We start from the raw sequence: 48,093 nt of genomic DNA, 5'->3' as shown, positions 1-48,093 counted from the left end.
CGGTAGTTCAGTCGGTTAGAATACCGGCCTGTCACGCCGGGGGTCGCGGGTTCGAGTCCCGTCCGCTGCGCCATATTTGCTTCCGCCAAGGCCCACTGAGCGCCTGGAAGCCACGGAAATAGCGGCCTTGTGCCGCTTTTTTCGTTTCTGGAATCCACTGGATTCCACCTCCAGCCACTTGAAAATTGATCCACGGCCGATTGCTGATTGTTGTCCCAATAATTGTGGATGACCTTAGCAGCAGTGTCTTCGCTGAAGACTCATCTGGCCCCACCGCATGCAGGCCTGCTGAACGGTGTCTACGGTGCAGTTCAAACGGCTCATCGTCCTCGATACCCTCTTTGTCCTTGCGCTTTCGTTCACACGACTTGATCTTTCTCTGGGCGGCCAAGGTGCTGTGTTGCAGGCGGTAGGACTCGTTGTCCATTTCGACGATAGGACAGCTGTGTGTCAGCCGATCCACTGGGTAAGTGGCGATATCGGGCAATGAGCCCAGCGCTTGCAACGTGGCAACCTGAACAAACCGACGTCCCGGTTAAATCTTGAATTGCCTCAACAGGCCTTCAAGGCGATGACCGATGGCGTACAGTTCATCGACTGTGTGTACGCCGCTTTGCGTCTGGTCTGCGACGTTTTCAATCGCGTGGGCTATCTGATGGACGCTCCGATTGATTTCTTCGGCGACCGACGTCTGCTCTTGCGCGGCGCTGGCGATGTGCGCGTTCATCGTATTGATAGTGACGATCAACTCGACCGCTTTGCCCAGCGATTGCCCGGCTTGTTCCGCGTGCAGGCTGGCACCATGACCTGCTGCGCCTGAATGGCTCATCGCAGTGACGACCTTGGTTGTGGCCAGGTTAAGGCGCTCGATCATCGCTTGAATTTCCTGGGTACTAAGTTGCGTCCGGCTTGCCAGCGCGCGTACTTCATCGGCAACCACTGCAAATCCGCGCCCCGCGTCCCCGGCTCGTGCCGCTTCGATCGCGGCATTAAGTGCCAGAAGGTTGGTTTGCTCTGCGATCGAGCGGATGACATCAAGCACCGTGACAATGCCTTCTACATCGCCTTGCAGGCTTTTCAACGAGACGCCTCCCGCGGACAAGTCCTCGGTCAGGGTGCCCAGTCGGGCGATGCTTTCATTGACGACCTGCCTGGCGTGCTGGGCCTGCAAATCGGTTTCGCCTGCTGCATCTGACGCGCTCTGGGCACTGATGGCTACCTCTTGCGCCGCGGATGACATTTGATTAATTGCTGCGGCGACCTGATCGGTTTCCTGGCGTTGCTGTTCCATGACCTGATCGATGCATTTGCTCTGTTCGGCCACTTGGGTGACCGATGTATTCAGCTCTCGGGCCATGCCGACGATCTGGCTGACCAGCCCATGAATCTTATCCGCGAAGGCATTGAACGACACGGCCACCTGGCCGAACTCGTCGCGGCTGATGGGTAAGCGCCGCGTCAGATCGCCTTCGCCCGCTGCGATCTCATCAAGGTGCTCACGAATCCGTGACAGGGGGCGCAGGCTGCTTTTAACCAATAACAAGGCGAGCACGCCGGTGATTCCGAGCGCAACCAAGGCGATGACGGTTATCCCATAGACAAGGCTGCGCACGCGCTGATGGATTTCCCCTCGTACTTTGGCAACCTGGCTTTCGATACTGTCCAGGTTAATCGCGGTGACCACGACCATGTCCCAAGCAGGCAGGTAAAAGCTGTAAGCAAGCTTGGGAACGACTTTATCCGTATTGATCAGGGCACCTGAATAATTGACGAAGTGGGTGTCGTTCTTCGCTGCGGCCACCATTTCCCGGTTCAGGTAAATTCCATTCTTGTCTTTGCGGTCGCTCATGTTAGTGCCGACGCCTTCGCGGCTGTCGCCTCGAAACAGGCGTACGACCTGACTGTCGTAACCGATGAAATAGCCGTCGTCCCCATACTTCATTTGGGACAGTCGGGCGATCGCCAGCGCACGCGTTGCTTTGTCCCCCGTCTCTGCCTGCGCATACAGTTCCGCTACTGAGGTTCGGGCAAGGTTGGCGTAGTCTTTCAAGCGCTCCCGGCTTTCATCAAGCAGGCGTTCCCGAGTCACCGTGACTTCTTGCTCGGCGCTCGACAGCAGAGTGGTGCTCGTTGTCAGCGCCAGCACCGTGGACAACAGCACCACCGGGGCCAGCACCAGCATCAGTACTTTGTTTTTAAACAGCATGCTTGGGGTTCCTCACCTGAATCTGTATGAACGCGGCCGCAAGGGCCGCGATCGTCGACTTACCAAAGGGCGATGTCATAGGTGAGGTAGAGGCGATTGCTGTCGCGGCCGCGGGAGAACTCAGAACGGTAGACATAGTTGCGCATGCGCACGCCCAGCCCCTTGAACGTGCCGGCTTGCACAACGTAAGCCAGCTCGGTATCACGCTCCCATTCCTTGACCGTGGTCGTGGACTTGCCGTCATTGCCGCTCAGGTAGCGCGTTGAAAAGGTCAAGCCGGGCACGCCGACGGCGGCGAAGTTGTAGCCGTAGTTGAGCATCCAGGTCTTCTCATCCTCCTCAATGAATTTGCCGATGCCCGCATTACTGAACGAGTAGACAGTTGCGCCGCTGATGTAGGGTAAACCGGCATCACCGCGAAGGGTTTGGTAGCCGCCTCCGACGGTATGGCCTGCGATCACGTAGGACAACTGGCCGCTGAGCATGTCATTGTCGATTTTGCCTGCGTAGGCAGAGCCGCTATCAACGCTGTTGAAGTAGCGCAGGTCGCTGGTCAACACGCCACCGGCAAGCGGAAGGTCGTGCTGGATGCCGGCGAAGTTCTGTCGGTAAAAGTTCTCCAGCTCCCCGTAGAAATAGCTCAGGCGAACATTCTTACCCCATTTGTACTCGGCCCCGGCGTAATTGAAATCTCCCGACTTTTCCCCGCTGTAGCCATCAGGCACGATCGGCACGCTGTCGGTGGAGTCCCGTAATTTGAAACGGTCCAGATGCCCTCCGGTGACGGTCAGGTTCTCAATGTCGGTGCTGCTGACCTGGGTGCCCTGGTAGGTCTGGGGCAACAAGCGTGCATCGTTGTAAATCAGCACCGGCGTCTTGGGCAGCAAGGTGCCGTACTTGACGGTGGTTTTGGCGAACCTGACTTTTGCGGTAGCGCCGGCGCTGGCAAACTCGTCGGCCGCTCGCCCGTCATCATGCACCGGCATAAGCCCGGTACCACTGCGACCGCGCCCTGAATCAAGCTTTACGCCATACAGCCCCAGGGCATCCACGCCGAAGCCGAGGGTGCCGGCGGTAAATCCGGACTGATAGTCCAGCAGAAATCCCTGGGCCCACTCGGTGCGTTCGCTTTTTGCGGTGCGCGCAGCCCGTGCGCTCAAGCCGTGCTCGTCGCGAAAGTTCTCGTTGAAATACACGTTGCGCAGTTGCAGCTTGAGTTTGCTGTCATCAATAAAACCTTCGGCGTTGGTCCCTGCGACGGGTACCAGGCCTAACGCGCAAAACAAAGCCCGACGGGTATACACATGGTTCATGGCAAATGACTCGTTGTTGTTATTTGGGGTACAGGGCGACACGCGCCTCGTGAGTGAGGCGCGATGGAAGGCAGCAGAGGTTGTGGGTGAATCAGGTGAACAGGCTGATGGCCCCGGTCAACAAGGCCAGCGCGGTGACGACCAGAGAGGTCAGCACTGCCCATTTGACGGTGGCCTTCTGGAAGTCGCCAATATCGCGATCGACCATGCCCACCAGCAACAGGGTCGAGGCCACCAGCGGACTCATGAGGTGAACGGGCTGCCCCAGGATCGAGGCGCGCGCGATTTCCACCGGGTCGATGCCATAAGCGGCGGCGGCATTAGCCAGGATCGGTACCACACCAAAATAGTAAGCGTCATTGGACAGTACAAAGGTCAGCGGCATGCTGGTGATCGCAACCACTAATGGAAACAGGTGACCCCAGGACGGCGGGATCCAGTCGACGAGGGTCTGTGCCAGGGCATCCACCATCTTTGTGCCGGAGAAGATCCCGGCAAAGATCCCGGCGGCAAATACCAGCAACACCACAGTCATGGCATTGCCCGAGTGCGCCAGGATGCGTTCTTTCTGAATGTCCAATTGCGGGTAGTTGATCATCAGCGCGAGCACGAAGCCGATCAGGAACAGGATCGCGGAATGCATCAGCCCCATCACCAGGGCCGCCATCACCGCTATCACCAGCACCAGATTGACATAGGCCAGCTTCGGACGTTTGTGGGGCGTGTCCTCAAGAATCGCGTTGATGTAGCAATCGCCGCCGCCGCTTTGCAGTTGCACGTTGCCGATACGCTTGCGCTCTGCGCGACCCAGTATGAAGGCCGTGAAGATCACCCACAGGGCGCCGCCGATCATAGTCGGCAGCAACGGCACGAAGTATTCACCGGCATCCAGGCCCAGCGCGGCAATAGCCCGTGTCGCGGGGCCGCCCCAGGGCGTCATGCCACTCATGATGCTCAGCGACAGCATGGAGATGGTCGCCAGGATCATCGGGTTCATGCCGATACGTTTATACAGCGGCAGCATCGCTGCGCAGGTGATCATGTAGGTCGTTGTGCCGTCGCCATCGAGAGCCACCAACAACGACAGTAAGGCAGTGCCTACCGCGATCTTCATCGGGTCGCCATTGACCCGCTTCAGGATTTTGCGGATCAGCGGGTCGAACAAGCCTGCGTCGATCATCAGGCCGAAGAACAGGATGGCAAACAACAGCAGTGCGGCAGACGGTGCGACCATTTTCAGGCCGTCTAGCATCATCTTGCCGGTGGTGCCGCCAAAGCCACCTATGACCGCGAAGACAATAGGCACCACAGTGAGTGCGACGATCGGCGACAAGCGTTTCGTCATGATGAGGAAGGTGAATACGACCACCATGGCCAAGCCAAGGAAAGCGAGCATAGAACGATTCTCTTGTTGTTATCGTAAAAATGGCTGACGCCGAGGCGCACGAGCCCTGACCCGCCGGGCGGCACAACGGCGCCTGGCGGGGAGGGGGGTCAGTCAAGTCAGGGGGGAGGTGTTATCCGGTTTTCTCTAGGCGCTTTTGGCGACCTTCAAGTCTTTCCAGGCGTTTCCTGGTGCCTCGGAAGATTTTGCGTCGAGCATCCGGTTCAGCGTTTCGCGGTGGCAGGCATTTTCAGACATCGAAATCACTACCGTTGCTACAGCGTTACTGGCCAGGCTGGTCAGGGCGCGCGCTTCAGACATGAAGCGGTCAACGCCGATCAGCAATGCCAGGCCGGCCAATGGGATGTCGTGAATGACCGTCAGGGTCGAGGCAAGCGCCACGAACCCGCTGCCAGTAACGCCGGCGGCACCTTTGGAGGACAACAGCATGATCGCCAACATGGTGATGATTTGCGTCAGGCTCAGGTCGATGTTGCAGGCCTGGGCAATGAAAATCGCCGCCAACGAGAGGTAGATGGCCGTGCCGTCCAGGTTGAACGAGTAGCCGGTGGGCAGTACCAGGCCCACGACGCCTTTTTTGCAACCCAGTGCTTCGAGTTTCTCCAGCATGCGCGGCATCACAGGTTCCGTGGAAGAGGTGCCGAGTACCACCAGGAACTCTTCCCGAAAGTAGCGCAGCAGTTTCCACAGACTGAAGCCGTTGGCGCGGCAAATGCTACCCAGTACCACGAAGACGAAAAAGCCGCAGGCGATGTACAAGGTCATGATCAACTTCGCCAGCGAACCCAGCGAGGTGATGCCGTACTGGCCGACAGTGAACGCCAAGGCTCCAAAAGCGCCGACCGGTGCAAAACGCATCAGGTAAGAAAAGATCTTGAAGACCATTTGCGAGGCGGATTCGAGCACGTCGAGTACCGGTTTGCCACGCTCGCCCAGCGACGACAAGGCAAAGCCGGACAGCACCGCAATAAACAGCACCGGCAACACCTCACCTTTACTGAAGGCGCCGATAAAAGTCTCGGGAATGATGTGCATGAAAAACTCCACAACCCCAAGTTTTGCGGCCGACTCCGTGTACTGGGCCAATCCTTTAGTGCTCAACTGGGTGGGATCAATGTTCATGCCGGCGCCCGGCTGGAACACGTACACCGCGACCAGGCCAATCAATAGGCTGATCACCGTCAGGACGAAGAACAGCAGCATGGTTTTGCCGAGCAGGCGTCCGAGCGAGCGTTTGTCGCTCATCCCGGCGATACCGGTGACGATGGTGCAGAACACCACGGGGGCAATCATCATCTTGATAAGTTTGATGAACGCGTCACCCAGCGGTTTGAGTGCAATGGCCTGCTGGGCCCAGAAATGCCCGACCACGATGCCGAGCACCACGGCGCAGAGAATCTGGAAGTAGAGCGATTTAACAACTTTCATGGCATCACCCATTTTTAGAATTGTGCGGATGCAAAAATGCCAACGACCGCCGGAATTATCCGGCGAGGCGCTGAGAGTCAGTGGCGTAGACGTAACCGGAAAAAAGCCTGCGCGCGGTGCGTACGACGGACGCTTGAATTGTCTCACCGTTGACGCCGGTGTAGGACAATACGACATCAATTCCGCCGCTCGGGTGTTCGATACGCACCGCTTCAAGGCGCGGCGTACTGATCCCGCCGAGCATCTGCGCGACGATGCTGCCCTCTATCACGCACGCGGTAGCTAAACCAATCGAGCCCGTAATGGCCAGCGCGCGGTGGCAGCTGTGTGGCATGAAATAGCGAACCTGAATCGTACCGCCGGCTTTCGCAGGCGACACCAGGACCGGCTTGGGAATTACCTTGTTGCTGACATCGCCTAAGCCCATGGCCAAGCCGGCCTGAAGCCGCAGTGTCTCAAGGCGTCGCAGGAAGTCTTTATCAGCGTCCAGTTCCGCAGGGGTCTCATCGCCACGCTTGCCCAGTTGGCTGGCCTCGACGAGCACCATGGGCATCGCCATGTCGATACAGGTCACCGCAATGCCGTCGATGACGTCTTGTGTGTTGCCAGTGGGAAAGAGTTTGCCAGTCTTGCTGCCGGCTGCATCCAGGAAGGTCAATTGCACCGGCGCTGCGGTACCGGGCACGCCATCAATGGCGGTATCACCCTCATAACTGACTTTGCCATTCGGTGTGTACACCTCGGAATGGATGAACGTGCCGGTGTTTACGTTGCGAATACGCACACGAGTGCGCTCTTGGGTGGCTTTGACCAGGCCCTGTTCGATGGCGAACGGGCCAACCGCGCACAGCATGTTGCCGCAGTTGGGTGCGCTGTCGACCCGGCGTTGTGAAACCATCACTTGAACGAACAAGTAATCAACGTCCGCATCCGGGTGCAGCGAAGGGCTGACAATCGCAACCTTGCTGGTTTGCGGATTGCCACCGCCAATTCCGTCGATCTCCAGTTCATGGCCGGAGCCCATCAGGTTGAGTAGCAGTTCGTCACGGGCCTCAACGGCTGCGGGCAAGTCCCAGTCGAGAAAAACCGGACCTTTTGAGGTACCACCACGCATCAGCACACAGGGAATTCTTTGCATGACACTGACTCTTGTTGATCAATCGGTGTAATTGATGTTCTTGGAGCAAGAGTCTCAAGCTTTAAAAAATGTTTCAAATGCAAAAATTGAAGCGATTATTGCGTTTTGCGAATGATAAATTTACGCTGAATTTCTTTTTGACGCCTTCTGCTGACGAGATAAGACATGGAATATGAGCTAAACGATATCCGATCATTCGTGAAAATCGCCGAACTTGGGAGCTTTCACGAAGCAGCTGATGCCTTGCACCTGTCTCAACCCGCACTCAGTCGGCGGATAAAAAAGCTGGAAGAGGGGTTGGGCACCGCATTGCTTGATCGCACCACGCGCAAGGTCAGTCTCACGAGCGTCGGCCGTGACTTTCTTCCAAAGGCACGTCGGTTGCTGGACGACTTCGATGAGTCGATTCTCAATATCCGTGAATTGGCCGAACGCCAGATTGGCCGTGTCACCCTGGCGTGCATCCCTACTGCCGCATTCTATTTTTTGCCCTCAGTGATCCGCCTGTATAACGAGCGCTATCCAAAAATACGCATCCGTCTGCTGGATTTGAGTGCCAATGAGGGGCTTGAAGCGGTACTGCGCGGGGAAGCCGACTTCGGTATCAATATGATGAGTGGGCAGCACCCGGACATTGAGTTCGTCCCATTGGTCAGCGAACCTTTTGTATTGGCGTGCCGGCGTGATCATGAATTGGCCGGACGCAGTTCGGTCACCTGGTCTGAATTGAGCGATTACCGTCTTATCGGGGTAGGGCGCCTGAGCGGTAACCGGATGCTGCTCGATCACGCGCTGTCTGGCTTGAGTTGGCGGCCGCAATGGTTCTACGAAGTCCAGCACCTCTCTACTTCGCTGGGGCTGGTGGAGGCTGGACTGGGGGTTTCGGCGATGCCGAGCCTGGCCATGCCGGCGGAAGATCATCCCACGTTGGTCAGCGTCCCGTTGATCGAGCCAGTGGTAAACCGCTCATTGGGCCTGGTCTACCGCCGCGGGGCATCGCTCTCGCCGGCAGCGGAAAAATTCGTCTCGATACTGCTTGAGCAGTGGCCGCAATGAGCCATACGGCGAGTATTTTTTCTCAAACCCGACGCGGCTCGCCCTCGGCAATCTTACGCATCAGACTCAGGTAGCGACTCGCTGCCAGCCCCAGGGGGCGGTTCTTTACCCAGATGATATCGACCCATAACCGCATCTGACTTGGCATGTAGTCAAACACCACCTCCGTCAATGCACCCGAAGTGATCAAGGGTTGTACCAGCGGCTGTGGAAGATAAGCCCAGCCCAATCCTTGCTGCACCAGGTCCAGCGTTGCCAGGTAATTGTCGCTGTGCCAAATGCGCCGTGACAGCACAACACGTGGATCAGAGTCGGTAGGTCCTCCAGTGGCCACGATGATCTGCCGAACGTTGACCAGTTGCTCTTCACTTAAGGGGCTTTTCTTGCCGGCGGCGGCAGGATGATCAGGAGAGGCAACGGCCACCAGCAACTGGCTTCCCGCCTCAAGAAACGTCTCCCGCTCGTCGAGCCCTGGTCGTTCAAATCCAAGCGCCAATTGCACACGTCCCTCATGGAGCATGCGCATCGCCTCCGGATGGGACGCGGAGCGAATCTCGATTTCAAGCGTGGGGAACTCGCTGGCGATAATGGACAGCGGACGATTCCATACGCCTGTTTGCAACTCCGGCGCCATCGCAAGGACCAGGCGCTCCTCCAACCCTTGATGAAGCTGGAGAGCATGGGCGTCCAGCAGGTTTAGCTGGCTGGCGACCTGTCGTGCCTGGGGCTCAAGTGCTTTGGCGGCGGCCGTAGGAATGGCTTTGCGGGTTGATCGGTCAAAAAGCAATAAATCCAGCTCTGCTTCAAGCTGCGACACCGCCATGTTGATGGCCGAGGGTACCCGGCCCAATTTGCGTGCGGCGGCAGAAAAGGAGCCGCTGTCGACAACCGCAAGGAAAACTTTCAGTGACTCACTGGTAAACGCCATGGTGGTTGTCAGATTTTCTGATGATGATCGTCTTTATTTATCAGATTTATTAGCCTAATTTCCACTTCCATTACAAATTAAGTACGTGGGGAACACCATGTTAAATACTGATTTGGGGGGGCAAGTGGCACTTATCAGTGGTGCCGGAAGTGAAGCGGGTATTGGTATGGCGATCGCACGCAGGCTGGGTGCAGCGGGCGCGAGATTGATCATCACCGCTAGCAGCAACCGCATCGAGGATCGAGTTAAAGAGTTACTCGCAGAAGGGTTTGAAGTTGAAGGCCGGGCAACTGACCTCACCGATGAACGTCAGGTGCGTGAATTCGGCCTATGGGCCGCGTCAGTCTGGGGGCGGGTCGATATTCTGGTGAACAATGCCGGTATGGCCATGCAAGGAAGCCCTGAAGTTTTCTCGGAATTGGCAACGATGGAACTGCATGAGTGGAATCTTTCACTGGCCAGAAACGTAACGACCGCTTTTCTTCTGACACGGGCCGTTTTGCCCGGTATGAGGGCGAGAAGTTACGGGCGCATTGTCAATATCAGTTCCACCACGGGCACCCGAGGGAGCAATCCGGGGGAAGCCGCTTATAGCGCCGCCAAGGCAGCGATGGTGGGCATGAACATGGGGCTTGCGCTTGAAGTCGCCAAGCAGGGGATTACCGTCAACAGCGTGGCCCCCGGCTGGATTACCACGGGCTCAACCACGCCCGTTGAAGCCGAGGCGGGGCGCTTCACCCCGATTGGGCGCGCAGGCAGCCCCCGCGAAGTGGCGGCGGCGGTTGCATTTCTGGCATCGCCTGACGCCAGTTACATCACTGGGGAAGTCCTCGTGGTGGATGGCGGTAACTGTCTGGTCGAGAACAAAGCCCCTCACGGCGATTATTAAGTTTGAATACGCTCCAGCGCGCTCAATCCACGATATTGGGCGGGGGGCTATAACCGAGATTTATAAAAGCGCGATGTATCAAAGAACCGTTGAGTTCTTTGAGCTGTATCCGGCTGTCATTCAGCAACGGACTTTTAATTAAGTTGATAATTAACATAGGGTATTGATCATGTCGAAAAGTGGAATTAGTGAATCAGCGATTGCTGCTTTTACCGCCTCCGAGCGTGCCCGGTTTATAGAAAACAACCCAACTTCACTGGCGCTGGCCGAGCGCGCCAAGGCGAATCTGTTCAACGGTGTGCCCATGCACTGGATGAGCGACTGGTCGATGCCTTCGCCGCTCTTCGTACAGCGTGCAAAAGGGGCGCGCTTCACCGACGTTGACGGGCATGAATACATAGACTTTTGCCTTGGCGACACCGGCACGATGTTTGGCCATTCACCTGATCCTATTGTCCGCGCCATAACCGAGCAGGCGAATAATGGCTTGACCACGATGCTGCCGGGCGAAGACGCGGTGGTCTGCGGCGAGTTGCTGGCTCGGCGATTCAAGCTGCCTTACTGGCAAGTGACCGCCAATGCGACTGACGCCAACCGGTATGTGCTGCGCTGGGCGCGCGCGATCACTCAGCGCAACGTCTTGCTGGTGTTCGATGGCTGCTACCACGGCACCGTGGATGACGTGATGGTGCGCTACCGCGACGGCAAAACAGTGCACCGTTCAGGTCTTGTGGGCCAAGCCTACGACTTGAGCCAATACAGTCGATCCATCCCCTTCAACGATGTCGCCGCACTGGAGGCGGCGTTAGCCCAGGGCGATGTGTGCGCGCTGATGTGCGAGCCGGCGATGACGAACATTGGCATGGTCCTGCCGGATCCGGAGTTCATGCAAAAGTGCCGAGAGCTGACCCTTAAATATGGCAGCCTGTTGGTCATTGATGAGACCCACACTATTTCCACCGGCCTCGGTGGATGCACTCGCCAGTGGGATTTGAAACCCGACTTTTTCGTGGTGGGTAAACCCATTGCAGGTGGCGTCCCTTGCGCGGTGTTTGGCGTTAGCGAGCCAATCGCCTCGGCTATGCGCGACGTCCAGAAGACCATCAGCGAGGAGAGCGGCGGGCATGGCCACAGTGGCATGGGAACGACGCTGTCCGCCAATGCCCTGGCGATGCGTTGCATGCGCGTCAGTCTTGAAGAGGTCATGACAGAGTCTGCATACGAGCACATGTTGCCCCTGGCCTCAAGGCTGGCCCAGGGATTCCGACGGTTGTTCAAGCGGCACCAACTGAACTGGTCTGTCACAGAGTTGGGCGCGCGTTGTGAGTTTCAATTCTGTGCTACCTCGCCAAGAACAGGCGCGCAAGCCGAGGCGGCTTTTCATGACAGCCTTCAAATGGCGCTGCATCTTTATCTCATCAACCGCGGAATCCTGATCACGCCTTTTCACAACATGACCCTGTGCTGTCCGCAAACAAGTGATGCGGATATCGACAGGCTGATCGCTGAGTTGGATAACGCGCTGACCACCCTGCTTGCCCTACCTGGCGCGCGGGTTATCGCTTCATAACTGCACGTCTGAAAACGCCATTGTTCTTAAATACTGCCAGTCGCTTGAATAAGCGCTAAGAGGTTTGACATGCAATTTGCGGATAAAAAAGAGGCCGTAGATTATCTGGCCGCCCACCCTGAAGTGCTGAGCATCGAGTTGTTCCTTATCGACGCGAATGGCGTTCCACGGGGCAAACTGTTGCATCGCGACGAACTGCTGGCGATCTACGAAAATGGTCGGCCATTGCCAAGTTCCATTCTCGCCTTGACCGTGCAGGGTGAAGACGTAGAAGACACAGGCTTGGTCTGGGATGTTGCTGACGCCGATTGTTGGACGTACCCCTTGGCGGGAAGCCTGACCTTGCAACCCTGGCGCACCAACCCCACCGGTCAAGTGCAGGTGAGCATGCACCCGACCCAAGGTATTCCCGCCGCACCGGCGGACCCGCGCCACGTACTGGTGAACACCATCGAGCGGCTGAAAGCCGATGGATTCCATCCGGTCATGGCCGTCGAGTTGGAGTTCTACCTGCTGGACCGACAACGCGACGTCAACGGTCGGCCGCAGCCGGCGTTGCAGACCAATGGCGTACGCCCTGTTGCTCCACAGGTCTATGGCGTATACGAGCTGGAGCAGCTTCAACCGTTTCTTGATGACCTCTACGCGGCGTGCGCGCTGCAGGGGTTGCCGGTACGTACGGCGATATCCGAGTACGCGCCAGGCCAGGTCGAGTTGACGCTGGAGCATCGTTTCGACGCACTCCAGGCCATTGATGAAGGCGTACGTTACAAACGCCTGGTCAAGGGGGTGGCCAACAAACATGGGCTGCAAGCGTGCTTCATGGCCAAGCCATTCAGCGATCAGGCCGGAAGCGGTATGCACCTGCACGTCAGCCTGGCCGACGAGCACGGGAATAACCTGTATGCGAGTGAAGACCCACAGGGTACGCCACTGTTGCGGCACTCCATCGGCGGGATGATGGAGACCTTGTTTGACTCGCTGGCGATATTTTGCCCCCATGCCAATTCCTATCGACGCTTCCAGACCGGTAGTTACGCGCCGCTGGCTAAAAGTTGGGGCGTCAACAACCGTACGGTGTCGTTCCGCGTGCCCGGCGGCCCCGCCATCAGTCGGCACATCGAACACCGCATTTGCGGTGCCGATGCAAACCCCTATCTCGCCGCTGCCGCGTTACTGGCGGGTATTCACCACGGCATCACTCATCAAAGCGATCCCGGCGCGGCGATTGTGGGGAATGGCTATGAACAGGCGACCGATTTTCTACCCACCGACTGGCTGACAGCGTTGCAGGCACTGCAACGCTCAACCTGGGCACGTGAGGCGCTGGGCGCTGAATTCCTGAAGGTGTTCCTGGCGATCAAGTGGCGCGAGTTCCGTCAGTTCAATGCTGAAGTCGGAGAGCAGGACTGGCGCTGGTACCTCACTCACGCATGAATATCGACCCGTCAGGACGCCTTGAAATGGACCGCTGAGGCTACCTGACCTTTTTCTTGCGTGGCTGGCGCGTGGCCAAGTGTTCGAAGCAAAAAGAGGCAGTGCCGAACACGGCGATTATGGTCAGCACGATCATGCCTAGGGTTGAGTTTTCCACGATGGGCGTCCTACGTGATGGAGTAGGCGTCCACGGTAGAGTTACGGCGAAAGCGCCTCAATAGACCCGACGCAATCCTTACGACGCCGGGCCCATTATTACGCACTCTTTACGGTGCGTTGCGGCTGTGGCGGTAATCGCTGACGGCCTCGTACACCGCCTTGCGCAAGCGGTTGATACCCCCGATGGGGCGGTGTTCTTCCACGCCGAACCACGGGTTGAATGACTGGTTGTCACACGCCAGGTTCAGTTCAGGTGTATCGAAATCCTGAGCAGGGATCCGCACCTTGGCCACGCTTTCATAGGCCGCATCGCTCTCCTTCCATTCAATGCTGGTGTCTTCGATCGGCATGAATTTCTGCGGGTTCTGCCGCTGGATCTGCAGCACGAAACACGCCGGGACGCGGTCCGTGGACAACTGCTGGCTCAGGGCGCTGCGTAGGAAGTTCGGCAGGTCCTGGTTCTGTTTGGGCAGGACGTATTCCGGGCAGCTCTGCGGGTCTGGCGCCACGCGGAACTTGGCATTCGCCGCGCCGAACTTGTAGGGCGATACCGAGAAATAGGTAGTTTGCGTCGGGCTTGCCGGGGCCGGTGCCAGGGTTGCCAGGGCGATAAATAGATGACGCACCTGCCAAGTGCGTGGGTCAGCCTTGGGGAAGAACGCCAAGACTTTTTTGCCATCGGCCTGGGCGCCGATGTTCTGCGCGTATTCCGCCACATCGCTGACAAAGAAGTTCGGATGGCTAAACATCACGAAGTCCTGTTCCGTGCGGGTCTGCTGGTCGGCCAGCAGTTGTTTGCCCGGCACGTCCAACAGCTTGAGCGCCATGCCCCGGGCATCGCGAATGCTGTCGAACTGCGGGTAGGCGTTGCCGTTGGACAACCGCATCATGGCCTGCCAGGTCTTGCCCGGTTCGGCGAATACACCCTGGCGTAATGCCGGGTCGAGATCCGCCAGTACGCTGACTTCGGCCTTCACGCAGCCGTGGGCCTTGGCATGGGCATCACGCAGGTAGCGCGTGCCTTCGCGGTGCTGGTCAACGATGCGCACCGCCGTCTGGATGATGCCCTGAGTCATCGCGGCTTCACCTGCCGGTACGTGTTCATCCGGCGACACCGGCCCGCTGTGCTGCCAGGCATACCAGGCGGTAGCGGCCAGCCAGCCGAGCAAGCCGAGTCCGACCAGCCACAACAGGGTCTTGCCGAGAAACCTACCAATGCGCAGCCACAGGCGGGCGAGCAGGGACGGTTGGTCGTATCGAGATCGAATCATCATGGCAATTGTTGCTCCAGCGGGCCGCCCAGCACTTTGAGGTATTCCAGCAGCGCCCAGCGTTCCTGCGGCTGCAGGCCACGGCCGATGACGCCTTTGCCACGAGCGCCTGCACGGAATTCGTGGCCACTGTTGTGGTTGCCGGTAATTTTGGTATCGAACAGAAAAGCATTCTTGAACGCCGCAGTCTCGAAGCCGAGATGGCGAGGGTCGTAGTCGAAGGTGCCTTTATAGAACGTGGTGCTGCGCTCGTCCTGGGGCGAGAGCAGTTGGTAGATCGTCGGCACCGAACCGTTATGCAGGAATGGCGGGGTGGCCCACACGCCCGCCAGTGGACGGGCCTTGTAGGCACGCAGCTCGCGCACGCCAATCGGAAGGCCAAAACCATCCAGGCGCGGGCGTTCGGCCGGTGTGACACCGGCGGCGCGGTAAGCGTGGTCTTCGACGAAGGCGGTGACGTACGCCAGGCCCTTGGCCACGGACATTTTTTTCAGGTCCAGGGGTTCGGTTGGCGTCGGGTGCAGTTGGACATTCAGCTTGGATAGCTCCGCAGGGTCCCATTGCAGGGCGCTGAGGTCATAGCGCTGGTCTGCGATGTTGGTGGCGGTGCCGGGGTCGGTACCGATGTAGTCCACCGGCAGCATTTTCAGTGTCTGCACAGGGCGGCCACCTTCCTGGCTGACGGTGGGCACGTGGCAGCCGGCGCAGTTCTCGGCGAACAGCGCGCGGCCCTGAGCGGCTAGGGGCTTGTCGATAGGCCCGAACAATTCTTCGGGCCAGGTGGGCGGTTTGAGGCGTTGCAGGGTTTCTTCGATCAGGTGGAGGTCGCGCACTCGTACGCTGGACGGGTAACGCGCATCGCCTTGAAGCGGTTGGCCAGCGCCATCGAAAAACGTCAGGGTCGCCCCCACACCGAGCGCTTCGCCGATATTCCGTGCCATCGGTTGCTGGGCCGAGCCGTTCCATTGCACCCAATCGAAGGTCCAGATATCCCACAGCTGTGGGTAGTCCACAGGTGCGTTGGCGACGCGATAATTTTCCGGGGATATGGCATCGCCGAAGCTGGCATTGGCAATGCGGCCAAACGCGTCGGTACGGCCCGGCCCTTCTTCGGTGGGGTAGAGGCCGCGGTGTGTATCGTTCCAGGCGACTTTTAGGAACTTGTTCAGCGACTGCTTGAAGTCCTGGCGCAGTTGGCTGTGTTCGGCGTCGTAACGATCCCCCAGCACCTGACGGGCGAAGCGTTCGAATTTCCATGGGTTGTAATAAGTCGCTGCAAGGCTGGCGACCAAGGCCTGGCCAAAGCTGCCGCCGCGTAGTGTTGGCACGCTTGAAGGCAGCACATGCTGGGCCGAACCGCCGTCAATCCGCAAGGCCTGACCTTTGAAATGCAGCTCGCCGGTGTGGCAGGCGGCGCAGGTGATGTCCAAGTACTCAACGTTGCTGCCCGCGTTTTTATGTCGGGCAAAACCTACCGGCAGGTTGCCGGGGTTTTGCGCGGTGGGCACTTGCTTGGGATCCACAAGGAAACCGAAGCGCGCCAGGTACTCTGGCGTGGCAAAACGTCCCTCGGAGAACGGCAGCTCCAGGGCGGTGAACCAGTCGTAATGCAGGCCTTTTACCTGGGTGCCTTGGGGCGTGAAGTAATAGGTCTGGCGGTCGGCGGCGCTCCATTGATCCTGATAGTGCACCTGCTCCACGGGCACGTAGTTCGGTAGCTTGGGGTTAACGGTGTAATAGAGCACCACGGCCAGTGATAGGACCAGAATGGCGAATATCAGGAGTAAAACACGGGAAAAAATGCGCAAGATAACTATCCTTGTCGAGTTGTAGCGTTGTTATGCCACTACGCCATAAGTGCGGCAAGTGGCCATGAGCCTTATGAGAGGCGGTCCCGCGATCCGTCGCGGACGCCCATCATGAATGAAAATGCTTTTAAACACGTGAACTTATCGGAAGTTTCCTGCTCACATGCCGGTAGCCATTGGTCGTGGCCGCCTGATAAGCTCGCGACTTTATTCGAATGCCCTATTGGCGCATGAACAAGGAAATAGCATGAAACAGCATCGGTTGGCGGCGGCGGTGGCCCTGGTTAGCCTGGTACTTGCGGGTTGTGATTCGCAGACCAGCGTAGAGCTGAAAACCCCGGCGCAAAAAGCTTCCTACGGCATCGGCCTGAACATGGGCAAAAGCCTTGCTCAAGAAGGCATGGATGACCTGGATTCCAAAGCAGTAGCCCAGGGCATCGAAGATGCCGTTGGCAAGAAAGAGCAGAAGCTCAAAGACGACGAACTGGTTGAAGCGTTCGCCGCACTGCAAAAACGTGCTGAAGAACGCATGACCAAAATGAGCGAAGAGTCGGCAACCGCCGGCAAGAAATTCCTCGAAGACAACGCCAAGAAAGACGGCGTCGTCACCACCGCTTCCGGTCTGCAGTACAAGATCATCAAGAAAGCTGACGGCGCACAGCCTAAGCCGACTGACGTTGTGACTGTTCACTACACCGGTAAACTCACCAACGGCACCACCTTTGACAGCTCCGTGGATCGCGGCAGCCCGATTGACCTGCCGGTCAGCGGCGTGATCCCAGGTTGGGTCGAAGGCCTGCAACTGATGCACGTCGGCGAGAAGGTCGAGTTGTACATCCCGTCCGACCTGGCCTACGGCGCCCAGAGCCCAAGCCCGGCGATTCCAGCCAACTCCGTGCTGGTATTCGACCTGGAACTGCTGGCCATCAAGGACCCAGCCAAGGCTGAAGCTCCTGACGCACCAGCCGCCAAGAAGTAATAGGCGCCTGAACACACAACGCCCCGTCTCGACGGGGCGTTGTTGTTTCTGAAGCACTTACATTGCGGTTTGGGCAAATCCAAACGAACATCCCTGGCCAGTGGCAGTCTGATATAAGGCTAAGGCACCACTAGCCGCACACAACCGCCAAGTCAATGAAATCTTGGGTTTTTTTGATGTGCGCAAAAAACGCCCGATCTGACTGAAAGCCTTTTAAACCGTGGCTTTCAGCCAGTAAAACAGGCTCTGTTCACAAGGTTATCCACAATTTGTGTGGATAACCTTTCTGTTTGATGGAACTGGAGTGACAGATGAAACCACCCTTCAATTTCACCCGTTTCCTACCCATGGCTGCACGCTTGCTGGGCCGTGGGCGCCTGCCGACCCTGCTGTTCGCGGTGGCCGCCAAGGGGTCAAGCCAGGGCAATCGCCTGGGCAAGCTCAAGGATGATTTCAAACTGCTCCAGGCCCTGTGCCTCGCGTACTGGCGGGGAGAGTATCGGGCGATCAGTCCCAAGGCGCTGATCTCGGTGGTAGCGGGGCTGATGTATTTCCTCAGCCCGATTGATGCGATTCCGGACTTTATCCCGATGTTCGGCATGCTCGATGACATCGCCGTACTTGCGTGGGTCATGAAGACCCTGGAGGGCGAACTGAGCGCTTTTCGCGCCTGGCGTGACGCGCAGCGCCCGGAAAAGCTCGCGGTGGTTGAGCGTTTGCCTGCGACCCCGGCCTTGCTGGCCAAGGAAAACCCGCAAAAAAACGGATGAGGCAGCTATCCCCTGCGACCTTTGTGGCTGTTAGGATTACACTCCTAAGGAAAGAGCTTACTCAGTAAGTGCAGTTATCCTACGGGGCAGTCATGGATATTCAGATAATTTCACGTAATGGCGAACCCGAGTACGCGGTGTTGCCATGGGATCAGTACCAGGCGCTGCTAAAAGCTGCCGGTCAGCAACAGCCTTCACCGCCTCCTTCTCGTACTGTCCAACCCGCACCTGACCAGGACTTGCGCCCGCTCGCAGACCTGCGCGGTTTGCGTGAAACCAAGGGCCTGGCGATTGAAGTGCTGGCTCGCACCGTGGGCATCAGCCCGTCGTATCTCGGATTGATCGAAAGTGGTGAACGTCAGCCGGATGCCGCGATACGACGCAGCCTGGCCTGGGAATTAGGCGTTGCAGGTTGGAGGGATGAATCTTGAGCCTACGTATCAGCCGTCAGCATTGGGATGGGTTACTTAACGAACTGGACCAGGCGCGCCGCCAGCGCCATCTGTTGACTTACCGCGCGCTGCTGGAGCGCCTGCAGTTTCCGACGCCGGCGATGCAAACCCTGGCCGCTGCTCTGGAGCACCTGGCGGCATTGGACGCCAAGGCTGAGCAACCGTTGCGCAGCTCCCTGGTGATCAGCCAGGGCGCCAGCCGCCTGCCGCGTACCGGCTTCTTTGAATGCGTGGAGCGCCTCGGGCGCTTCAGCGGACCCTCCGATGGCGTGGCCGCGGCGTCCTGGCATGCCTCCGAAGTGGTGCGGGTGTTCGAATACGAGTATCCGGAGTCGGCCGAGGCCTAAAGCGTCTGGGGCAACATGTCCATGCTGTCGATCACATGGATGCTGTAACCAGCCACATCCTTGGCATGGTGCTTGGCCTGCGACGCCAATTCCGCCAACTGGCTGGCATCGAGTTGTCCACAGGCCTGTGGATACAAATGCACCACTCCAATCGACAACGACAGCAGCGCAAATTCCTGGCGCACGCCCTGACGGTTCAGTGCCACAAAGCAACCAGCGTCGAGATGCTCGGCGCGGTAGAAACGCCGGCATTGGGTATGGAAGTCATCCAGCAACTGGTTGAGCCGCTTGCGCCATTCCTGTGGCCCCAGCACCAGCAAAAAATCATCGCCGCCGATATGCCCGACGAAGTCGCGGCTGGGGTCGACCCGGTCGTTCAAGCACTGCGCCAGGCACAGCAACACCTCATCCCCACGCCCGTAGCCGTAGATGTCATTGAACGGTTTGAAGCTGTCGATATCCACGTAGCAGATCACTGACTCGCGCTGTTGCTGCAACAGCCGTGTCAGGCACTGCTGGATCGGTACATTGCCGGGCAGCAGCGTCAGCGGGTTGGCGTAGCGGGCCTGTTGGATTTTCAACTCGGTGATCAGCTTAAGCACATCGATCACTCGGCCCAGGCCCAGGTAATCGCCATTGAGCGTGATGATGAAGTCTTCCTCGATACGTTGCCTTGCGCGGCTGGTCAGCAAGCGGCTGACCTGCTGCAGTGACTGGCTCAGCTCCACCGCCAGAAAGTCAGTGCTCATCAAGCGACTTATGGGTTTGCGAGCGAACAGGTCAGTGGCAAACGGCTTGAGCAGCGCGTCGGACAGCGAATGCCGATGGACGATGCCAACGGGGTGCCCACGCTCATCCAGCACCGCCAGGGAGTTGAGGTTGGCCTGGCGGCGGAATGCTTCCAGCACCTTGGCCGTGGCGGTGCCTTGATCCACTGCCGGTTGCTCATTGAGCAGGGCGCTGAGGTCGCTGCCTTCGTCGTTGAGCGTCACCGTGGTCTGGTCCGGTTTGGGCAACATCAGCCGTGCTTCTTGTGGCGGTTGTTCCTGTGGACGGCAGAGCAGGTAACCCTGCACCAGATCGACGCCCATCTCAGTCAACACCGCCAGTTCTTCCGGCAATTCAATACCTTCGGCGATGACCTGGGCACGAGAGGCCCTGGCGATTTGCAGGATCGAACCGACAAACTCGCGCTTGAGTGCATCCTGATGAATGCCGTCGATGAAGTGCCGGTCGATTTTCACGTAGTCCGGACGCAACTCCGACCATAAGCGCAGGCTGGAATAGCCGGCACCCAGATCATCCAAGGCAATTGAAAAGCCCATGTTGCGGTAATGGTGCAGGGCGGTTTGCAACAGGTCGAAATCGTCGGTGGGGGTTTGCTCGGTGAGTTCGATCACCACTTGGCTCGGCGGAATGCCCAATTCGCGCAGCAGCTGCAGGGTGCGTCCCGGTTGGTGCGCCGTTTCCATCAAGGATTCCGGCGAGATATTCAGGAACAGCTTGCCTGGAAGCTTTTGATCGCTGAAGCGTCGGCACGCGCTTTCGCGGCATGCCATTTCCAATTCGCTGAGGCGCCCGGTTTGCCTGGCCACCGAGAAAAGCGCAACGGGGGAGTGCAGAGGGCTGTTGGACGGGCCACGACTAAGGGCTTCGTAGCCGAGGATGCGCCGTTCGGACAGGCAGATGATCGGTTGGAACAGGCTGTGCAAACTGCGTTGAGCCAGGATAGAGCCCAATGCATTCAGCTGTTCGGTCATGGTCATGGTGATCTCGATCGAAAAAAAAGGACCGCAGGCGATAAGCCTGCGGTCCTTCATTTCACGACAGAATGATGTCTATATGATGACACTCTGGGGAGCGATCACGTTAAATCGCCATCATTTACTGCTTGGCTACCTGCTTGGTGATTTTCAGGTAGTCCAGCAGGATCCGGCCTGTCTCGGCCAGGTACGCATCGTCTTCCGGCTTGGTTTTATCCGCTTCGGTCGGCAGCGCGTCTTCGTCTTCTTTCTTCAGCTCCTTGAGTGGTTCTTCGCCCTTGGCCTTGCGGCGGACGTTCTCCAGCACAAGCTGCTTGTTTTCGATATCGCTGTGCTGCGCGCGACGGTCCACTTCATTGAGGCTGACGGTTTTTTCTTCCATCAACTTCTTGGCCAGGGCCAGCTTGTCGCGAATAAACACGAACTCTGCATCCATGGCGGAGCGGGTATCGTGGTCAGCTTTCAACTGTGCCAGGAACGGCTTGAATGGATCCGTAGCAGGCTTGATCGCTGGCCGGATGGTGTCCCACGGCATGGCTTCCGGCAGAGCGCTTTCGCCGATTTCCTTGGTGTCGATGATCGACGGGAAATCGATGTCCGGCAGCACGCCCTGATGTTGGGTGCTCTGCCCGGAAACCCGGTAGAACTTGGCCAACGTCAGCTTGAGCTCGCCATGGTTCAGCGGCTGGATCGTCTGCACGGTGCCTTTGCCGAAGGTCTGGCCGCCGATGATCAACGCGCGGTGATAGTCCTGCATGGCGCCGGCGAAAATTTCCGAGGCCGAGGCTGAGAGGCGGTTGACCAGCAGCGCCATCGGGCCTTTGTAGAAGGCGCCCGGGTTCTCGTCTTCAAGCACGTCCACACGGCCGTCAGCGTTGCGCACCAACACGGTCGGACCTTTGTCGATAAACAGGCTGGTCAGCTCGGTGGCTTCCTGCAGGGAGCCGCCGCCGTTGTTGCGCAGGTCGATGACCACGCCGTCGACTTTTTCCTTCTGCAGTTCAGTGAGGATCTTCTTCACGTCGCGAGTGGTGGACTTGTAGTCCGGGTCGCCAGCGCGGAAGGCCTTGAAGTCCAGGTAGAAGGCCGGGATTTCAATCACGCCCAGTTTGTAGTCCTTGCCATCCTGCTTGAGGTTGAGGACTTTCTTCTGCACCGCCTGGTCTTCGAGCTTCACCGCTTCACGGGTGATGGACACGATCTTGCTGGTCTGGTCGTTTGGCGCATTGGTGTGCGGAATCACTTCCAGGCGCACCACGCTGCCTTTCGGCCCACGGATCAGCTTGACCACTTCGTCCAGGCGCCAGCCGACCACATCGACCATCTCTTTGTCGGCCTGGGCCACACCGATGATCTTGTCCGCCGGAGCGACCTGCTTGGTCTTGTCTGCCGGACCGGCCGGCACCAGACGCACGATCTTCACTTGGTCATTGTCGCTTTGCAGGACGGCACCAATGCCTTCCAACGACAGACTCATATTGATATCGAAATTTTCCGCGTTATCTGGCGACAGATAATTGGTGTGCGGGTCGTAGGACATCGCGAAGGTGTTGATGTAGGCCTGGAAGATATCTTCTGCACGGGTCTGGTCCAGACGCGCCAACTGATTCTTGTAGCGCTTGGTCAACAGCTCCTGAATGGCCTTGGGCTCTTTGCCGGCGATCTTCAGGCGCAGCACTTCGTCCTTGACGCGTTTGCGCCACAGGTCATCTAGGGCGGCGGTGCTGGTCAGCCAAGGGGCGTCCTTGCGATCCACCAGAAGGGTTTCCTTCTGGGTGAAGTCGAGCTTGTCGACGCCTTTGTTCAGCTCAGCCAAGGCGAAATCCAGACGCGCTTTGACGCGGTCCAGGTAGCGCTTGTAGATGGTGAAGCCGGGCTGCAGGTCGCCGCTCTTGAGGAAATCGTCGAACTGGCTCTTCCACTTGTCGAACTCAGCGATATCGCTGGCCAGGAAGTAGCTGCGCGACGGATCCAGCAGCTTGAGGTAGCTGTCGTAGATGATCACCGAGCGAGCGTCGTCCAGCGGCGGCTTGCTGTAGTGATGGCGCTTAAGCAACTCGACCACGTTAAGGCTGGCAATCACCTCATCGCGATCCGGTTGAAGGTTGTCCCAGCTGTTGGCTGCGAACGTATTGGTCGACATCGACGCGAAGCCGAGACCAATGAAAAGAGCGAGGGCGGTGCTGGGGAACAGATGCTTCATGCTGATTCGACGCGGGGGCAATTGATAACGCATATTAGGCCGTCTTTGAAGTTGCCGGTTCCATAGGGGCCGGTCGCATAATGCAAAAAGCCCGCGCTACTGCTACGGGCTCAGTCCAGACTCACTATGGAGGCACTGTGAAAGCATTGCAAGGCGTTGAAGGTCATGTGGAGTGGTTGGACGAACCAAGTCCTACATGTGACGTAGGCCAAGTTCGCATTCGCGTGGCGGCTGCGGGTCTTAATCGCGCCGATTTATTACAGCGTGCCGGGCTCTATCCGCCACCCCCTGGCGCCAGCTCTGTGCTGGGCCTGGAATGTTCCGGGGTGATCAGCGAAGTGGGGCCTGGTTCCTCGTGGCAAGTGGGGGATCGAGTCTGTGCGTTGCTCGCCGGCGGTGGCATGGCCGAAGAGGTGGTGGTAGATGCTCGGCATGTGCTGCCGGTGCCGGAAGGTCTGTCGTTGATTGAAGCGGCGGCCTTGCCTGAGGTGTACAGCACCGCATGGCTCAATCTGTTCCAACTGGCGGGCCTCAAGCCCGGTGAGAAAGTGCTGCTGCATGCCGGTGCCAGTGGCGTGGGCTCGGCGGCGATCCAACTGTGCAAGGCGTTTGGCAGCCCGTGCTGGGTCAGCGTCGGCTCGGCGCAACGCCTGGCCTACTGTGAAGACCTGGGCGCCCAGGGCGGCGTGGTACGTACCGATGGGATCGAAGGGCTGCGGGATTTCGGGCCGTTTGATGTGATCCTTGACCCGGTCGGCGGCAGCTATGCGGCGCTGGATCTGAAGCTGCTGGCGCTGGACGGCCGTTGGGTGTTGATCGGTTTGATGGGCGGTCGCGAGGCGCAGTTGGACCTGGCCCAAGTGCTGGGCAAGCGTATCCAGTTGTTGGGCTCGACCCTGCGCAGCCGTGACGATCAGTTCAAGGCAGACCTGTTCAGTGACTTGAGCCAGCATGTCTGGCCGTTGTTTGCCGAAGGGCGCTTGAGCCCGCAGTTGGCCAAGACCTTCCCAATCAAGGATGCCGAGGCGGCGTTTGCTGAGCTTGCGACTAACCAGATTTCAGGGAAGTTGGTGTTGGTGATCGACGAAAGCGTGACCTGACCTTGAATTGAAATGCGACCAAATGGGGAGGGGGCTTGCTCCCGATAACCGTGTGTCAGTGAAGAATATTTCATCTGACCCACCGGCATCGGGAGCAAGCCCCCTCCACATTCGCCTGATTGGATTTCAATTCAAGATAGCGGGTGTCAGATCCAATGGTGGATTGGCCAACCAGCCTTCTCTGCATGCTCGCGCAGCACCGGATCCGGGTTCACCACCTGCGGGTGATCCACCTTCAGCAGCAACGGCAGATCATTGCGCGAATCCGAATAGAAGTACGCGCCATCCAATGTCTCACGTTCCTGCTCCAGCCAATCCAGCAATCGCGTGATCTTGCCTTCGCGGTAGGTGAGTACACCCACGGTACGGCCGCTGTACACGCCATGGCTCACGTCCAGATCAATCCCCAACACCTCATCAATACCGATTCGCGCCGCAATCGGTTTCACCAAATGCGTTCCCGATGCCGAAATCACCAAAATCCGGTCGCCCTTCGCACGATGCCTGGCGATGGTCTTAGTGGCCTCGCTGTAGATCAGCGGTTCAATCACGTCCTCCACCCACGGCTCGACCAGATGATCGATCTCTTCCGGGGTGCGGCCGATCATTGGCTCCAGGCTGAAGTCCATGAAGTCCTCCATGGCCAGTTCGCCGCGGCTGTAGGCGTCCATCAGTTCGTTGTTCCTGCGCATGAACGACTCGGGGTCGACCCATCCCAAGCGGCCCATCTGCTCGCTCCACAGGGTGGCGCAGTCGCCGTGGATCAGGGTGTCGTCCAGATCAAAAATTACCAATGCCATCCGTCACGCTCTCTTTGTAAATCGTTGCATCAGGCTACTTCACACAGCGCACTGGGGTCGATGGAAAGTGCCAGGCGTTGACCATCCGGGTGAAGATCGTCCGCCGAGCGGTTGAGCACATCGACGACCAGTTCCACGCCGCGCGCTTCGATGCGGTAGCGGATCACGTTGCCCAGCAGGCTGTGGCTGCGCACCAGTGCATCCAGTTCGCCGCTGCGGCTCAGTTCGATGGCTTCGGGGCGAATCGCGATGCGCCCACTGATCGGGCGTTGCAGCAATTGGCTGGCCTTGTCGGCGTCGAGCAGGTTGTAGTTGCCGATAAAACCGGCGGCGAACACGTCGACTGGCGCCGTGTAGAGGGTCTCGGCATCGCCGCTTTGCACGATCTTGCCCTGGTTCATCAGGAAGATGCGGTCGGACATGGTCAGGGCTTCTTCCTGATCATGGGTCACGAAAATCGTGGTCAGCCCCAGTTCGCGCTGGATCTGGCGAATCTGCTCACGCAGGTGCTTGCGAATGCGTGCATCCAGCGCCGACAGCGGCTCATCCAGCAGCAGCAGGCGTGGGCGTGTCACCAGGGAGCGGGCGAGGGCCACGCGCTGGCACTGGCCGCCAGACATCTGGTGCGGGTAGCGCCCGGCCAGGTCTTTGAGCTCTACCAGTTGCAGTACTTCCTGCACGCGCTTGTGGCTGTCGTCGGCGTTGACCTTTTGCATGCGCAGGCCGAAGGCGACGTTCTGTTCCACGGTCATGTTGGGGAACAGCGCGTAGCTCTGGAAGACCATGCCGATGTTTCTTTTCTGCGGGCTCAGCGGAACGATGTCCTGGCCATCGAGCAGAATTTTCCCACTGTCCACCGAGGTCAGACCGGCAATGCAGCGCAGCAGCGTGGACTTGCCGCACCCGGACGGGCCGAGCAGGGTGACGAACTCGCCTTTGGCAATTTCGCAGTTGATATCGCTAAACACGGGCGTACCGGAGTAGCCCTTTTGCAAGTGTTGGACGCTGACGAAGCTCATTGGCTTTTGTCCTTGTTCAAGATATTGGCGGCCCAGGTCAGCACCAGCACAAAGAAGAAATAGGAAATGACCACGGCACTGGTGAAGTGTCCGCTGCTGTTGCGCATGTTGTTGAGGTACACCTGCAGGGTCTCGTAGCGGGTGCCCACCAGGATGTTGGCGAACACGAACTCGCCGAACAGGAACGAGAACGACAGCAGCAGCGCCACCATCAAGCCTTTGCGCAGGTTGGGCAGCACGACGAAGATCGCCGCTTGCCAAGTGCTGGCGCCCAGCAGTTGGGAGGCGTCCATCAGGTCGCGCAAGTTGATGGCTTGCAGGTTGTTGGTGATCGCCCGGTACATGAACGGCAGCGCCACGGTGAAGTAGCAGCCGATCAAGATCCATGGCGTGCCCACCATTGCCAACGGCCCGGAACCATAGAGTTGCAGCAGGCCCACCGATGACACCACTGGCGGCACCGCGAAGGGCAGCAGGATCAGGATGTTCATCAGCGCGTCGAGCTTGGGAAAGTGGTAATGCACCACGAACAGCAGCGGCAGAATGAGCACCACCGACAGGATCAGCGCGCCCACGCACACTAGCAGCGACTGCCCGAAGGCCATCAGAAAGCGCGGGTCGCTCCAGAGCTGCACGTACCACTTCACGGTGAAGCCCGCCGGCAGGATGGTTGCCGACCAACTACTGGCAATCGAGTAAACGAACGTGCCCACCAACGGCAATACCAGGATCGCAAAGAGCAGGTACACCACCACGCGGTGGTAGAGGGAGGCCGGGCCGGCTTCAGCGCGAGACATGGTAGCTCCTCTTGAGCAGCAGTTGATGGACCACGGTGATCACGGTCATCAGCGCCACCAGCACAACGGCCAAGGCGCTGGCCATGTTCGGATCCAGGGACACATCGCCGGAGACCAGCCCCGCGATACGGATCGGCAGCACGTTGAAGTTGCCGGTGGTCAAGGCGTAGACCGTGGCGTAGGCGCCCAAGGCATTGGCGAGCAGGATCACGAAGGTGCCCAGCAGCGCAGGCGTCAGCACCGGCAAACCGATGTGCCGCCAGAACTGCCAGCCATTCGCGCCGAGCAACGACGCGGACTCGCGCCAGTCTTCACGCAGCGCATCGAAGGCCGGGTACAACAGCAACACGCCGAGGGGGATCTGGAAGTAGGTGTAGAGGATGATCAGCCCGGTCTTGGAATACAGGTTGAAGTCCTGAATGATCCCGGCCTGCTTGAGCATGAGAGTGATGCTGCCGTTGAACCCCAGCAAAATGATGAACGCGAACGCCAGGGGGACGCCGGCGAAGTTGCTCGTCATGTTGGCGAAGGCGGTAACGAAGTTGCGCAGCGGCCCATCGACGCGGCGTAGCGAATAACTGCCGAGAGTGGCGATGATGATGCCGAAAATGCTGGAGTAAAAACTGATCTCCAGGCTGAACTGGATCGCTTGCCGGTAGAACTTCGAGCTGAAGATCCGGGTGAAGTTTTCCAGGCCCCAGCCGGCCTCTTCGGTTTGCAGGCTGTTGATCAGCACCCACACCAGCGGTGCGATCTCGAACACGATAAAGAACAGCGCGAAGGGCACCAGGCACAGCAATGCCAGCCATTTGCCGCGAGTCATGGCATTCACTTCAATAGCTCCCGGCATACAGGTTTGTCGTGGGGCACGCCCAGCAGTTCGCAGACGGTGCCGCACAGGTCGGTCTGTTTCGGCGTGGCGTTGGCATCCAGGCTGAAGGCATCGCCGAGGACGAACAGCGGCACTTCACGTTCTTCCGGCAGCAGGCCGTTGTGCGAGCGGTCGTTGTTCATGCCGTGGTCGGCGGTCACCAGCACTTGGCAGCTTGCGTCAAGCCAGCCTTGCAGGTAGTCAGCCAGGATGATGTCGGCCGAGCGTGCGCTGTTGCGGTATTGCGCGCTGTCGAGGCCGTGCTTGTGGCCGGCGTCGTCGATGTTCATCGGGTGCGCCAGCAGAAAGTCCGGCGCGTGCTTGAGTCGCAGGCTTTCGGCGTCGGCGAACAGGTGGGAATCGGGGTAATGGTCATTCCAGTAGAAATGTCCGTGCTGGATCGCCAGCGTCGTGTCGTCGGTATGGCGATCACGGGCGGCGAGAAAGGGCGAGCGGTTATACAACTCGCTGACCCAATGGTAAGCCGCCGCTGCAGTGCTAAGACCTGCGTCGGTGGCGTAATGGAAAATGCTGCGCTGGTTGGACAGGCGCGCGACCTGGTTGTGCACGATACCGCTCTGGATCGGTGGCACGCCGGTGAGGATGCATTCATAGAGCGGGCGGGACAGCGAGGGCAGTTCACATTCCAGCTTGTAGAGGGCTGCGCGTCCTGCGCCGACATAGGCCTGCAAGTGCCCCATGGCGTGTCGGGCAACCTCGAAGTTCAGGCCGTCGAGCACGACAAGGATGACAGTGTGCTTCATGGGGGAGAGCGCTCCGCAACGATTGACTTGGCTCAATTCCTCTGGAGGAACGGGGTCAGAAATGTGGGAGGGGGCTTGCCCCCGATAGCGGTGTGTCATTCAACGGATTTGTTAGCTGATCCACCGTCATCGGGGGCAAGCCCCCTCCCACATTGGATCTCCACTGGAGCTCCAATGTGGGATAAAACCCTTACTTCATCTCTACGATGACCTGCTCATTCCACAGCTGCGGCAGCTTCTTGGAAGTCGCTTCCCAGGCATCGGCATCCTTGATCGGTTGCGGGTTGGCCTTGGTGTACTGCTCGCCCGGGATCAGGTTCTTGGCGATTTCAGCCGGCAGTTTCAGGTCGGTTTCCGCACGGATCGGACGCGCATTGCCCTTGGCCAGGTTGAGTTGGCCGGCATCGCTGAAGATGTACTCGCGGGTCAGCTTGGCGGCGTTCGGGTGCTTGGCGTATTTATTGATGATGGTGGTGTAGCCGGATTTCACCGAGCCGTCCGAGGGGATCAGCACCACGTAGTCATCCGGGTTGGCCATCTTGGCTTTGTAGCTCAGGCCGTTGAAGTCCCAGACGATGCCTACTTCGACTTCACCTTTTTCCATGGTGGCGATGGTCGGGTTGGACAGGCCGAGCCGGCCTTGCTGGGCGATCTTCGTGAAGAACTGCAGGCCTGGCGCGATGTTCTTTTCATCGCCTTTGTTGGCGATGGCCGCCGCCAGCACGGCGTTGGACGCCTGGGCCGCGGTGCTCACGTCACCCACCGAGACTTTGTATTTGCCGGTTTGCAGGTCGGCCCAACTGGTGGGGACTTCGGAACCGTGCAGCAGCTTCTTGTTGACGATAAACGCGATGGTGCCGGTGTAGGCGAGGGCCCAGTGACCGTCTTTGTCTTTCGCCCAGTCCGGCACCGAAGCCCAGGTGGACGGTTTGTACGGCTGGGTGACTTCCTGCTTCACCGCAATCGGACCGAACGCTGCGCCAACGTCGCCGATGTCGGCGCTGGCGTTGTCTTTCTCGGCCTTGAACTTGGCAATCTCCTGGGCCGAGCTCATGTCGGTGTCGATGTGCTTGAGGCCGTAGGTCTTGGCCAGGTCTTCCCAGGTGCCTTTCCAGTTGGCCCAGTCATCGGGCATGCCGACGCTGTTGACGGCGCCTTCCGCTTTCGCGGCGGCTTCCAAGGTTTTTAGATCGGTATCAGCGGCCATGGCGGCGGTGCACATGGCAATGGTCGAGCCTAACAGTGATGCCAGGAAAAGCTGTTTCATCCGAAGCTCCTTTGGGCGTTTTCAACGCTGCGTTTTTATGAACGTTTGCGGTGGTGTTGGTCTAGGTCAGAGCAATACCTGAGCCAATTTAGGCTCGATGGATGACAGTTTCATGTCGTTGTCGTTTTTAACGCGCCGATGTGGCTCGGCACAGGCTGAGCGTAGACCATGCCCAAGTGCCCGTAGGCTCTGGACTTGGCCGGTGTATTGCAAGAGGTGCGGCATGCACTTGAGGCGGGCTGTCATCTGTCGGTCATCTGCAATGCCTACGCTTGCACGCAGTCGCAAGGGCCCGATTGCGGAGCTTTTATGCACCTGAACGGTGCTGGTCTAGTCCAGATAGGTAACGTTGATGCGTGATGAGGCAATCAAGGCGGTGACATCCATCGGCCTGGCGCTGCAAGAGCAGATCGACCATGGACTTTTGCCGCCTGCAAGCAAACTGCCCGCCGAGCGCAAGCTCAGCGAGTTGTTCGGTACCACCCGAATTACCGTGCGGGAAGCCTTGTTACAACTTGAGGCCCAAGGGCAGATTTATCGCGAGGAACGCCGGGGTTGGTTCGTATCGCCGCCACGATTGGCCTACAACCTGATGCAGCGCAGCCACTTTCACGCGATGGTCAACGACCAGGGCCGTGTGGCGTCCACCGAAGTGATTTCGGCGCGCCTGCAACCTGCATCGGCGGCGGTGTGTGCATGGCTGCAACTGCCGGCATTGTCCAGCGTGATCCAGATCTGCCGAAGCCGGCGGATCGATGGGCGACTGGTGTTGTATGTGGAGCACTACCTGAACCCGCAATATTTCCCGGGGATTCTTGAGTGCGACCTGAATCAGTCGATGACCGAGTTGTACGTGCGCAAATACGACTTGCACTACGGACGGGTGCGCTTCGAGATTGTGCCGACGTCACTGCCGGTGGAAGCCGCCGCCGCATTGCGCGTGTCGGTGGGCAGCCCGGGTTTGCGGATTGCTCGGGTTAATTATGACCAGCACCAGCGCTTGATCGACTGCGACCTGGAGTTCTGGCGGCATGATGCGATTCATGTGGGCGTGGATGTGGTTTAACCACCGCTCTCCCGGCGCTGAGCTTGCTTCTCTAGTGAGCAGGCTTGCCCTGCGCTGGGCTGCAAAGCAGCCCTAAAACAGGGTGCTGGTCACCTCCATATCAGTGACTGAGCGTCTTGATTACCTGATCCACATTGGTTTCCAGCTCCGTCACCGGGTCTGCACCGTCGACATTCAGCACCAGCAATGTCGAGCCGCCTGCCGTGATGGCGGCTTTCACCGCTTCACTCGGCTGGCGATGGTGCAGCACCACGGCCACATCGTTGTCCTTCAATTCAGTACTGAGTGTGTGCAACGCCTCAGGTGTCCACTCGGCATCCGGTCGCGCATCGGTGCTGATCAGTTCCAGGTTCAGGCTGCTGACCAAATACCCAAAGTGATCGCTCAAACTGACCACACTCAGGTTGTCCGCCTTGGCCAGCCGGGCTTCGCTGTCGGCGGTGAGCTTGAGCAGGCGTTGCTTGAGTGCAGCCAGATTGGCGTCGATTTTCACCTTGGCGCCCGGTGCCAGGCGGCTCAGGTCGGTGGACAAGACATCGGCCATGCGCCCCAGGTTATTGCTCGATTGCCATGGTTGGCTGTTCAAACCGTCAGCGACGCCCGGCTGCACGGCGATCCCCGGCAACCCGCCGTCCACGGGGCGTGCGGCATCGACTTCGACAATGCGGATGTTGCTGCGCCGTGCCACGGGGTACAGCGGATCATCTGCCCACAGCGAGCGCAGGCCGATGGCGGCGTCGGCGTCCTGGGCCAGCGCGCTCAGTGCGGAGGCGCCACGGCCGGTGAAGTACGACACCTGGCGCGAGCCCGGCAGGTTGGCCGGGGCTGCGCGCTCAAGCTGCACGTCGGTGCCTTTGAGCAGCACCTCGGCCAGGCCATAAGTGATTGGCAGCGACGCCAGCACCTTGACCGGTTTGGCGGCGTGGGCAGCCGGTTTGACTGCCTCGGCGGCGATCAGCGGCGGACTGATTAAACAGGCGATGGCCAAGGCGAGAGGCTGAAGAACAGAGCGCATTATCCAAAGTTCCCTTTGAGGCTGGGCACGGTGCCGCGCGCGATGGCGGCAAAAGCGAAAGCGATACCGGCCATCAGGATGATCGCGGCACCGGAAGGAATCGGCAGGTCGAAGATGATCGGCAGCAGGATCCCGCACAGGGTACTGACAGTGGCGATCACCACCGAGACCCAGAAGAAGCCTTTGAGCGACTGGCTCAACAGGCGCGCCGCCGCCGCTGGAATCACCAGCAGGGCGCCGACCAGAATCGCGCCGATGACCTTGACTGCCGCGACGGTGATCAGCGTCACCAGAATTACGAACAGATAATCGAGGGTCTTCACCGCCACTCCGCGCACTGCCGCCAGTTGCGGGTTAAAACTGGCGAGCATGATGCGGTTGTACAGCGGCAGCGCCAGAGCCATCACCAGCGAGCCGACAATCGCCAGCACCAGCAGATCGTTACCGTTGACCGTCAACACCGAACCAAACAGCACGTTCTCCAGGATGTGCACGTTGATCTTGCCCGCCAGGATCAGCAGCAGGCTTGCGCCCAGCGCCAGGGACACCGACAGGAACACGCCGATCAAAGTGTCCGGCGCCAGGCCGGTGCGGTTACGCAGGTAATTGAGCAGGATGCCAAACAGCAGGCAGTAACCGAACAGACTGCCGTAGGGGCCGGTGTAGGGTTCACCGAGCAAAATGCCCACGGCGACGCCGGTCAGCGCAGCATGGCCGACGGCTTCGGAGAAAAACGCGAAGCGCTTGACCACTACCAGCGTGCCCAAGCCGCCGAGCACTGGGCCGATCAGCAAACCGGCGAGCAGGGCATTGACTACAAAACCATAGGCCAGTGCCTCCGGCAGGTAACCGGCAGAGGCCCAGCCCTGGACCATCAGGCGAAACGCTTCATAACTCATTGCGCCGGGCTCCGAGGGTGGGTGGAGAACAGGGTCAGCAGGCGATCCGGGGTGAGCGCCTCCTGTGGCGTGGCGTCGAACAGCACGCGGCGGTTAAGGCCGGTAACGCGGTCGGCCAGACGGCCTACGGCTTCGAGGTCGTGCTCGATCCACAGCACGGTCATCCCGGCGAGGCGCCAGTCACTGAGCAGGCGTTCGAACACCTGGATGCCCGCTTCATCGAGGGCCGACATCGGCTCATCCAGCACCAGCAATTGCGGCGCAGGGATCAAGCCCTGGGCCAGCAGCACGCGTTGGCGTTCACCTCCGGACAATGCACCCATGCGCCGCTTGCGTTTGTCCTGCATGCCGACCCGTTCCAGAGCCTCGCCAATCGCCGCGGCGTAATGCTTGGACAAGCCCAGAAACGCCGGGCGCCGCTGGCACATGGCGGCCATGAAATCGTCCACGGTCATCGGCAAACCCCGGTCGAATTCCAGCGCCTGGGGCACATAGCCGATTGTGCCCGGCGTGGTCGGCCACTGCAGGCTCAAGCGACCCTGATGCGGCGTTTGTCCCAGCAGGGTCTTGATCAGCGAGCTCTTGCCGCCGCCGTTGGGGCCGACCAGCGCGTGGATGCTGCCCGGCTGCACCTGGAAACTCACGCCGTCGAGGATCACGGTGCGGCCCAGGGTCAGGGACACCGTGTCGAAGTCGAGTGTCGGGCCGACGCTGGCGACCTTCAGGGATTGTGCCGCCGTCATGCGCCCGACTCCTGAATCGCCCGGACCACCGTGTTGAGGTTGCCGGTCATTTCCACTTCGTACTTTTCAGCGCTGTATTCGCCATAGGAAATATGCGACAGCGGGTACAGCTTGACCCCGGATTCACGCTGGATGGTGTCGACGTAGGTGGAGGGGAAATCCATCTCCGAGAAGATCACCTTCACGTCCAGGGCGCGCAGTTCGTCGATGGTCTTTTTCAACTGGCTGGGGCTGGGCTCAATGCCGTGGGCCGGCTCGACCACGGCGGTGACTTCCAGGCCGAATTCACGCAGCAGGTAGTCGTAGGCCGCATGCACAGTGGCGACGCGCAGGTCCGGGTTAGGCGCGCTGGTCAACTTGGCGAGGGCGTCGGCGCGCATCTGGCGCAGGCGTTTGCCATAGGCACGCGCGTTCTGGGTGTAGGTCTTGGCGTTGTCCGGGTCGAGCTTGCCCAGTTCACGGGCGATGTTGTTGACCTGGGCAATCGATGCACTGATCGACAGGAAGGTGTGCGGGTTGACCACCTTGCCCGCACCGCGCGCGGCATTGCCGGTGGCGGCCAGCAACGGCACGTTGGCGTTGGCTTCGATCACCGGGATGTCCGGGCGCTCGCTGGTGGCGATCATACGGTCGGCGAAGTCGTCGTGGCCGACGCCATTGAGCACGATCACGTCCAGGGTGCCGATGCGCTTGATGTCTTCGGCGCGCGGCTCGTAGGCGTGTGGGTTGAAACCGGCTGGAATCAGCGGCACCACGTCGGCCTTGTCGCCGACGATATTGGCCACGTAGCTGTAATAAGGGTGCAGCGTGATGCCGATACGCAGGCGTTTAGCCGCTTCGGCGTTGGCCAGCGGGGCGAGTATCAGGCTGAGCAGGCTGACCAGCACCAGGCGCAACAGGGGAGATGAAATAGACATGGGCAATCGGTCTTCTCGTTCAGTGACGGTGCTGGCGGGTAACGCCGGCATCGAATTGCGCGACCACTTGCTGCCAGCCGGCCGCGATCAGCGCCTGGTCAGTGAGGTCGGAGGGGGCGGCCAGGTCTTTGCGGCGGTTGAGCCAGATATCCGGCTCGGTGCCTTGTACGCGCATCAGCAGTGAACCGCTGGTGGTCGGCGCCTGGCTCAACCCGAAGTAGGCCGCAGGCGCCAGTAACTGCCAGCGGTGATCGCCACGGCTGACCGAACTCGCATCCTGGGCGAACGGCGCGAAGCCTTCTTCGGCCAATTGCCCAGGCGTCGGCAGGGCGCTTTGCTCTTGCTGCAGCAAGTGGATTTCATCCAGGGTCACCCGCAAGTCGGCGTAGATGCCTTGCTCGGCGGCGCTCAGGTCGCGGCGGGCGTCCAGCTGATGGCTGGGCACGGCGGCCACTTCCTGGGATTCGCCGTGCAGCGCCACCACCGTGCCGGCGACCGCTAGGATGATCAGGCACAGCAGCAGGACGTAGAGGGTTTCGTGGCCAGCGCCCGCGGGACGTACAACGTGTGTCGTACTCATTGGGACTGGATATCCGCTTGGTCGATTTCAACGACGTGGCCAGGGCCGGCGTCAAACAGCACGTAGAACTCGGCGGATGGCTTCTTGAAGGTCAGGGTCGAATCCTGGCCGAGCTTGCCGGGCACCAGGATGGTTTCGTCGTAGCCGATCACATCCAGGGTCACGCCGGGCGCACCGCTGCCGTCGGAGAAGCCGCCCTTGCACTGGATCTGCTCGCCGGGGATTTCCTTGCATTCGCACATAGGGTTGTGGGCCAGGGCCACGGTACTTAAACCCGCGCACAGCAACAGCGCGGCGCGGGACAGGTGCTTGATCATCATGGTTTGACTCCTTGCTTGTTCAGCCAGGCAATGGTGGCAGGCGAGGCCTGGCTCAGCGGGATGGAACCCTGGTGCATCGTGCCGTCCCAGCCTTCCATGGTGACCCACAGTTCGGCATCGGCAGGTGTGCGTTCAGGGACGGGCAGGGCGGCGCCCATGCGGTACGGTGTGCCAAAGAAGATCACCCCGGCCGCGCGCAGGCTGCGTGGCTTGCCGATGCGCAGGTAAGTAGCCTTGACCTGGTCGGCACAGGTGTCGCACAGGGCGGCGTTGAAGAACTTCATCGGGCCGGCCGGGTCCGGGCTTGGGCCCTCATTGCGGAACTCGGCGAGGGTCAGGCTCCAGGGGCCAACCTGTACTTCTCCGGCCACCCGCTCGCCGATACCCGCGTCACCGCGAAACAGTGCGGCATCGGCAAAATACTTGGGCATGAAGCCCAGGGGCACCAGCAGTAGCAGAACATTGATATGGAATCGCCATTTCAGCCAGAAAGCCCGCAGGGGAGTCGGCGGTGTCGCTGCGACCTTGCTCATCAGTGGCTCTCCGAAGTTTCAGCCTGCAAGGCCGGGGTGGAAACAGGCTTGCGCTGGGTCTTGGCCTCGCGCTTGAGGGCATTGAGCGTGGCCAAGGCGGTGCGCTTGGTCCATATCAGCAAGCCGCTCAAGACCATCATGCTCAGCACCAGGCCGAAGAACGCCCAGATCAGCTTGATCCACAGTCCGCCAAAATCGCCAGTGTGCAGCGGGCGCATGGATTCGGTGACGAACTCAAGTGCGGTGCGGTCGGACAGGAGGTGCGAGACAGCGATTTCGCCGCTATAGGGGTTGAGTTGGGCGGTTTGGTACATCAGTGGGTACCAGCCGCGGCCGCCGATTTGCAGGTGGCTGTAGGCGTTGAAGGGCATGCGCACGAAGCTCGCTTCCAGGCCAGGGATGCGCTGGGTCGCAATGGTGATTGCTTCATCCAGGGGAATCATCGGTGCCGGCACACCTGCTGCCGAGGACGGTACTTTTTCACGGGCGATCACCGGGACGATGGGCTCGCTGGAAATTGAAATCTGGTTGTCCCCCAGGATCGCCTGGATCAGGAACCAGGTGCCGGTGATGGAAATGACTGCGATAAACCAGATAGACCAAATACCGCTCAGGCGGTGGAAGTCACCCCAGAAGATTCGCGCACCGTGGCGAAACCGCAGGGTTGGTTTGAAAAAACCTTTCCAGAAGCGCTTGTAGACCACCAGCCCGGTAACCAGCGAGGCCAGCAGCGGCAGACCAAGCAACGACACCAGGTACCAGCCCCAGCTGTAGCCATTGGTGAACGGCACCAGCCACCAGCCGTGCAGCGCACGGGTGAACTGACGGAAATTGAACGACGGGCTGATGCCCTGGATCGCGCCGGTGTAAGGGTTGACGTAGACCTCAAGCGAGCGCCCGTCGGGGTAGCTGAGGTCGACACTCAGGGCGAAGTGCGACTCATCTGGGCGGCTGAGCGATTGGACAATCACCTCGGGCTCGGCACGCTTGATGGCGCCGATCACTTGGTCGTAGCTCAACAGTTCGGCGTCATCCGACGGTTTGCTCGCGCGGATATCCGGGTTGGCCAGCCAGACGATTTCCTGGCTGACCACCGCCAGGGTGCCGGTGACGCAGACGATCAGTACAAAGAACCAGATGGGCAACGCCAGCCAGCTATGTACGAGAAACCAGAGTTTGGAGCGTGACTTCTTCGACATGTAAATGAGGGTCTTGATCGGAGGGGGGCGAGGGAGGCCCGGAAAAGGCCAGTCGTAGCTTTTGCTGACGCGACAGGCTGTATCTAAATAAGACGGATGAGAATGAGAAATCCCTAACCCGGATATGAAAGAAAATGTTTCAGATTCACATTCGGTGGTTTTTTACCCGTTTATCGAACACGAAACATGTTCCGAGCTATCACCGAGCAGGCGTTGATAGGGCCGGCGCGCTGCGTAGGATGGGCTTGGCCGTTGAACGGCCCGCCCAAAATGACTGCCAGAACCCTTTACGACAAACACGCGTGGGTGGCCCCGAAGGCTTTCTTGTAGCGCTCGATGCCCTCGGTGGCATTGTCGATGCGCAGGTCCGGCCTTTCACGATAGGCCAAGCCAATCAAGGGCTCCGGCGGTTACGACGAGAAAGCTCAACTGGGCTCGAGCAATTGCGCACCAGGCCCGCGCTCACCCAGCAGGTCATCCTGATTGCGCAGCGGGCATGCTTCCAACGACAAGCATCCGCAGCCGATGCAGCCGTTGAGCTTGTCGCGCAGCAGCATCATTTTGTTGATGCGCTCGTCCAGGTCTTCGCGCCACAGTGCCGACAAACGTTCCCAGTCTTTGGCTGTCGGGGTGCGGCCATTTGGCAGCGTCTGTAATGCCTCGCCAATCGTCGCCAGGGGAATCCCCAAGCGCTGGGCGATCTTAATCACCACCACGCGGCGTAATACATCCCGCGGATAGCGCCGCTGATTGCCCGCGTTGCGATTGCTCTGAATCAGTCCCTTGGTTTCGTAGAAGTGCAGGGCCGTGACGGCCACGCCGCTACGGGCGGCCAGTTGGCCGACGGTGAGTTCCTTGGTAATCATGAAAACTCCGATTAAGCGCTTGACCTTGACTTAACTGGAGGTTTTACCCTGCGTGGCATCGAATCGCAAGATTCTGCCTACAGCGGAAGGGGAGTATTCATGCAGGTATCAGAGAAGAATCTCGGCTTCACTCAGCTGATCGAGTTCCATATCGAGCCTCAGCAGCAAGTTGCCCTGGTGGCGGCCTTGTCCACCCAAAGCGAGCGTTTGGCCCAGGGCCATGACGGATTTCTCAGTGCGAGCGTGCAGGTCAGCGATGACGGCCGGCGGGTGCTTAATTACCTGCAATGGACGTCCCGAGCGCACGGTGAGGCAGCGTTCAAGCGCTTTGAGCAGGGTGAGGAAGACTTCTGGACACTGATTCGCGCCCATCAGGCCACGGCGGTGACCTTTGGTTCGTTCCAGGTGCTGCGCAGTTTTGAGCGCAGCCATGACAATGCATTGCACTGCCGTCTATATGGATAAATGCAGCATCCGTTCACCTTGCACGTTCTCCCCCGGCCGACGCTTATTCACCGCCAATTCGCCAATCTTGATCAGGCGTGTGCGCGTGACGTTACGGCTCAGGCCCAGCAGGTTGGCGGTATGCACCTGGTTGTAATGGCTGAAACGGTAAGCGGCCCGAAGCAGGGCGTCTTCGACCTTTTCATGCAGGGCGCCAGCCTGTTCTTCAAAGAGCTTTTGGAAGGCGCGCTCCAACAAGGCTTCGGCGCTGTTGTCGGTGCCGTGCTGACTGTCGTCCTGGCGCTCAATGCGCATGTTCGACAGGCGTAAATCATCCCGTTCGATCACGCCGTTACGGCAGATCAGCAGGGTGTGGTGGATGACGTTTTCCAGTTCGCGGATATTGCCCGGCCAGCTGTAGCTCTTGAGTTTTTGTTCGGCTTCGCGACTGATCGTGATCGGGCCGTAGCCCAGGCGTCGGCTGTAAGCCTCGATAAAGTGCCGGGTCAACGGCAGGATATCGCCGGGGCGCTCGCGCAGCGGGCTCAGTTCCAGGCTCACCACGTCGAGCCGGTAGTAGAGGTCTTCGCGGAAATGCCCGGCGTTGATGGCTTTTTCCAACTGCACGTTGGTTGCAGCCAATACCCGCACATCAATCGGAATGCTCTTGCGCGAACCTAAGCGTACGACTTCGCGTTCCTGTAGGACGCGCAGCAATTTGACTTGGATGGCCATCGGTAAATCGCCGATCTCATCAAGGAACAACGTGCCGCCATCGGCTTCTTCGAACCAGCCAGCCTTGGCGCTGAGGGCGCCGGTAAAGGCGCCTTTTTCATGGCCGAACAGTTCGGCCTCCACCAGGGATTCAGAGAAGGCGCCGCAGTTCACTGCCACGAACGGGCGGTTGCGCCGCGCGCTGAGGTTATGAATGTGGCGCGCCACCAGCTCTTTACCGGTCCCGGTTTCGCCGATGATCAGCACGCTGGCTTCGCTGGGCGCCACTTGCTGGATATGGTCGAGCAGCGCCTGGGATTTCGGGTCTTCGAAGACCTGGGCCGTGGCGCGAATCGAGGTCGCAAGGGCGGGCGAGGGCGGTAGGGTTAGAAGCTGCATGGGCACCTCTTTTTTATGAGTAGAACGTAGGAATCGGCAGGGATTGGTTCAACGCCCAGTCCCCCAGTTCATGGAGCTTGTAGTCCACCGGGTCGTGCAGGGTTTGCGTGCGCAGGTTGCGCCAGTGGCGATCCAGGCGCAGGGAGGCATGGGTTGAACGTGCGCCGGTAACTTCAAACAGACGGCTGCACAGATCCAGGCCTTGGCGGGTGGCGGCGACCTTGGCGGTGGCGATGGCAATTGCCAGTTGGCCGCGCTCGTGTTCGCTGAGGTTTGGCCCTTTGGCCCAGGCTTGGTCCAGTAGCTCGGCGGCTCGCTCCACCAGCAGGCGCACGCCTTCGAGGGCCACCCAGAACTCGCCGTAGTGGTGGAGCACGTAAGGATCCTGGCGCACGTCCTCGGCCGAGGATTTGTGCCAGACACGGGTTTCGGTGAGGGTGTAGGTGCGTGCTTCTTCGAATGCGCCTTCGGCAATGCCGAGAAACATATGGGTAAAGGTCAACTGTGCGATCAGCGGGCGCAGGCAGGCGAACGGTGTGCTCAGCGGGCCTGGGTCGAGCAGCAATTCCGACTCTTCGACGCGCACCCGTTCGAAGCTGGCGCTGCCGCTGTCGGTCTGGCGTTGGCCGATATTGTTCCAGTCATTGTGCAGAGTGATGCCGCTGCGCCCACTGGGGATGGCGGCAATCAGCAGTTTGCCGCCGGCATTTTCATCCACCGCCGAGGCGATCAGCATTTCCGAGTCGCTGGCGCCGGAGCAGAAGCTCTTTTTGCCGGAGAATTCGCGCCAGCCGCCGAAGTCCTTGACCACGGTGCGCGTGTCCAATGGATTGAGGGCGTTGCCCCAGAACCAGTTCTTGCGCGCGGTTTGTTCGAACCAGGGTTGCCATTGGTCCGGACGTGAAAACAGGCGCACGGTGGCCAGCATCAGGTGATGAAAGCCGAAGACGTGGGCGATGGAGCTGTCGACCTTGGCGAATTCGCGCACGATGCCCAAGGTGTCGCTCCAGCGGGCGCCGAGGCCGCCGTATTGGGTGGGAATGCTCAGGGCCAGCAGGCCGCTGTGGCGCAGGGCGTCACGCTCGGTTTTGGGTGTGCCGCCGCGCTCGTCGCGTTCGACGGCGCTGAGGGCGAATTCGGCGGCCAGCAGTTTGGCGGTCTGCAGGGGAGATGGCAGGACGCTGTGGGGTTTGGCTGTCACGGGTTTTCCTCTTTATTGGCAGCAGCGGCCCGGGCCGGTGCCGCCGCTGCGCCGATCAGGCCTTGGCCGGCAGTACATCGTTGGCAATCATTTCGCCGAACGGGCCGGTGAGGTTGGTGATACCGCGTCCAGCGAGGCTGGCGTAGGGTTCCGGCAGCAGCGGGAACACCAGTTCGGCGAAGCGATAGGCCTCTTCCAAATGCGGATAGCCGGAGAAGATGAAGCTCTCGATGCCCAGGTCGGCGTATTCCTTGATACGTTCGGCCACTTGTTGCGGGTTGCCCACCAATGCGGTACCGGCACCGCCGCGCACCAGGCCGACACCGGCCCACAGGTTGGGCGCGATTTCCAGGTTGTCGCGGCGCCCGTCGTGGAGGGCGGCCATGCGGCGCTGACCTTCGGAGTCAAAGCGCGAGAAGGATTTCTGCGCGGCGGCGATGGTGTCGTCGCTGATGTGCTCGATCAGTTTGTCGGCGGCTTTCCAGGCGTCTTCTTCGGTTTCGCGCACGATCACATGCAGACGAATGCCAAACTTCACCGTACGCCCGTGGCGCGCGGCGCGCTCACGCACATCCGCGAGTTTTTCCGCGACGGCGGCGGGCGGCTCGCCCCACGTCAGATACACATCCACCTGTTCGGCGGCGAGGTCGTGGGCGGCGTCGGAGGATCCACCGAAGTACAGCGGTGGGTAAGGCTTCTGCACCGGTGGGTAAAGCGCTTTGGCGTTTTGCACGCGCAGGTGTTTGCCTTCGAAATCCACCGATTCACCCTGCAATACGCGGCGCCATATCCGTAGGAATTCGTCGGAGACTTCGTAACGTTCAGCGTGGTCGAGGAAGCTGCCGTCGCCACGGTTTTCGTCGGGGTCGCCACCGGTCACTACGTTGATCAGCAGGCGGCCGTTGGACAGGCGATCCAGGGTGGCGGCCATGCGTGCCGAGACGGTCGGCGAAATGATGCCGGGACGAATAGCCACCAGGTAACGCAGGCGTTCTGTCAGCGGTACCAGCGCCGAGGCGATGACCCAGGAGTCTTCACACGAGCGGCCGGTAGGAATCAACACACCGTAGTAACCCAGGTTGTCAGCCGCCTGGGCGACTTGCTTCAGATAATTGAGCGTGACGGGCCGGGCACCTTGGGTGGTGCCCAGGTAATGACCGTCGCCATGTGTCGGCAGAAACCAGAAAACATCCATGACCAATCCTTAAGCGATTTTCAGCAGAGAAGGGGAGTGCGCTGCAAACAAGGGTGCAGCACGTTCTGCCGCAAGGCGTATCCGGCCCTTCAGGGGCTCACTGGTTATTTGGTAGTCGGTGAAGTCGGCTTCGGTGGCGTACACACCGATCGGCAGGGTCAGGGCCTGGAAGAAGGCGAACAGCGGGCGCAGTTGATGATCGAGGACCAGCGCGTGGCGTTCGCTACCACCGGTGGCGGCGAGCAGCACCGGGGTGTTGATCAGGGCGTTGAGACCGACTAGATCGAACAGGTGCTTGAGCAGGCCAGGGTAGGAACCGCGATAGACCGGCGCGGCGACGATCAGCAGGTCGGCCTGTTCGATGGCCAACAGTTGGGCTTCGACTTCGGCGGGCAATTCATCGCGCGACAGTGCACCGCCCAGTGGCCGGGCAATGTCGCCCAGTTCGATCAGTGTGGTCTGGATTGGCAGCAGGGTGGCCAATTCGGCCAGCACAGCTTGGGTCAACACTAGGGTGCGCGACGGGCGCCAGGTTCCGCCGGAGAGGGCAACGACATTCAGTGGACGGGTCATGAACAGTTCCTTTTTCAACAGTGGTTCATAGCAAGTGAGGTGCAAGGTGTTGAGCAAGAGCTGTACCAACGGCTGCAGGCCTTGATTGGCTTGGGCTGTGGCTCACTGCTGAAAAATGTTGCTGTTGCCTGCCTGGTGATTTGTTGAATGGCTGTTGCCTGGGCAACAGTTGCTTGGCGAACAGTGCCTGGCAGAATTGGAGCTAGTTATAGAGGGTTACTGTTATTCCGTAAATGAACGTATTTCCATATTTATAGATCATAAAGAAATATATGAGAGGGTTATCTGAGGGGGCTTCGGCGGTTGATAGCGACTATCACGGACGGTGATTTTTCACCGAATGACGTCGGGAGTAGCCTGTGTTCATTGACTCGAAACCTCCTTTGCAGAGCCGCCGCCATGAACCGATTCCTCTCCGTTTGCTTATTGATTGTCAGCGCCGTACTCGCCGGCTGTGCGAGCCATCCATCGCCAGAATTACGTCCCTACTCGGTCGAAGAGACCAAGCAATTGGCTCTTGAAGCGCTGAGTCGTCGAGGCTTGTCGTTCGATGAATATCAACAGCAGCGTGCGGCCCTGACCGGTCAGCCACAGAAGCCCTTCGGCTTTGATCGCCAAGGTGAAATGAATGCCGAGCGCGACGTCGTACTTCATGGTCGTCCCAGTTGATCGCGTTCTGCGCAGCAAAAAGCCCGAGGCGCCCTTTAAGGACCTCGGGCTTTTTGTTTTCCATGGCGCGACTTCAGCCTGTTAAGCTGAATTTCAGGAGCGTTCCTACGCACATTTACTTAAAGTTGTCCTTCTTTAATGGCATTCGATCCGGTAGACATGACGACCTCTGTTCCGGCCGATGCTCCTGAGACGCCGCTCTCGGGAACCTGCTTTGCGAGTCTTAACTGTCATGAATAAACGTCCTTTGTATTTCGACTACGCCGCCACCACCCCGGTGGACGAGCGGGTCATCCAGGTGATGGTCGAGTGCCTGGGCTTCAACGCCAATTTCGGTAACCCCGCGTCCAGTTCCCACGCTTACGGCCAGGCGGCCCGGCAAACGGTTGAACAGGCGCGTCGCCAGGTGGCCGAGTTGGTGGGCGCACAGCCTGAGCAGATAGTCTGGACCTCCGGCGCCACTGAATCCAACAACCTCGCCATCAAAGGCGTGTTCCAGGCGCGGGGTGTGGCCGGTGGGCATATCATCACCAGCCAGATCGAGCACAAGGCCACGCTGGACACCGCGCGACAGTTGCAGGAAGCCGGCGTAGCCGTGACCTATCTGGTACCCGACGCCGACGGTTTGATCAGCGTCGACGCGGTCAGTGAGGCGTTGCGCGAAGACACCTTCCTGGTTTCGCTGATGCTGGTGAATAACGAACTTGGCACCCTGAATGACATCCCCGGCATCGGCGCGCGGGTGCGTGAACACGGCGCGCTGCTGCATGTGGACGCGGCTCAGGGAGCAGGCAAGGTGGCGATCGATCTGGCGCAATGGCCGGTGGATTTGATGTCGTTTTCTGCGCACAAGTTGTACGGCCCCAAGGGTATCGGCGCGCTGTACGTCGGGCCTCGGGCGCAACAGAAGGTGTTGGCGCAGATTCATGGCGGCGGACACGAGGGCGGCTTGCGCTCCGGCACGTTGGCGACCCACCAGATTGCAGGGATGGGCACGGCATTTGCGCTGGCAGCGCAGTCGTTCACTGAAGAGAAAGCGGTGATCGTTGCGTTGCGGCAACGCCTGCTGGATCAGTTGGCTTCGATCGCCGGTGTACGCCTCAATGGCAGTGCCACGCAACGTATTTCCCACACCCTGAGCCTTACGTTCGGCGAAGGTGAATTCAATGCCGCGGCATTGAGCGCCGGTATCGCTTTTTCAGCGACGTCGGCCTGCAATTCTGCGAGCAATGCACCGTCCCACGTGTTGCTTGCCCTTGGCCATGACGCCCGCTCGGCCGGCCGCACCATTCGCTTGAGTCTGGGGCGGTTCACTACCGAGCAGGATATTGACCAAGCGGTGCTATTGATTAAGGCCGCACTGGCCAGCGCGCCGGCCTTCTGGGCCGTCTGATTTTCACATAACAATTATTAGTGGTTAGCAGGAGACACAATGAGCACGCAGCCTTTGACCCATGGAACGGTTCCCCAGCGCCTGGCGCGCACCCGCGAACTGATGAGCCGCGAGGGCATCCACGCCCTGTTGGTGCCGTCGGCTGACCCGCATTTGTCCGAATACTTGCCGGGTTACTGGCAGGGCCGCCAATGGTTATCGGGTTTCCATGGCTCGGTGGGAACGCTGATTGTCACCGCAGATTTCGCCGGCGTGTGGGCCGACAGCCGTTACTGGGAACAAGCGACCAAGGAGCTCAAGGGCAGCGGCATCGAGCTAGTAAAACTGCAGCCGGGCCAACCTGGACCACTGGAGTGGCTGGCCGAGCAAACTCCGGAAGGCGGTGTGGTGGCGGTGGACGGTGCAGTGATGGCGGTCGCTTCGGCGCGCACCTTGAGCGCCAAGCTGGCAGAACGCGGCGCGCGCTTGCGTACCGATATCGATGTGCTCGATACGGTTTGGACAGACCGTCCAAGCCTGCCGAACCAGCCGATTTATGCGCATCTGCCACCGCAAGCGACCGTTAGTCGTGGCGAGAAGCTCGCTGCACTGCGCGCCAGTTTGAAAGAGAAGGGCGCCGACTGGCACTTTATCGCGACCCTGGACGACATCGCCTGGTTGTTCAACCTGCGTGGCGGCGACGTTTCATTTAACCCGGTGTTTGTATCGTTTGCGCTGATCAGTCAACAGCAGGCCACGTTGTTCGTGGCGCTGAGTAAAGTCGACGCGGATCTGCGTGCTGTGCTTGAACAGGATGGCGTGGCGTTGCGCGATTACAGCGAGGTCGCGGATGCCTTGCGTGCAGTGCCGTCGGGTGCAGGTTTGCACGTCGACCCTGCCCGCGTAACCGCCGGCTTGCTGGAAAACCTGGATGCTGGCGTCAAGTTGATCGAAGGACTGAATCCGACCACATTGGCCAAATCACGCAAGAGTCAGGCAGACGCCGAGCACATCCGCAGGGCCATGGAGCAGGATGGCGCTGCTCTGTGCGAATTCTTCGCCTGGCTGGACAGTGCGCTGGGCCGTGAGCGCATCACGGAGTTGACCATTGATGAACACCTGACCGCAGCCCGTACCCGTCGCCCCGACTATGTGTCGCTGAGTTTCAACACTATTGCCGCCTTTAACGCCAATGGCGCAATGCCCCATTACCACGCCACCGAGGAAGAGCATGCGGTGATCGAAGGTGATGGCTTGCTGTTGATCGACTCGGGTGGCCAGTACTTGGGCGGCACAACGGATATCACACGCATGGTGCCTATCGGTACGCCGAGTGAGGAGCAGAAACGAGACTGCACCCGGGTGCTGAAGGGCGTTATTGCGCTGTCCCGTGCGCATTTCCCGAGTGGGATTCTATCGCCGTTGCTGGATTCCATTGCCCGTGCGCCGATATGGGCTGAAGGTGTGGACTACGGCCACGGTACTGGGCACGGCGTAGGTTATTTCCTCAATGTGCATGAAGGTCCACAAGTGATTGCTTATCAGGCCGCCGCCGCTCCGCAAACGGCGATGCAGCCGGGGATGATCACTTCCATTGAACCGGGTACGTACCGGCCGGGGCGTTGGGGTGTGCGTATCGAGAACCTGGTGCTGAACCGCGAAGCGGGCAAGACCGAGTTTGGTGAGTTTCTGTCGTTTGAAACCCTGACGCTTTGCCCGATCGACACGCGTTGTCTGGAGCCGTCGCTGCTCACCACGGATGAGCGCGAGTGGCTCAACGCGTATCACGCGCAGGTGCGTGAGCGCTTGAGCTCGTTGCTGAGCGGCGCGGGGCTAGAGTGGTTGCAACTGCGTACGGCAGCTATCTGATCTGAAGCAAACGCCGCCTGCGATCTGCTTGCAAGCGGCGTTCAAGGATGAGTGTTAATCGAGAGCTGATTGGGCACGATGAGCAGTCGAGGATGACTGCTCGGGGGCGATTACTTACAGATGACGATCATGCTGCGGCTGGTGTACCCGGCAGGATTGATGCCAAAGGGATAGTCCCCGGGTTCCTCGGAATTGTCACCGGACTTGGCGATGACCCGATATCCCTTGGTGCCGCAAGAGTTGGTTGCACTGGTGTAGCACTGGTCCCAAGAGGAGGACAGGCCGGAACAGTTGATATGCAGTCCTCTTTTTCCCCGTTTTACTTCTGTCTTGGTAGTCGCGGCACAGCCAGCAATGGCTACGACCATTAACACTATCAAAATTCGCTTCATTCCCATCCTTAATAGCCACTTCCCAATACTTGAAGCCGGCTCTACTCGCTCTCGAGTGTAGTGTTCGCGCTGTCCTTGTCGAAAAACTCCATGAATGACATTCGTTTAGCGCTTAAACATGGCCTAAATGAGCGGCAAATGCCAGAGGTACATTCAAAGATGATTCAATCCGCTGGAACCAGTGGTTTCGAGTCATTGCGCATCGTCAGCGTCGCGCCTACCGAGGCCAGGATAATGCAGGTAATGGCCAGCCATTGTGCCAGTGATAAGTACTCTTGCAGGAAGAGCAGGCCTGAGAGCGCGCCGAATACGGGTTCGATGCTCATGAGGGTGCCAAAGGTTCGTGCAGGGAGGCGCGTCAGCGCTACCATCTCCAGGGTGTAGGGCAGGGCAGTGGACAGAATGGCGACGCCGATGGCTATTGGAATCAGCGCAGGCGTCAACAAGGCACTGCCAGCGTGGACGATGCCAATGGGCGCGACAAACAGTGCTGCGATCATCACCCCAAGAGCCGCGGTCTGGACGCCGTTGTCGTTACCTGCTTTCTGTCCGAACAGAATGTAGAGTGCCCAGCAGACTCCCGCTCCTAATGCATAGGCTGCGCCAACTAAGTCGATACCATTGCTCGCTTCTCCCATGGGGATCAATAGAAGCAGGCCGACGATTGCGAGGGCAATCCACAGGAAGTCCACCGCCCGGCGCGACGCGTAGATGGCCACTGCAAGAGGGCCCGTGAATTCTAGGGCTACGGCGATGCCCAGGGGCACGCTGCGCAGTGACATATAGAAGAGGAAATTCATGCCGCCCAGGGCCATTCCGTAGATGACCACGGTGCGCAGGGACTTGGCGGTCAGCTTGGCGCGCCATGGTCGCAATATGAGCAGCATAATCACACTGGCGAAAATTAGGCGCAGGGTTGTAGTGCCTTGTGCGCCTACAATCGGGAACATGCTCTTGGCCAACGAGGCTCCTGACTGGATGGAAGCCATGGCGATCAGCAGCAGGCCGACAGGAAATAATGCCGAAGCCAGGCTGCGGGGAGAGGTGGTCATTGGGATGTACGTCCGATGTCATATTTGAGTAGCAGAGGCTGCTATGATGCTTAACTACTTGGAATTGAGCAATATATTGCTCAGTGTTATGCGGGTGGCTGTCTATATATAGAAGGACATGAAGGTTGGTGGGCGACTTGATAGAAAAACCAAATTAAAGGTTGACGTAAAATTCTGGGAGCCTATAATTCGCCCCAATTCCGGCGCAGTCGAAACGGAAAACTCCTTGGTAAACAATGAGTTACGCAGTTTTCGGCGGTAAGTTGCTTCAGTTCATCGAAGCCAAAAGGAAGTTGAAAAAGAGGTGTTGACAGCAGCGTGTAACGCTGTAGAAT

45 protein-coding genes and 1 pseudogene are annotated in these 48,093 nt (G+C 59.3%); 14 read left to right on the top strand and 32 right to left on the bottom strand.

Annotation, left to right across the window (positions count from 1 at the left end; translation table 11 throughout):
* Positions 1-313: 313 nt before the first annotated feature.
* From ACEN2T_RS28435 to ACEN2T_RS28410, 6 genes and pseudogenes are all read right to left on the bottom strand, one after another.
* A pseudogene (locus ACEN2T_RS28435) lies at positions 314-466 on the bottom strand (AAA family ATPase); the annotation flags it as partial.
* Positions 467-535: 69 nt separating this feature from the next.
* Positions 536-2,206: a methyl-accepting chemotaxis protein gene (locus ACEN2T_RS28430; RefSeq protein WP_095184286.1), complete on the bottom strand. Its 1,671-nt coding sequence runs from the start codon at positions 2,204-2,206 to the stop codon at positions 536-538.
* A 59-nt stretch (positions 2,207-2,265) separates the two neighbouring features.
* Positions 2,266-3,519 carry an OprD family porin gene (locus ACEN2T_RS28425; protein WP_442117909.1) on the bottom strand — a complete coding sequence of 418 codons (1,254 nt, stop codon included), beginning with the start codon at positions 3,517-3,519 and terminating at the stop codon, positions 2,266-2,268.
* A 91-nt stretch (positions 3,520-3,610) separates the two neighbouring features.
* Positions 3,611-4,915 carry a CitMHS family transporter gene (locus tag ACEN2T_RS28420; protein WP_032885984.1) on the bottom strand — a complete coding sequence of 435 codons (1,305 nt, stop codon included), beginning with the start codon at positions 4,913-4,915 and terminating at the stop codon, positions 3,611-3,613.
* Between the two features lie 135 nt (positions 4,916-5,050).
* Positions 5,051-6,364, bottom strand: coding sequence for a dicarboxylate/amino acid:cation symporter (locus ACEN2T_RS28415; protein WP_442117908.1), 1,314 nt, complete (start codon positions 6,362-6,364; stop codon positions 5,051-5,053).
* Between the two features lie 43 nt (positions 6,365-6,407).
* A complete protein-coding gene (locus ACEN2T_RS28410; protein WP_032885987.1) occupies positions 6,408-7,490 on the bottom strand; it encodes a 4-oxalomesaconate tautomerase in 1,083 nt (360 codons plus the stop codon).
* 165 nt (positions 7,491-7,655) lie between these two features.
* Here ACEN2T_RS28410 and ACEN2T_RS28405 point away from each other — a divergent pair, with 165 nt between their 5' ends.
* Positions 7,656-8,546 carry a LysR family transcriptional regulator gene (locus ACEN2T_RS28405; RefSeq protein ID WP_032885988.1) on the top strand — a complete coding sequence of 297 codons (891 nt, stop codon included), beginning with the start codon at positions 7,656-7,658 and terminating at the stop codon, positions 8,544-8,546.
* A 22-nt stretch (positions 8,547-8,568) separates the two neighbouring features.
* Here ACEN2T_RS28405 and ACEN2T_RS28400 read toward each other — a convergent pair whose 3' ends face one another.
* Positions 8,569-9,474: a LysR family transcriptional regulator gene (locus ACEN2T_RS28400; protein WP_032885989.1), complete on the bottom strand. Its 906-nt coding sequence runs from the start codon at positions 9,472-9,474 to the stop codon at positions 8,569-8,571.
* A gap of 97 nt (positions 9,475-9,571) precedes the next feature.
* On the opposite strand from ACEN2T_RS28400, the gene ACEN2T_RS28395 reads away from it, so the two are divergent.
* From ACEN2T_RS28395 to ACEN2T_RS28385, 3 genes are all read left to right on the top strand, one after another.
* Positions 9,572-10,363, top strand: coding sequence for an SDR family NAD(P)-dependent oxidoreductase (locus ACEN2T_RS28395; protein WP_442117907.1), 792 nt, complete (start codon positions 9,572-9,574; stop codon positions 10,361-10,363).
* A 169-nt stretch (positions 10,364-10,532) separates the two neighbouring features.
* Positions 10,533-11,933 carry an aspartate aminotransferase family protein gene (locus ACEN2T_RS28390; protein WP_442117906.1) on the top strand — a complete coding sequence of 467 codons (1,401 nt, stop codon included), beginning with the start codon at positions 10,533-10,535 and terminating at the stop codon, positions 11,931-11,933.
* A gap of 69 nt (positions 11,934-12,002) precedes the next feature.
* Positions 12,003-13,370, top strand: coding sequence for a glutamine synthetase family protein (locus ACEN2T_RS28385; RefSeq protein ID WP_032885992.1), 1,368 nt, complete (start codon positions 12,003-12,005; stop codon positions 13,368-13,370).
* Positions 13,371-13,636: 266 nt separating this feature from the next.
* Here the strand turns inward: ACEN2T_RS28385 and ACEN2T_RS28380 are convergent, their stop codons facing one another.
* Positions 13,637-14,803 carry a catalase family protein gene (locus ACEN2T_RS28380; RefSeq protein ID WP_122752742.1) on the bottom strand — a complete coding sequence of 389 codons (1,167 nt, stop codon included), beginning with the start codon at positions 14,801-14,803 and terminating at the stop codon, positions 13,637-13,639.
* Positions 14,800-16,608 (bottom strand): di-heme-cytochrome C peroxidase, encoded by a 1,809-nt coding sequence (locus ACEN2T_RS28375; RefSeq protein WP_032885994.1) that lies wholly within the window; start codon positions 16,606-16,608, stop codon positions 14,800-14,802. Before ACEN2T_RS28375 ends, ACEN2T_RS28380 begins: the two co-directional genes overlap by 4 nt.
* Before the next feature lie 247 nt (positions 16,609-16,855).
* Between ACEN2T_RS28375 and ACEN2T_RS28370 the strand changes: the two genes are divergently transcribed.
* From ACEN2T_RS28370 to ACEN2T_RS28355, 4 genes are all read left to right on the top strand, one after another.
* Positions 16,856-17,587 carry an FKBP-type peptidyl-prolyl cis-trans isomerase gene (locus ACEN2T_RS28370; RefSeq protein ID WP_032885995.1) on the top strand — a complete coding sequence of 244 codons (732 nt, stop codon included), beginning with the start codon at positions 16,856-16,858 and terminating at the stop codon, positions 17,585-17,587.
* A gap of 311 nt (positions 17,588-17,898) precedes the next feature.
* Positions 17,899-18,357 (top strand): YkvA family protein, encoded by a 459-nt coding sequence (locus ACEN2T_RS28365; RefSeq protein ID WP_010211619.1) that lies wholly within the window; start codon positions 17,899-17,901, stop codon positions 18,355-18,357.
* A 92-nt stretch (positions 18,358-18,449) separates the two neighbouring features.
* Positions 18,450-18,788, top strand: coding sequence for a helix-turn-helix domain-containing protein (locus ACEN2T_RS28360; protein WP_032885997.1), 339 nt, complete (start codon positions 18,450-18,452; stop codon positions 18,786-18,788).
* A complete protein-coding gene (locus tag ACEN2T_RS28355) occupies positions 18,785-19,156 on the top strand; it encodes a hypothetical protein (RefSeq protein ID WP_005786715.1) in 372 nt (123 codons plus the stop codon). Before ACEN2T_RS28360 ends, ACEN2T_RS28355 begins: the two co-directional genes overlap by 4 nt.
* On the opposite strand, the gene ACEN2T_RS28350 is transcribed toward ACEN2T_RS28355, so the two are convergent.
* Entirely contained in the window at positions 19,153-20,922 is a 1,770-nt protein-coding gene (locus tag ACEN2T_RS28350) for a bifunctional diguanylate cyclase/phosphodiesterase (protein WP_401383777.1), read from the bottom strand. The genes ACEN2T_RS28355 and ACEN2T_RS28350 overlap by 4 nt on opposite strands.
* Before the next feature lie 118 nt (positions 20,923-21,040).
* On the bottom strand, positions 21,041-23,122 hold the full coding sequence (locus ACEN2T_RS28345; protein WP_177326425.1) for a carboxy terminal-processing peptidase: 2,082 nt from the start codon (positions 23,120-23,122) through the stop codon (positions 21,041-21,043).
* Positions 23,123-23,259: 137 nt separating this feature from the next.
* Here ACEN2T_RS28345 and ACEN2T_RS28340 point away from each other — a divergent pair, with 137 nt between their 5' ends.
* Positions 23,260-24,222 carry a zinc-binding dehydrogenase gene (locus ACEN2T_RS28340; RefSeq protein WP_099603152.1) on the top strand — a complete coding sequence of 321 codons (963 nt, stop codon included), beginning with the start codon at positions 23,260-23,262 and terminating at the stop codon, positions 24,220-24,222.
* 146 nt (positions 24,223-24,368) lie between these two features.
* Here the strand turns inward: ACEN2T_RS28340 and ACEN2T_RS28335 are convergent, their stop codons facing one another.
* The 6 genes from ACEN2T_RS28335 to ACEN2T_RS28310 form a co-directional block, all read right to left on the bottom strand.
* Positions 24,369-25,022: an HAD family hydrolase gene (locus tag ACEN2T_RS28335; RefSeq protein ID WP_095184295.1), complete on the bottom strand. Its 654-nt coding sequence runs from the start codon at positions 25,020-25,022 to the stop codon at positions 24,369-24,371.
* 29 nt (positions 25,023-25,051) lie between these two features.
* On the bottom strand, positions 25,052-26,041 hold the full coding sequence (locus tag ACEN2T_RS28330; RefSeq protein ID WP_032886002.1) for an ABC transporter ATP-binding protein: 990 nt from the start codon (positions 26,039-26,041) through the stop codon (positions 25,052-25,054).
* A complete protein-coding gene (locus tag ACEN2T_RS28325) occupies positions 26,038-26,838 on the bottom strand; it encodes an ABC transporter permease (protein ID WP_032886004.1) in 801 nt (266 codons plus the stop codon). The genes ACEN2T_RS28330 and ACEN2T_RS28325 overlap by 4 nt, the downstream gene beginning before the upstream one ends.
* Complete coding sequence (locus tag ACEN2T_RS28320) at positions 26,825-27,661, bottom strand: ABC transporter permease (RefSeq protein ID WP_163033160.1); 837 nt, start codon at positions 27,659-27,661, stop codon at positions 26,825-26,827. The genes ACEN2T_RS28325 and ACEN2T_RS28320 overlap by 14 nt, the downstream gene beginning before the upstream one ends.
* A 5-nt stretch (positions 27,662-27,666) precedes the next feature.
* The gene (locus ACEN2T_RS28315) at positions 27,667-28,473 is read right to left on the bottom strand and encodes an alkaline phosphatase family protein (RefSeq protein WP_442117905.1); all 807 of its coding nucleotides are present in this window, start codon (positions 28,471-28,473) and stop codon (positions 27,667-27,669) included.
* Positions 28,474-28,663: 190 nt separating this feature from the next.
* The gene (locus ACEN2T_RS28310) at positions 28,664-29,740 is read right to left on the bottom strand and encodes an ABC transporter substrate-binding protein (RefSeq protein WP_032886007.1); all 1,077 of its coding nucleotides are present in this window, start codon (positions 29,738-29,740) and stop codon (positions 28,664-28,666) included.
* A gap of 352 nt (positions 29,741-30,092) precedes the next feature.
* Between ACEN2T_RS28310 and ACEN2T_RS28305 the strand changes: the two genes are divergently transcribed.
* Complete coding sequence (locus tag ACEN2T_RS28305) at positions 30,093-30,806, top strand: UTRA domain-containing protein (RefSeq protein WP_032886008.1); 714 nt, start codon at positions 30,093-30,095, stop codon at positions 30,804-30,806.
* A gap of 100 nt (positions 30,807-30,906) precedes the next feature.
* On the opposite strand, the gene ACEN2T_RS28300 is transcribed toward ACEN2T_RS28305, so the two are convergent.
* From ACEN2T_RS28300 to soxR, 9 genes are all read right to left on the bottom strand, one after another.
* Positions 30,907-31,821, bottom strand: a complete 915-nt coding sequence (locus ACEN2T_RS28300) for a metal ABC transporter solute-binding protein, Zn/Mn family (protein WP_442117904.1) — start codon at positions 31,819-31,821, stop codon at positions 30,907-30,909.
* Entirely contained in the window at positions 31,821-32,720 is a 900-nt protein-coding gene (locus ACEN2T_RS28295; protein WP_032886010.1) for a metal ABC transporter permease, read from the bottom strand. The genes ACEN2T_RS28300 and ACEN2T_RS28295 overlap by 1 nt, the downstream gene beginning before the upstream one ends.
* Complete coding sequence (locus ACEN2T_RS28290) at positions 32,717-33,463, bottom strand: metal ABC transporter ATP-binding protein (RefSeq protein WP_032886012.1); 747 nt, start codon at positions 33,461-33,463, stop codon at positions 32,717-32,719. The genes ACEN2T_RS28295 and ACEN2T_RS28290 overlap by 4 nt, the downstream gene beginning before the upstream one ends.
* Entirely contained in the window at positions 33,460-34,380 is a 921-nt protein-coding gene (locus tag ACEN2T_RS28285; protein WP_122764331.1) for a metal ABC transporter substrate-binding protein, read from the bottom strand. The genes ACEN2T_RS28290 and ACEN2T_RS28285 overlap by 4 nt, the downstream gene beginning before the upstream one ends.
* A 19-nt stretch (positions 34,381-34,399) precedes the next feature.
* A complete protein-coding gene (locus ACEN2T_RS28280) occupies positions 34,400-34,960 on the bottom strand; it encodes a DUF6162 family protein (RefSeq protein WP_032886014.1) in 561 nt (186 codons plus the stop codon).
* Positions 34,957-35,280 (bottom strand): hypothetical protein, encoded by a 324-nt coding sequence (locus tag ACEN2T_RS28275; RefSeq protein ID WP_032886016.1) that lies wholly within the window; start codon positions 35,278-35,280, stop codon positions 34,957-34,959. The genes ACEN2T_RS28280 and ACEN2T_RS28275 overlap by 4 nt, the downstream gene beginning before the upstream one ends.
* A complete protein-coding gene (locus ACEN2T_RS28270; RefSeq protein ID WP_099603148.1) occupies positions 35,277-35,813 on the bottom strand; it encodes a thiamine pyrophosphate-binding protein in 537 nt (178 codons plus the stop codon). The genes ACEN2T_RS28275 and ACEN2T_RS28270 overlap by 4 nt, the downstream gene beginning before the upstream one ends.
* Positions 35,813-37,012 carry a PepSY-associated TM helix domain-containing protein gene (locus tag ACEN2T_RS28265; protein WP_442117903.1) on the bottom strand — a complete coding sequence of 400 codons (1,200 nt, stop codon included), beginning with the start codon at positions 37,010-37,012 and terminating at the stop codon, positions 35,813-35,815. Before ACEN2T_RS28265 ends, ACEN2T_RS28270 begins: the two co-directional genes overlap by 1 nt.
* A 425-nt stretch (positions 37,013-37,437) precedes the next feature.
* A complete protein-coding gene (gene soxR / locus ACEN2T_RS28260; RefSeq protein ID WP_032886019.1) occupies positions 37,438-37,878 on the bottom strand; it encodes a redox-sensitive transcriptional activator SoxR in 441 nt (146 codons plus the stop codon).
* Between the two features lie 99 nt (positions 37,879-37,977).
* Between soxR and ACEN2T_RS28255 the strand changes: the two genes are divergently transcribed.
* Positions 37,978-38,343, top strand: a complete 366-nt coding sequence (locus tag ACEN2T_RS28255; RefSeq protein WP_032886020.1) for an antibiotic biosynthesis monooxygenase — start codon at positions 37,978-37,980, stop codon at positions 38,341-38,343.
* Here the strand turns inward: ACEN2T_RS28255 and ACEN2T_RS28250 are convergent.
* The 4 genes from ACEN2T_RS28250 to msuE are packed head-to-tail and all read right to left on the bottom strand — an operon-like array spanning position 38,332 to position 42,404.
* Positions 38,332-39,435 carry a sigma-54 interaction domain-containing protein gene (locus ACEN2T_RS28250; RefSeq protein ID WP_032886021.1) on the bottom strand — a complete coding sequence of 368 codons (1,104 nt, stop codon included), beginning with the start codon at positions 39,433-39,435 and terminating at the stop codon, positions 38,332-38,334. The two genes, ACEN2T_RS28255 and ACEN2T_RS28250, sit on opposite strands and share 12 nt — an antisense overlap.
* A gap of 13 nt (positions 39,436-39,448) precedes the next feature.
* Positions 39,449-40,636, bottom strand: a complete 1,188-nt coding sequence (locus ACEN2T_RS28245; protein WP_442117902.1) for an acyl-CoA dehydrogenase family protein — start codon at positions 40,634-40,636, stop codon at positions 39,449-39,451.
* A 55-nt stretch (positions 40,637-40,691) separates the two neighbouring features.
* Positions 40,692-41,831 (bottom strand): FMNH2-dependent alkanesulfonate monooxygenase, encoded by a 1,140-nt coding sequence (gene ssuD, locus ACEN2T_RS28240; protein ID WP_032886023.1) that lies wholly within the window; start codon positions 41,829-41,831, stop codon positions 40,692-40,694.
* 9 nt (positions 41,832-41,840) lie between these two features.
* Positions 41,841-42,404: an FMN reductase gene (msuE, locus tag ACEN2T_RS28235; RefSeq protein ID WP_099603159.1), complete on the bottom strand. Its 564-nt coding sequence runs from the start codon at positions 42,402-42,404 to the stop codon at positions 41,841-41,843.
* A gap of 399 nt (positions 42,405-42,803) precedes the next feature.
* On the opposite strand from msuE, the gene ACEN2T_RS28230 reads away from it, so the two are divergent.
* The 3 genes from ACEN2T_RS28230 (at position 42,804) to ACEN2T_RS28220 (ending at position 46,314) form a co-directional block, all read left to right on the top strand.
* Positions 42,804-43,073, top strand: a complete 270-nt coding sequence (locus ACEN2T_RS28230) for a hypothetical protein (protein WP_442117901.1) — start codon at positions 42,804-42,806, stop codon at positions 43,071-43,073.
* 232 nt (positions 43,074-43,305) lie between these two features.
* Positions 43,306-44,466, top strand: a complete 1,161-nt coding sequence (locus ACEN2T_RS28225; protein WP_442117900.1) for a cysteine desulfurase family protein — start codon at positions 43,306-43,308, stop codon at positions 44,464-44,466.
* A gap of 39 nt (positions 44,467-44,505) precedes the next feature.
* Positions 44,506-46,314, top strand: a complete 1,809-nt coding sequence (locus ACEN2T_RS28220) for an aminopeptidase P family protein (protein ID WP_442117899.1) — start codon at positions 44,506-44,508, stop codon at positions 46,312-46,314.
* A gap of 110 nt (positions 46,315-46,424) precedes the next feature.
* On the opposite strand, the gene ACEN2T_RS28215 is transcribed toward ACEN2T_RS28220, so the two are convergent.
* Positions 46,425-46,706, bottom strand: a complete 282-nt coding sequence (locus ACEN2T_RS28215; RefSeq protein ID WP_032886026.1) for a hypothetical protein — start codon at positions 46,704-46,706, stop codon at positions 46,425-46,427.
* A 164-nt stretch (positions 46,707-46,870) separates the two neighbouring features.
* Positions 46,871-47,758 carry a threonine/homoserine exporter RhtA gene (rhtA, locus tag ACEN2T_RS28210; RefSeq protein WP_032886027.1) on the bottom strand — a complete coding sequence of 296 codons (888 nt, stop codon included), beginning with the start codon at positions 47,756-47,758 and terminating at the stop codon, positions 46,871-46,873.
* Between the last annotated feature and the right edge of the window lie 335 nt (positions 47,759-48,093).

This window comes from Pseudomonas sp. W22_MBD1_FP4, from assembly GCF_052113765.1.
Classification (GTDB): domain Bacteria; phylum Pseudomonadota; class Gammaproteobacteria; order Pseudomonadales; family Pseudomonadaceae; genus Aquipseudomonas; species Aquipseudomonas sivasensis.
The sequence above is the reverse complement of the archived record's forward strand: the minus strand, read 5'-3'. Positions and strand labels throughout refer to the sequence as shown.

Bases quoted from the DNA above. Each gene is read 5' to 3' on its own strand.
- ACEN2T_RS28430 (WP_095184286.1), bottom strand. From the start codon at position 2,206: ATGCTGTTTAAAAACAAAGTACTGATGCTGGTGCTGGCCCCGGTGGTG.
- ACEN2T_RS28425 (WP_442117909.1), bottom strand. From the start codon at position 3,519: ATGAACCATGTGTATACCCGTCGGGCTTTGTTTTGCGCGTTAGGCCTG.
- ACEN2T_RS28420 (WP_032885984.1), bottom strand. From the start codon at position 4,915: ATGCTCGCTTTCCTTGGCTTGGCCATGGTGGTCGTATTCACCTTCCTC.
- ACEN2T_RS28415 (WP_442117908.1), bottom strand. From the start codon at position 6,364: ATGGGTGATGCCATGAAAGTTGTTAAATCGCTCTACTTCCAGATTCTC.
- ACEN2T_RS28410 (WP_032885987.1), bottom strand. From the start codon at position 7,490: ATGCAAAGAATTCCCTGTGTGCTGATGCGTGGTGGTACCTCAAAAGGT.
- ACEN2T_RS28405 (WP_032885988.1), top strand. From the start codon at position 7,656: ATGGAATATGAGCTAAACGATATCCGATCATTCGTGAAAATCGCCGAA.
- ACEN2T_RS28400 (WP_032885989.1), bottom strand. From the start codon at position 9,474: ATGGCGTTTACCAGTGAGTCACTGAAAGTTTTCCTTGCGGTTGTCGAC.
- ACEN2T_RS28395 (WP_442117907.1), top strand. From the start codon at position 9,572: ATGTTAAATACTGATTTGGGGGGGCAAGTGGCACTTATCAGTGGTGCC.
- ACEN2T_RS28390 (WP_442117906.1), top strand. From the start codon at position 10,533: ATGTCGAAAAGTGGAATTAGTGAATCAGCGATTGCTGCTTTTACCGCC.
- ACEN2T_RS28385 (WP_032885992.1), top strand. From the start codon at position 12,003: ATGCAATTTGCGGATAAAAAAGAGGCCGTAGATTATCTGGCCGCCCAC.
- ACEN2T_RS28380 (WP_122752742.1), bottom strand. From the start codon at position 14,803: ATGATGATTCGATCTCGATACGACCAACCGTCCCTGCTCGCCCGCCTG.
- ACEN2T_RS28370 (WP_032885995.1), top strand. From the start codon at position 16,856: ATGAAACAGCATCGGTTGGCGGCGGCGGTGGCCCTGGTTAGCCTGGTA.
- ACEN2T_RS28365 (WP_010211619.1), top strand. From the start codon at position 17,899: ATGAAACCACCCTTCAATTTCACCCGTTTCCTACCCATGGCTGCACGC.
- ACEN2T_RS28360 (WP_032885997.1), top strand. From the start codon at position 18,450: ATGGATATTCAGATAATTTCACGTAATGGCGAACCCGAGTACGCGGTG.
- ACEN2T_RS28350 (WP_401383777.1), bottom strand. From the start codon at position 20,922: ATGACCATGACCGAACAGCTGAATGCATTGGGCTCTATCCTGGCTCAA.
- ACEN2T_RS28345 (WP_177326425.1), bottom strand. From the start codon at position 23,122: ATGAAGCATCTGTTCCCCAGCACCGCCCTCGCTCTTTTCATTGGTCTC.
- ACEN2T_RS28335 (WP_095184295.1), bottom strand. From the start codon at position 25,022: ATGGCATTGGTAATTTTTGATCTGGACGACACCCTGATCCACGGCGAC.
- ACEN2T_RS28330 (WP_032886002.1), bottom strand. From the start codon at position 26,041: ATGAGCTTCGTCAGCGTCCAACACTTGCAAAAGGGCTACTCCGGTACG.
- ACEN2T_RS28325 (WP_032886004.1), bottom strand. From the start codon at position 26,838: ATGTCTCGCGCTGAAGCCGGCCCGGCCTCCCTCTACCACCGCGTGGTG.
- ACEN2T_RS28320 (WP_163033160.1), bottom strand. From the start codon at position 27,661: ATGACTCGCGGCAAATGGCTGGCATTGCTGTGCCTGGTGCCCTTCGCG.
- ACEN2T_RS28315 (WP_442117905.1), bottom strand. From the start codon at position 28,473: ATGAAGCACACTGTCATCCTTGTCGTGCTCGACGGCCTGAACTTCGAG.
- ACEN2T_RS28310 (WP_032886007.1), bottom strand. From the start codon at position 29,740: ATGAAACAGCTTTTCCTGGCATCACTGTTAGGCTCGACCATTGCCATG.
- ACEN2T_RS28305 (WP_032886008.1), top strand. From the start codon at position 30,093: ATGCGTGATGAGGCAATCAAGGCGGTGACATCCATCGGCCTGGCGCTG.
- ACEN2T_RS28300 (WP_442117904.1), bottom strand. From the start codon at position 31,821: ATGCGCTCTGTTCTTCAGCCTCTCGCCTTGGCCATCGCCTGTTTAATC.
- ACEN2T_RS28295 (WP_032886010.1), bottom strand. From the start codon at position 32,720: ATGAGTTATGAAGCGTTTCGCCTGATGGTCCAGGGCTGGGCCTCTGCC.
- ACEN2T_RS28290 (WP_032886012.1), bottom strand. From the start codon at position 33,463: ATGACGGCGGCACAATCCCTGAAGGTCGCCAGCGTCGGCCCGACACTC.
- ACEN2T_RS28285 (WP_122764331.1), bottom strand. From the start codon at position 34,380: ATGTCTATTTCATCTCCCCTGTTGCGCCTGGTGCTGGTCAGCCTGCTC.
- ACEN2T_RS28280 (WP_032886014.1), bottom strand. From the start codon at position 34,960: ATGAGTACGACACACGTTGTACGTCCCGCGGGCGCTGGCCACGAAACC.
- ACEN2T_RS28275 (WP_032886016.1), bottom strand. From the start codon at position 35,280: ATGATGATCAAGCACCTGTCCCGCGCCGCGCTGTTGCTGTGCGCGGGT.
- ACEN2T_RS28270 (WP_099603148.1), bottom strand. From the start codon at position 35,813: ATGAGCAAGGTCGCAGCGACACCGCCGACTCCCCTGCGGGCTTTCTGG.
- ACEN2T_RS28265 (WP_442117903.1), bottom strand. From the start codon at position 37,012: ATGTCGAAGAAGTCACGCTCCAAACTCTGGTTTCTCGTACATAGCTGG.
- soxR (WP_032886019.1), bottom strand. From the start codon at position 37,878: ATGATTACCAAGGAACTCACCGTCGGCCAACTGGCCGCCCGTAGCGGC.
- ACEN2T_RS28255 (WP_032886020.1), top strand. From the start codon at position 37,978: ATGCAGGTATCAGAGAAGAATCTCGGCTTCACTCAGCTGATCGAGTTC.
- ACEN2T_RS28250 (WP_032886021.1), bottom strand. From the start codon at position 39,435: ATGCAGCTTCTAACCCTACCGCCCTCGCCCGCCCTTGCGACCTCGATT.
- ssuD (WP_032886023.1), bottom strand. From the start codon at position 41,831: ATGGATGTTTTCTGGTTTCTGCCGACACATGGCGACGGTCATTACCTG.
- msuE (WP_099603159.1), bottom strand. From the start codon at position 42,404: ATGACCCGTCCACTGAATGTCGTTGCCCTCTCCGGCGGAACCTGGCGC.
- ACEN2T_RS28230 (WP_442117901.1), top strand. From the start codon at position 42,804: ATGAACCGATTCCTCTCCGTTTGCTTATTGATTGTCAGCGCCGTACTC.
- ACEN2T_RS28225 (WP_442117900.1), top strand. From the start codon at position 43,306: ATGAATAAACGTCCTTTGTATTTCGACTACGCCGCCACCACCCCGGTG.
- ACEN2T_RS28220 (WP_442117899.1), top strand. From the start codon at position 44,506: ATGAGCACGCAGCCTTTGACCCATGGAACGGTTCCCCAGCGCCTGGCG.
- ACEN2T_RS28215 (WP_032886026.1), bottom strand. From the start codon at position 46,706: ATGAAGCGAATTTTGATAGTGTTAATGGTCGTAGCCATTGCTGGCTGT.
- rhtA (WP_032886027.1), bottom strand. From the start codon at position 47,758: ATGACCACCTCTCCCCGCAGCCTGGCTTCGGCATTATTTCCTGTCGGC.